Source organism: Streptomyces sp. NPDC007164, assembly GCF_040634135.1.
Classification (GTDB): Bacteria; Actinomycetota; Actinomycetes; order Streptomycetales; family Streptomycetaceae; genus Streptomyces; species Streptomyces sanglieri.
On sequence record NZ_JBEYFB010000054.1, the window covers coordinates 1 to 41,062 of the forward strand.

Here is a 41,062-nt window from a genome sequence, read left to right on the forward strand (position 1 = left end):
TGGAACGGCTCCAGCGTGAGGTGCGGGACGTTGCGCCGGGGGTCGCTGCTGTACGGATCCACGTTGATCCGGCCGGCCAGGATCGGCACCGGGAGAGCCCCATGAGTAGCGTCGAAGACCGACAGTGCGGGTCCGTCGAACGCTGAACCGTGCGACAGGTCGTCCAGGTGCCCGCGGGCGTCGTTCCGGTGGCTGTCCGTGCACCACTCCGGGCACGTCTCCACGATCTGGCCGCCGGTCTGGATGCGCCGCAGCCACGTGCGCGGGGAAGTGGGTGGGGCCTGCTCGGAGGTGGGGGCGGGGACTGCGGGGGCGTCATGCAGTACAGTCATGGATGAACCTGTCTGAGAGTTGGGTTCGACTGGTCAGCGGGTGGCGACCCGCTTTGATCTTCAGGCCGGATGGTGGCGACCGTCCGGCCTTCTTGTTGCTCGGGTTTACCCGAAGCAACACACGAACCGTATCGCGATTTGTGAATGGTTGCTAGCGGCTCTGATGAAGCAAACGAGAAGGCGCCCCAACCCGGCCTGGGTTGGGGCGCCTTGTGTGCAGGTCAGAAGTCGTATCGCAGTGCGTACAGATGGCCGGCCTTTGCCATTGTCGTAACCTCGATGATCCTGTCATCGGTGCTGTAGACGACGCGGAACGTCCGCAGAACCGCGATTTGGCGCGGCAGTTGCAGCGCCTCGTACTCCTCGGTGGTCGCCTCCTCGGCCGTCACTTGGTCGACGGTGTGAAGCGGCGGGTGCCCCAGCTCGGCAAGCAGCGTGGGCGTACCGCCCTTGATCTTCGCCTTGCCCGTCATTGCCGTACCTTGGACCAGCTCCAGGGGGTAGTACGAGTGCACCAGCTCGCACGGCTCGTCACCGAAGGAGAGGAGTTGCTTTCGGAGTACGGCCGCTCCTGTCTCGCCGAGATCGAGAGCTGCGCAGACGTCTGCAGGCGGTCGAACCTCAGCTACATCCAAGATCTGAATCTTCGGCTGCAGGCCGCTCGCCTCGGCCTCCGTGATCCATCGGTACGGCTGGCCGGGCTCGGCCGGCTTCGAGTATGCGGCCGGAGTCAACGGCTGGCGTCGAGCCTCAAGCACAGTGACGGCCGAGCCGGCTCGGCCCTCGACCAAGCCCTCCTCCTTCAGCATCGTCACGGCCTTCTGGATGCTGGCGCTTGACGCACCGAACCGCTCCTTGAGCTGCTCGGTGCTCGGCAGCTTGCCGCCCGACGGCAGGTCGCCGGCAAGGATCTGTCGGCGCAAGTCGGTAGCGATCCGCTCGTGGAGGGGCCGAGGGTCGACCGCGTTCTTGGGAGTTCGGTTCATCGCGGGCATCTCAGCTCACCTTCATTTCGTATCGGAGCCGCCTGAGCTTGGCGGGGGCGACCATCACGTCGGCCTGGATCGGGCGGTTGGAGCTGTCGAGCGTGAGTCGCTCGATGACGACGACTGGGTCGCGCTCGGACAGGCTGAGCTGTATCCGCTCGATCTCAGTCGCCGGGCGGGCTGTGACGTCCTCGATGACTCGCGCCGGGGTGTGGCCCAGCTGGGCAAGGTAGGTGACCGCACCCCCCTTGATTTTTCGGGGATCGGCGAGGGGTGTACCCCTTGCGATGTGTGGTGGGTAGTAGGTGTTGGCGAGCTCAACCGCGTCGTCGTCGGCGTAGATGATGCGCCTCCGCGCGATGACGTACTCGCCTTCTGTGAGCCCGAAGGCGCCCGCAATCGCTGACGGTGGCGCGGCCTCGCCGGCGTATGCGAGCTTCTGTCGTCCCTGTGTCGCCTGGCTGGCCGCCTCTTCTGTCCAGGCGTCCACCGCGCCGACAGGGCGTGGGGTGATGTAGTCCGCCGAGGTGCTGACCCACTCGTTGTCGCTGGCCACTAGCCGCTCCGTCTCCTTCTCCGTAGTACGAACCTAGCTGGTTATCACGATAAGCGGGCAGGTCAGGCATCCGAACGTCGCGAGAAGCTTGCTGCTTTTTAGAAATAGCAGTACAGTCGAGAACGTCAAGCCGACCCCAACTCGGATTGGAGGACGCCGCGATGGCGCTTCCCGTAAAGCTGCCGACGCTGTCCGTCAAGGAAGCGGCCACCGCCCTGGACGTGCACCCGTCGACGATCTATCGGTGGGTGGACGAAGGCGAGATCTCTGCCGTCCGCTACGGCAAGAGCCCCAGCGAGGGCAGCAAGAAGCGAGGCGGAGAGATCCGCATTCCCGAGCACGTCATCGCCGATCGGATGCGCCGCGGTCCGGTTGCTGAGCTTTCCGAGGCGGCGTGATGGGTGAGTGCGCCGACTGCGGCAAGGACAAGGGGCGCAAGCTCCGAAGGGGGCGATGCGGTCGGTGCTACAACCGCTTCCTCAGGAGCGCCAAAGCGGCGGGGACTTTCGAGCCGATCAAGTCCGGCACCCCTCTGGCGGAGCGGCTCTACAGCAAGGCTGTCACTGCCCCCAACGGTTGCCTGCTCTGGACCGGTTATGTCGGCGTCAACGGCTACGGCTACATCGGGGAGGGGAGCCGCAAGATGACCACTCACCGGGCCTCCTACGAGCTCCACTTCGGAAGCGTCCCGGAGGGGCTCGTGCTTGATCACACATGCCACAACCGGGATGAATCCTGCCCTGGTGGCGCGTGCGTCCATCACCGCTGCATAAACCCCCATCACCTCGAAGCGGTGACCCAGGCCGAGAACGTCCACAGGTCGCACAAGTCGCCCAGCGCCTTGCAGGCTCGACAGACGCACTGCAAGAACGGCCACCCCTTCGACGAGGTGAATACGTACTACTCGCCTGCCGGATCGCGCGTCTGCCGGGAGTGTCGACGCCGCCAGCGCCCTCCGCTGGAGATCGCTAACCCTTGCGGATACGTGAGCGAGTCAGGAAAGTCCTGCACCCGTGTCTCTGGCCACGACGGGCGTCACAATCACGATCCACGCCGCGCGAAGTTGAACCCCACAACAGCAGACGGGCCGGACACCGCGACTCCTACATCGCAGGCCGGCCCTGACCACCAGGATCTTTGAGAGGACCCCTGATGGATGCCGCAAAGCTTACCCGCGCCACCATGGCGCCGATCGCTCCCACCGTGCTGCAGTCCCCGGCCGATGTCGCCGCCCACGAGGCCGCGTCCTACGTGCGGACTATCCGCCGCGACGATTCCGACCGGGACGCGAGCGAGGCCCTGCGTCTCACCGCCGCGTCTGTCGAGGTGGCGGCATGACCACCAAGCACTCGCACAAGCCGAACTTCGGCAAGAAGGTCGACGGCTGTCCCCGCTGCGACGAGCTCAAGGCCGGCGCCGAACCGGTCAGCTGGAACGTCCGGCATGAGGTCCGTCTCGACGAGCAGCGGCGACGCTCCATTGACGCCCACTTCGCCGCCAACGGCCCCCACGTCCGCGGCGAATGCGGCCCCGTCTGCACCTTCGGGGACTGGTAGTCGTGGCTGACCAGCCGACCACTCCCCGCGAGAGCAGCATCCTTGCCGAGCCCGCGACTCCCACCGCTTGCCGCCGTGACTACGAGGCCGGTGCAGACGTCCGAGCCACCGTCGACCGGCAGCAGGCCCGCGCACAGCGCTAACCCCCTCTTACCGCCGCGACCGCGGCTCTCCACCACACCCCAAACCACGCAGAAGGGCACCACCATGTCTCTTTCCAACGCCGACCTGGCCACCGTCTCCGACCTCGCTGCCCGCCGCCGGGCCACCACCACCGTCGCCCAGGCCGAGGCGCTTGCGGCGCAGGTCGTCGACACCGACCGGCTCGCCGTGTCCCTGCTCGACGAGTTCCGGGCCGCATGGTCGGTCGGCGACCACGACCAGATGACGGCCGTGATCCTCGCCGCGATCGACCTCGACCAGACCACGCCCGGTGAGCCCCGCCTCATGGACGAGATCCGCGGCCTCAACACCCCCGCTGCGGCCTGAACTTCCGAAGCCTCCGCCGCCATCAGCAGCAACTGACCCGAAAGGAATCGAATGTTTGGCAAGCCCGGATCCGCGACCGCCGAGACCGAGACCTACGAGACCATCCGCCTCACCGCCGATGTGGTGGCCATGACGCCGGATGGCCGCGTGCTGCTGATCGAGCGGGGCTGGCCACCGCACGAAGGCGCGTGGGCGCTGCCCGGCGGCCACGTCGACCCCGGCGAGGACAGTCTCGCGGCTGCAGCCCGCGAACTGGCCGAGGAGACCGGCGTCCAGGTCGACGCGGAACAGCTGCGCCGGATCGGTGCTTGGGACACTCCCGGCCGCGACCCGCGCGGCCGGTACGTGACCGTCGCTTACGCCGTCGAGGTCCCCGAAGACACCATCGCCCAGGCCGGGGACGACGCAGCAGCCGTGCGCTGGTGGCCCCTGGACGCCCTGCCGCCGTTGGCGTTCGACCACGCAGACATCATCCGCACCGCCATCGACGGCATCTGACCCGAAGGAGCCCCACATGAAGCGCAGCGACGCGATCAAGTTCCACACCGAGGAGGCTGCCGCCCTCGACCGGCTCGCGGCCGCAGCCCCGGGAACGCCGGGCGGCCGCCAGTGCGCCTCCCTTGCCCGTGACCACCGCTCCATGGCCGACGCAGCCCGCGTCGGCGACTACGACACCGACCTGGAGGACTGACCATGACCACCGCCGCCCCGATCACCGCCGAAATGATCCTCGCCGACTACGCCACCGGCATCGCGTTCGTCGCCGAGGAGGAGCCCGCCACCACCGTCTCCGACTTCACCTACCAGCTGGAAGTGGCCTCCGAGAACTTCGAGGCCGCCGGGATCAACGGCGGTGACGAGCTTGAGGCCGGCGGTCAGTACCTCGCCGACGCCAACACGGCCACGGACGACACCACACGCGCCGTCCTCCTCGGCAAGGCCGCCGAGTACCTCGCCCGCGCCAACGACATGGCCGACGAGTACCGGCTCATGGTCTGACCGCCCATCACCGGGGTCCGGCCGCCGAGCCGACAGACGGCCGGACCCCACACCACCCCATCCGAAAGGACCACGTTCATGAGCACGCAGACCGAGACCACTGCCTGGCACAAGGGCACCCTCGCCCGCTACCTCACCGACGCGGGCAAGGCGTTGACCGACCCGACCATCACCGTCGACCTCGGCGGGGATCCCGGCACCGGCTACATCACCGGGGTCTGCCGGGGATGCGAGACCACCTTCGGGGACAGCACCTACATCTCCCGCGACTTGGGCACGGGACGCCGCTGGGCGCAGGAGCACGCCGAGAAGTGCCGCGCTATGCCGAAGCCGACCGCCTGACCCAGCCCGCCCTGTCGTCCCCAACCCCACGGCTGGTGGCGGCAGAGAGGCCCGGACCACCCGGACCCGCACCACTCGACCACTACCGAGAGGACCGCCATGGACCGCACGGACACCAATCTCGACAGCGCGCTTACCCACACCGTCTCGGAGATCAGCCGCACCGACACGAAGGCGGGACTTCTGCTCACGCTCGATGGACTGCTCGTCGCGGCGCTGAGCTTCCTGGGCACAGACATCGACGGCCTGGCCCTGGTGCTTGCCGTGGTTGGCTCGGTCGCCCTGGTCGGCGGAGTGGTCCTGGCCCTGCTGGTCATCCGCCCCCGCCTCGCGGCCCCCGGCCAGATCGTCAGCGACCGGGCCCACTTCGGCTTCTACGCCACGGCGGAGCTCGCTGAGATCGCCGATGCCCTGACCGGTGACCGCCGCCTGGCCCGACTCCAGGCCTTGAGCCGGATCGCTCTCCGCAAGATGGCCCAGCTCCGACGCTCCGGCGACGCCTCGCTGGTCGCGGTCATGGCCATCGGCGCCGCGATCCTCACCCGCTGAGTACCTGACCGCATCCAACACCGCATCGACTGGGAGCTCCGATGAGCCACCTGCCCCGCCCCGTCGCCGACCTGATCCGTCTCTGGCGCGACCTCGCCCTCCGCCCGCGCGAGGTGCTTCTCACCCGCAGCCACCACCAGTGGCGCGGTGCCGGCTTCATCGCCCTCGTCGCTGTCCTCGTCGTCACCGGAGCGCCCGGCTTTCCGGCCGGCGCCTTGCTCCCCGCGCTCCTGTTCGCCGGCCCCAGTTGGGTCCTTGACCTGGTCGGCACTTCCGCCCACGGGCTGTGGCAGTCCGGGCGGATCTGGCAGGGCGTCGAGTGCGAGTGCTGCGGCGGTGACCCCGATGACGGCGACGACGACACCGAACCGGACGACCCCGGCGACGACGGCGGTCTTGCCCGCGACATCGAGAACTGGCTCAAGAGCCAGCCCACCCCCACCGCCTGAACCGAAAGGACCAGCACCGTGACGACCAGCCCGCCCCAGGTGAACGGCCACGACCGTACCGCCGTACCCGTTATCCGGGACTGGCGGAGCGCGTTCAATGTCCCGTCGGTCGAACAGCCGGTCGTCGAGCTAGCCCCGGAACCCCAGCCCGAACTGACTGCCCCCGCCGTTGACCTCGTCGCCCAGGCCGAAGCCGACGCGATCCGCACACGGGTATACGCAGAGGCGGAGGAGCAGCGCATCAAGGCCGAGGCCGAAGCCGACGCCCTGAAGATCAAGGCGGGCGAGGAAGCCCGCAAGCTCAAGCTCGCCAACGACAAGGCCGCGGCACGTGCCGCTGAGGAGCAGGCCGCCCGCGACGCCCGGATCGCCGAGTCCAACCGGAAGCGCGAGGAAGCCAACCGGGCCACGGCGAAGGCCCGGCAGGCAGAAAGGGAGGACCAGGAGGCTGCGGCAGTCGTAGCCAAAGAGGTTGCGGTCGCCGACGACAAGTGGCGCTCCTACGCCCTGTGGTTCTACCGCGTCTGCGCCGTCGTTGCGATGCCTGTCCAGATCGCCGCGTTCTACAACCCGCGCGCCCTGTGGCTGATGGTCGCACCGGTGATGCTCGAAGGCGGCGCCTGGGTCGTACAGAAAGGCGCCGCCTCAGCGGTGGCCAACGGGCGGCCGTCCTGGCACTACCGGCTGATCGCCTGGCTGCTCGCCTTCATCGCCGCAGGAATCAACCTCTGGCACGGTCTTGCCGCGTTCGACCCCGCCACCGCAATGGGCACCGCGTTCGCGTCTCTCGCCGGCCCCGGCGTGTGGGACCTCCACGAGAACGGCCGCATCCGCAAGCGCGATGGGGTGCTGACCCGCCGGGAGCGGAAGGCGCTGAAGAAGGCCGCGAAGGCCGAGGCCGAAGAGCAGGCAGCTGCGGAGAAGCGTGACGCGGAGCGCCAGGCATACCGCGAGAAGGCTGCGCGGGAGTCGGCCGAGGGTCTCGACAAGCTCCGCGCCGAAGAGTTCCCGGAGGTCTACCGCCACGCCAAGCGGCTGGCCGCCGACCTCGGCGAGCAGACCATCACCGAGTCCATCTGGAAGCGCGCCAAGCTCGACGTCGACGGCGCCCTGCCAGGTGAATCTGCGGAGGTTCTCCGCATGCGGAACGCAGCCGAGATGAGGGTCGAAGCGGCCCGCCAAAAGAAGCCCGTCAACGCCCTCAACAAGACCGCAAACGCGCAGCGTGCATCGCAAATGCCCCCCTCGAAGGGCCGCCGCGTCTACAACCCTCCCGCGCGCCCCGGAAAGCGACGCCCTGGCGACACCGCGAAGTACGTGAATGCGGCCCGCAAGCAGGCCGCCATCACCGCCAAGCGCGCCGCCGACAACACCTGACCGCACGAGCTGACCGAGCGGGCCGAGATGGCCCGTGACGACGACGAGATCCTGGAGGACGACAAGTGAGCAGCAGCGTTTACAACTGGGCCGATGACGAGACCGGGCGGGGTGTCCCCCGCCAGCACGCGCAGGGCGGCGGCGAGCCGTCGTTCCCCGGGCCGCAGCCGGCGCGGTCGGAGGGCCGTCAGGCTCCGGCGCAGCCGTCGGGGCCGACGGGGCCGGGTCGCGGTGCGCGGGTCGCAGGTGCGGCGGGGGCCGCGGCCGGCGGTTTCGTCGGCGGGCTGGGCAGTTCACTCGTCCCGCCGGTCACCGTGAACATCGGAGGTGGCGGTGACCAGAACGGTAACGGTGGCGGCACCGTCGGGCCGGCCGGAGTCGGGAAGGCGGGCGGAGCAGTCCCCGGGTCGGACTTCATGTCGAACGAGGACATCCGCGCGTACTGCGAGCACTACCGGAAGAAGGCCCGGAACCTCGCCACCGAGATGGCCATGGACGCCGACCACCTGGAGGCCGTCCTCCGCACCATCCCCGACACGTCCGGGAGCCGTAGCGGATCCCGCGCCCGCGCCCGCCGGGTCACCCGGTGGCTGAAGAAGTCTGCTGCCGCACAGAAGGCGCAGCAGAAGTACTTCGCCAGCCTCTACGGGACGTTCGAGCGGGAATTCGAGTCCGAGCTCCGGACGATCGGCAAGGGCCGCCGAGCCCAGCCGAAGGCCCGCCAGCCCTTCGGCTGGCGCTGACGCCACCCACGCAACCACCACTGACAAGGAGAACCCCCATGAAGCAGACATGGACCGCCACCACCATCGCGGAGGCCATCAACCTCCTCGACGCGGCGTCGAAGCAGCTCGAAGCCCAGACGCTGGCCCTGGAGCCCGCCAGCTTCAGCGCCCGCAAGGACATTGAGCGCGCCACGCAGATCCACCTCGCGATCGAGTTCGACCTCACCGACCTCATTCAGCAGACAGCCGACAAGCACGCCGCCCGACAGAGCTGAACTCCCACACCCACCCAGAACAGGAGCACATCCCGTGGCTGACAGCCCGAAGGCCGACCTGTGGAAGGCCACCAAGCACCCCCGCATGAGGCCCTGGCTGGCTGTCGCCGCCGAGGTCCCCGCCACCTTCGCCGCCCACCACTACTGGGGCGACTCCGTACCCGCCGCGATCGGCCTCACCGTCGCAGCCGGCGTACTGACCGCCGCCACGTGGTGGGCGGGGGAGGGCACCAAGACCGGCCGCCGAATCCACGCCACCCTGTCCACCGCGCTCGGTACCACGTACCTCGTCATCGGCACGGTCACGGGACCGGTCGAGCCCGCCATGGCGTCCGTGCTCGTCATCGGCGGGGCCGTGGCCGCCGGGTCGTGGAACATTCGACAGGCGCTGCGCGTCAACGTCGACCCGCAGAAGGAAGGCGGCGCGGTCGAAACGGGCATCCTCGTGAAGTCCATCGGCAACGCTAAGGCTGCACTGCGCGGCCAGCCGAAGGTCGAGCCGAACAAGGTCACAGCGCCGCTCAAGCTGGACGGCATCACCAATGACGAACTCGGCAACCGGCTCAAGGAGATCGCCGTCGAGTTGGGCATCGCTCCCACGAGCGCACGTCTCCAGCCCGACCCTGAGCGAGCCGATCACACCAACCTCGTGATCGTCCCCCAAGACATGCTGAAGACCAGTGTGGTCTGGCCCGGCCCGTCCAACCCTGGCGGCAGCATCACGGATCCGATCGCCATCGGCATCTACGAGGACGGTCAGGAGGCTGTCCTGTGGTTCCCCTACGACGATCAGACCAAGCGCAATGGCACCCATTTCCTGGCCGCTGGGATGAACGGCTCCGCGAAGTCCACGGGCATCTCCGTCGCCATGACCGAGGTTCTGACGAAGCCTGATGTCATCGTGTGGGGCGTCGACCCGTCGAAGGGCATGCAAACGTTCGCGGCGTTCCTGCCCTACATGGACTGGGTGGAGATGACGGAGGCGGGCGGCAACAACATGATCGACGCCCTGTCGCAGGTCATCACCGCCCGCGCCAACACCCTTGGCCAGCACGGCTTCAAGAACTGGACTCCCGCCGCCTTCGAAAAGCTCGGCATGCCGTACATGATCGTGTGGATCGAGGAAGCCGCGAAGTTCTTCCGGAACGGCACCGAGATGGAAGGCCTCGTCATGGAGGCTCGATCCGCCGGAATCAGCGTCATCATCAGCCTTCAGCGACCTTCCTCTACCTCGATGCCGACGGACGTTCGCGAGCAGCTTGGCGGTGTGCTGTGCTTCGGCGTCAAGGGCTCCACCACCGCCGACATGGCACTGCCCGACGATGTGCGCGACGCCGGTGCTCGCCCCGAAGCATGGGAGAACCGCAAACCCGGATACGCCTACCTCGTGGCCCCCGGCGTGGAGGAGGAGCGCTACGCCGTCCCGCTGCGCACCTACATGATCGACGACGACCAGATCAGCGGGACGCTCGCAGTCACAACGCGCGCCGATGTCGACCCAATTACTGCCGCCGCTGCCGGTGAGGCATATGCCAACCGGACCCGGTACGACGCTGACGCCGCACCGGCCAGCAATGACACCACCGGACAGGAGACCATCGTCATGTCGAAGGACGAGACTGAAGCCGCCGAGAAGGCGTTGATCGAGAAGCAAGTCGACCGGGAGATCGAGGCCATGGTTGGCGACGACCCCGACGACGACGGGTTCGTACCCGACGTGGACGCAGAGCAGGAGATCCCGGCCGTGGGGGAGACGTGGTCATTCGGGCAGCAGCAGGCTGCGGTGCGTGAGCAGACGCCGGAGGCCGGCATGGACTCGCTGATGGCCATGCTCGGAGAGTTCCGCGCCGAGGAGCGCGAGTTCATCGGGCCGAAGGACTTTGGGCCGTTCGGCAAGGGGGAGCGCATCGGAAGGTCCCGTGCGTGGGTGTCAGAAGCCCTCGGGGACCTGTCAGATGCCGGGATTCACCTGTCAGAAACCGATCAGGCGGGCGTCTACCGGCTGCTGTACCCGGAAATGGCCGAGGTCTGACACCGGGGGTGTCAGCGCTGACACCCCCTCTGACCTGCGGTGACACCGGCTGACACCCCAAAATGCATGATCAAGAGTCAGTTTCGGGTGTCAGGCCCCCTCCGGAGGGCCGATCTCTATAGGTCATGCGCGTGCGCGCGCGTGACCGCCCTCCGGGTGACACCTCAATCTGACACTGGAGACAAACCGATGAAATCGCCCGAAACGGACGGCTCGCGAGCCAAGGTCTTAGCCGCAGCCTTCCGGACCTGGACCACCGTCGACAACGACCCCGAACCCGCCGTCGCACGCCTCGAAATCCGCTACCCGCCCGACTGGGCCTTCGCATCCACCAACAGCATCACCGCCCGGCAGCAGAAGCGGCTCCTGGACTTCCTGCGGGACGACCTCGCCGAGAACCGGCCCGGCTACTCGACTCCGGAACGCGCCGCCCGGGTCATCGCAGGGCTCCTCGCTGAACTCGTGGCCGCCGGACAGACCCACATCACGACCGCGGACCTCGCCCAGGCCGCCCCACGCATCGGACGCTCCCGCACCTGGATCGCCGAGCACATCACCGAACTGGTCGACGCCGGACAGCTCATTGAGACCCGCCGCGTCGGCACCTTCCGAATCGCCTAGCCAGCCGAGGAGATGAATGCGCCTGCTCAGCCTGATCCCGAAGCTTGCTCGTCACGCCGACCCTACTGATCACGCGGACGTGATCGAGCCCGACGCAACTGAAGAATCCACCGCATACCTGATCGTTAAAAGGCGGGCGCCCCTCGCGGTCGCGTCTACCCCCGCCGAAGCGCGACAAGCAATCCGTATCGACCACGATGGAACCGACGGACGCTGGGGATCCCACTTTTTCACGATCGTCTCTGATCACTGCGGGTGTGGACTGACTGAAGCCCAGCTAGCCCGCCTCAATGGTCATGGGACTTGGGCGGTTGGCACACCGAACGACCCCTACTGGCTCGTCGTGCCTGTTCCCGCCGCTGAGCTTCGCATCCTCGACACCTTCCGCAACGCCTAAAGGAGACCAATCGTCATGTCGCTGCCCGAGCCGTACCAGCAGCAGACCCAGGCCGGGCAGACCACCTCTGACAAGCCCGCCGAGTCCGCCAACGACCAAGCCCAGAAGCTCATCAGTGCCGTCAACGAGGCACTGGCGGCCCAACAGGCCACGTCCTACCGCGATGACACTCCGCTCCCTGCCGTCGGCACCGCGGCGCCGGTACCCCAGCCCGGCCGGCCCCCGATGAGCCAGCGGGCCACGGATGCCAGCGCGTTGATGCTGTCTGGGGGAGTCACGACCGCACTCGTCGGCGGTACCGCGTCGCTCGTGATGGTGGCATCCGGGAGCGCGGACCCCGTCGTGTGCGCCATCGTCGTCGGCGCTCCTACTGCGCTCGTCCTCGCGCTGGGCCGCCTCGTCGGGCGAGCCAAAGCCGCCGTCGAGTCCGCGCCGCCCACGCACCACCACCACTACAACGAGCCCGTCACCCAGGACCATCGCAGCACCCACACCCAGACCCGCGGCGTGTGGGCCAAGACCAACAACCAGCAGGCCCCCCGATAGGAGACCCCGATGGGGCGCTGCTGACGGACGGCTGACCGCTCACCGCACGGCTGGGCCCCGGACTTCACGGTCCGGGGTTCAGTAATGTCCCGCACCGTTGCCTGCTGACCGGGTGGCTGGGACTGTGGTCGCGTGGTCGATACTCACTCGCGCGGGTACGAGGCAGCCGCCCGCTGGATGTTCTGGTCAGGCATCGCCCTGTTCCTGCTCGGGTCGGCCACTCTTGGGGTTGCGAGGACAGATGGTGCTCGAACGTGGGAATGTGCCCCGGACTGCCGACTTGTGGAGAGCGCGGCATGGGAGACCGTCAGAACGGTGGGTGCGGGGGGCGCGGCGCTGGGAGCGCTGCTCTGGGCTGCGGCCATCCTGATGGTTCTCCGCCGACGGCGGACTCCACCCGCGATAGGACCCACCGACAGTTCAGCGTCATAGAACTTCACTGCGCGGCAGGGCCCCAGACCTCATCAGCCGGGGCTTTCGCTGTGGCCCTCGCCAGCCACCGCTCCGTCCCCGTGCTGCGCGTCGGCGGCAGGAGTGGCCGCAGGCTGAATGCGACACACATGCGGGCCAGTTCGGCGGCACATTCCTCCTGGGAATCCGCCTGCACCATGAAGACCGTCGACATGACGCCAGTCTGGCGGACGGAGCGTCAGGAATGCAGCCAAACCGCCTGTCCCGCTTGACACGCGACGCACACCGAAGTGATGATCTGTCCCAATAGAACTTCTGTCGCAAGGGCCACCCATTCTGGGCGGCCCTTCGCCGTTTTACGAGGAGGTCAGCGTGCCTCTGGTACTCGTCACCGCCACCGACGCCGCCTACTACACGGGCCGGCCGGTCGGCACGATCTGGCGCTGGGCATCCGAAGGCCGCATCGCCCGGTACGGAACCGGCAAGGCCGTCCGCTACAACCTTGCCCAACTGCCCCGTAAGACCGTCGACGACTGGACTGGTGAGGTCACCCTCGGCGACCCGCCAGCACTACCTGAAGGTGCCCGTGCTGCCTGACCCCAGACCGCCCCGCCAGCCGTGACAGAGGGACCGGCGGCGGGACAGCAACGTGATCCAGGAGGACGTCATGCCGACCAGCGACGCCGAGGGCAAGGGCTGGTCCCTCGCGCGGTTCGAGCGGTACCTGCCGAGTACCGTGTGCGACATCGGACCTGGAGACGGCACCTACGCACGGCTCTTCCGGCCAGCCCACAAGGGCGTCTGGTGGACCGCCATCGAGATCCACAAGCCCTACGTGGCCAAGTACAAGCTGAAGTCGACGAAGACGCGCAGCATGTACGACGAGATCCACGTCGAGGACGCGCGTGAGTCCGAGGCGCACTTCTTCCACCGGGACCTCGTCATCTGCGGCGACATCCTGGAGCACATGCCGCGCGAAGACGCCGTCGCTCTGCTGCGGCGGATCGAGCAGGCCGGCGCGTGGCACATCCTCGTGTCCGTGCCGATCGTCGAGTCCGTACAGGGTGAGGTCGACGGCAACTCGCACGAAGCCCACATCCACCAGTGGGATGCGGACGACATGTGGCAGGTCCTGACCGCCCTCGGCGGCCGAGTCGAGTACGAGTACGGCAACACGCTCGGCGTGTGGTGGTGGAGCCGGCGCCCCTGAACACCCCCGCCGCACAGCGAGAGCTAGGAGCCCGCGCCATGGCCCGCCTGCAGATCCTCGAACTTCCCACCGTCTACCGAGAGAACGGCGAAGAAGAGACGCCGTTCGTGCTCGTCATCGACCAGACCGCACCGCAACGCATCGCCCTCGGAGTCGACACACCGTGGCGTGACTACTGGCAGGACATCGCCAATAGAGTCGGCGCTCGCGCCGCGATCGTCACCCCCGAGATCATCGACATTCCTGGGAACGAGGTCACCCTGACCGAGGCGGCCGACGGCAACGTCGTCCGGATCCGCGTTGAACCTGACCTCGCCGGCTTCCGCGAGCAGGTCCTGGCCGAAGTGGCCCAGGCCCAAGCGGAGGCGCGGGCGTTTCTCAAGTGAGTGGGGGCTGGAAGAACTCCGGCCGGGTGAAAAGACTCCCGCCCGGGTGGCGAAAAATCCGGGCCCGCATTCTTGAACGCGATCCCATCTGCAAGATCTGCGACGTCCGACCATCCGCGTTCTGCGACCACATCGTCGCCATGCGCGATGACCACAGCGAAGCCGGGTTGCAGGGCGTTTGTGGACTGTGCCATGACCAGAAGAGTGCACGCGAAGGTGCAGCGGCGGCGAAGGCCAAGGGCTACCCCACGCGGAAACGGCCGGCCGAACAACACCCAGGGATCAAGGAGTAGGCCATGCCCCGCTACCTGATCACCTACCCCAAAGGTCAAGGCGAGGACATCCTCGTCGAAGACGCGCGCCTGGAACTCAGGCTCGCACAGGGGTGGGCCGTACTGGATGACCAGCACGGTGTGTGCCTTGCTGTGCCCTCACATGCAGGAGCGACCATCACCCGCATCAACGAGCCTGACGACGAGCGGGCAGAGGGCTGACCCACAAGGCCAGGAGGCAGGCCGCGGTCGGCCGGCACGGAGGAGGTCGATGGGTGAGCGCGACCAGCACACTGCATGTCCAGTGTCCCGAGTGCGACCTGCTCATCCCGATCGTCACGCGGATGCGCACCGCGACCAGTACATGCGATCACCTCATGATCCGGGTCGAGTCCGACTACACCGACGTCTGGGCCCATTCCTGGACCCACAGCGATCCCTGAGACTCGCGGCCGGCTGCTCGGCCGGCCCGGACCCGGGGGGATATCCCCCTCCCCGTGATCACAGCCATCGGGGCCGTATAGCACCCGGGAATCGCTACGGGTTTCCTAGGCCCCTTCCCCCCGCTCGCCGTCCGCCCTGGAGGCGGCTGGCGCGGCTTATGTCATCTGCCCCGTGCGCCCTGGTGGCGCACCTTGACCCTGGAGGTCGTCATGGGCACTCGTGGACCCATCCCCAAGCGGAGCGAGGAGCGGCGCCGCGCCAACAAGGTCGATGGCCCGGACCTGGCCAAGGCCCTGTCGGGAGCGCCAGCCGATCTGCCTGACCTGCCGGAGCCGGATGGCAACTGGCATGAGATTGCGACCGACTGGTACCTCTCGCTGCGCGAGTCTGGTCAGGCCGCGTTCTATCAGCCGTCGGACTGGGCGATGGCCCGGTATGCGGCGGAGCTGATGTCGCGGGGCCTGAAGTCGGATCGGCCGCCGAACGGGCAGTACGTTGCCGCGCTGAACAGCGTCATGGCGTCGCTGCTGACGACGGAGGGCGACCGCCGCCGCGCACGGATCGAGCTGGAGCGGAGGCAGCCGGCCACGAAGGTGCCCGCCTCCGTGACGGCGATCGCCGACTACCAGTCCCGCATCGGTGGCTGACGAGGGAGTCCCCGAGGTCGTCACTCCGTTCGTCCTGGGCCCGACGTGGCGCCGCGGGGCGGACAGCCGGTTCGTGCTCCCGGAGTACACGCTGGGCTGGCACGCGCTGGCGTGGACGTCCACGTACCTGCAGCACTACGTCGGGGCACCGTGGCGGTACACGCCAGAGCAGGCGCGGCTGACGCTGTGGTGGTACGCGATGGATCCGGTCACGAACCGGTTCCTGTGGCGTGATGGTGTGATTCAGCGCCTGAAGGGCTGGGGCAAGGACCCGCTCATCGCAACCTGGTCGACCTTCGAGTTCGTCGGCCCCTGCCGTTTCGACGAGGTGGCCGACGAGGGCAACGAGTGGGGCGTCCCGGCCGGGCAGCCATTGGGGCAGCAGCACCCGGCGGCGTGGGTGCAGATCGCGGCTGTGTCGCAGGACCAGACCCGGAACACGATGACCTTGTTTCCGTCGATCCTGACGAAGCGGGCGATCGAGGAGTACCGGATCGATCTCGGCAAGGAGATCATCTACGCCGACAAGGGGCGGGCCCGGATCGAGGCCGTCACGAGCTCGCCCCGCGCGCTGGAGGGCGGCCGCCCGACGGCGGTGAACTTGGGGGAGACGCACCACTGGCTGTCAGCGAATGGCGGGCACGAAATGGCCGCGGTCATCGAGCGCAACGCGACGAAGTCGGCGGACGGGCAGTCCCGCACGCTGGCGAACACGAACGCCTACGAGCCCGGCGAGGACTCGGTGGCGGAGCGGACCAGGGAGGCGTTCGAGTCGGCCGAGGCCGGCCGCAGCGCTGACACGGGCCTGTTCTACGACAGCCTGGAGGCTCCGGCCGAAGCCAAGCTCACAGAAGCGTGGATTGCGCCGACCTTGCGCGCCGTGCGCGGCGACTCGACGTGGTTGGACATCGATCGGTTGAAGGCGTCGATCCTCGACGTCCGGAACCCGCCGAGCCGGTCCCGTCGCTTCTGGTTCAACCAGATCACCGCGGCCGAAGACGCCTACCTGGCGCCTTACGAGTGGGACGCCTGTCCGCACGAGGGGATCGAACTCCAGCCGGGGGACCAGCTAGTGCTGTTCTTCGACGGTTCGAAGTCGGACGACGCGACGGGCCTGGTGGCCTGTCGGCTGTCGGACGGCCAAGTGCAGACGATCGGGGTCTGGCAGCGGCCAGCGAACTGGCCGGAGGGCGTGCCCTGGAGGGTGCCGCGCGAGGAGGTTGACGGGACGGTGGATCTGGCATTCGCCACGTACAAGCCGATCGCGTTCTTCGCCGACCCGGGCTCCGGGTTCGACGAGGCGGACGGGGAACGGTACTGGGACGGCTACATCGACGCCTGGGCCCAGCGGTACGGCCGCCGCCTGAAGCTGAAGGCCGTAGCGAGTGGCCACGGCCAGCACGCTGTCATGTGGGACATGCGCGACCGGCGCCGTCAGCAGACATTCACGGAGGCTGTCGACCGGTTCTACCGGGACGTTTTGGAGCGCCAGCTCACGCACGACGGCCACAAGGTGCTCCGGCAGCACATCGCGAACGCACGGCGCCGCACGAATGCGTGGGGCTACACGATCGGTAAGGAGCACCGCGAGTCGGCCCGGAAGGTCGACCTTGCCGTGTGCGCAATCGGGGCCCGGATGCTCCGGCGCATGGTCATGAACTCAACGGCGTGGTCGAAGCGGTCGGCGGCGCGCGGCAAGGGGCGGGTGGTGGTGCTGCGATGACGAATCCCACGCTGCCCCTGATCGGACTGTCGGACGATGAGCGGCAGATCCTGACGATGCTGCGGTCCGATCTGCTGTCGCAGCGATTCAAGCTGGAACTGTTCGACGCGTACTTCAACGGCGAGCAACTGGTGCGAGACCTGGGCATCTCGATCCCGCCACAGCTGAAGGGCTTGCACACGGTCATCGGCTGGCCGCGGATCGGCGTCGAGGCGCTGGAGCAGCGACTGGACCTGGAGGCCTTCCGCTGGGCCGACGGATCGGACTCCTCGGACCTGGACGAGATCGTGGAGGCGAACGACTGGCTCGACGAGGCATCGCTCGCGCATCTGGACGCGCTGACCTACGGCCGTGAGTACGTGGTCGCCGGGTCAAGCGATGGCGGGGACGCGCCGCCATTGGTGACGTTCGAGTCCCCTCTGGACATGACGCTGGACTGGGATGCACGGCGCCGTGAGCCGCGGTCCGCCCTGCGGGAATGCCAGGCTGACCGACTCGACTACGGCCTCGCGCCGGACGATCGCCTCGTCACCCTCTATCTGCCCGACCAGACCATCCAGGCAGTCGAGGTCGACGGCGGCTGGGAGGTCATCGACCGGGACGAGCACAAGCTCGGCAGGGTGTTGGCTCTGCGGATGGCGAACCGCCAGCGCACCGCAGACCGGGTCGGTAAGAGCGAGATCACGCCCGAGGTCATGTCCATCACGGATGCGGCCTGCCGCCGTCTGATGGGCATGGAGGTGGCTGCGGAGTTCTTCGGGGCGCCGCAGCGGTACATCCTCGGCGCGTCGGAGTCAGCTTTCCAGGACGCGGAGGGCAACGCCAAGTCGGCCTGGGAGACGTACATCGGCCGTGTGCTGGCGCTGGAGCGGGACGAGGACGGAGCGGTACCGACCGTCGGCCAGTTCACGGCCCATGACCCGTCTGGCCAGACCAAAATCATCGACCTGTACGCCCGGATCATGGCGACGCAGCTGGGGCTGCCGCCGCACATGCTGGGCTACACCAGCGACAACCCGGCGAGCGCGGACGCGATCCGCAGCTCGGAGGGGATGCTGGTGAAGAAGGCCGAGCGGCGAATACGGCGCTTCGGGGCGACGCATCGTGAGGCGATGCGGCTGGCTCTGTGGGTGCGTGACGGCACCCCGCCGGACAAGTCGCGCCGGATCGAGGCGGTGTGGCGGAATCCGGCGACACCGACGCTGGCCGCCCAGACGGATGCCGCGGTCAAGATGGTCCAAGCTGGGCTCCTTCCCGCTGACAGCGATGTGGCGCTAGAGATGGCCGGCCTCACCGAGGACCAGCGACAGCGAGTGTCGGCCGAGCGGCGGCGGGCTCAGGGGCGGCAGCTCTTGGCCTCTTTGACGGCGGCAGGCGGCGATGTGCAGCCTGCTGCGGACCCGGAGGCCGGCGGTGGCGACGAGGGTCTCTGACGGCGGCGCCGCAGCGGACGGGCATCGTCGGGCACAGCAGGGCCTGACCCGGATGCTGACGCGCGACATGCGCAGTCTTCGGCGGCTCATCATCCCGTCGAGGCTGCAGGCCTCGGTGCCTGACTGGATCCTTGCTGTAAGGGCGCTGGTCGACCAGTACGGGTCGGCGTCGGCGTCGCTGGCGGCGGACTACTACGAGGCTGAGCGTGTGGCGGCTGCGGTGACGGGCCGGTTCACGGTTCCGTTGCTGGATCCGCCACCGGACGAGCAGGTCGACACCAGCCTGCGGTGGGCGACCAAGGACATCTGGGAGCGGGATACGGACAATCCCGCGACCACAGACGCCCAGCGCGAGCCGCTATGGGCCCGCCTCGACCAGGCCGAGAAGAAGGCCGAGGCAGTCGTGCAGAAGCTGGTCACCGACCAAGGCAGGGGCACGGTCCGGGAGGCGGTGCGCCAGGATCGGCAGGCCACCGCGTGGGCTCGCGCGGCATCGCTCGGAGCGTGCGCGTTCTGCAAACTCCTTGCGACCCGCGGCGCGGTCTACAAGCAGGAAACGGCGAACTCCCGGTCGCACGACGGATGCCATTGCGGCGTCGTCCCGGTGTTCCGGGGGCAGCGGTTCGAGCTGTCCGATCACGCACGTGAGTGGGAGCGGCTGTACCGCGAGTTCGCGGCGCCTCACTCAGGCGACCAGCTGAGGCGGTTCCGCCAGGCTCTCGCCGATCACGGGCATCTGCCCGCTCTGTAATCCCACGGCCGCCCTGGAGGTGGCCTTTCTCAGCCCCAGGAGGGCGACCAAGTCATGCCCGAAGAGACCGAGACCGAGCAGGTAGAGCAGCAGCCGGAGGAGACCGAGACCGCTCCGAAGGCGGAGGTCACCAGGGCGGACCCGTGGTCCGATCCGGAGGCGGCGCGCAAGGAGATCGAGAAGCTCCGCAAGGAGTCCGCCTCGTACCGGACGAAGGCCAAGGAGCTTGAGCCCCTCGCCAAGAGGGCGCAGGAGCTAGAGGACGCACAGAAGTCGGAGGCCGAGCGTCTTGGTGAGCAGCTCACGGCCGCACAGGGGCGTGCCGTAAAGGCAGTCCGGACGGCGGTTGCCTCGAAGGTCGAGGCGCTGGCTGCGAAGGACTTTGCAGATCCGGAGGACGCTGCGGGTGCCCTCGATCTCGCCGCCTATGTGGACGACGACGGCGCCATCGACTCCGAAGCCATCAAACGCGACCTCGCCGACCTGCTGAAGCGGAAGCCGCACTGGGCGCGACCGGACGAGGGCCCGCGCTCGCCCCGGCCGGACCGCACGCAGGGTTCCTCGGGCAATGGCAATCGCACATCTTCCGATCCAGGCGACATCTTCGCCGGACTCATGCATAGGGCCCTGACGGGCCACTGAGAGAGGTAGTCCTCCATGGTTGCAACAGCCCCCATCAAGCTGAGTGATGTCGATGCGACGTTCCTCCCGCCCACGCTGACCGGACCGATCTTTGAGAAGTCGGTAGAGTCCAGCGCAGTCATGAGCCTCGCCCGCCGGGTGCCGCTCAGCATGTCGGCGAACACGGCGGTGCCTGTGCCGCTGGATGTTCCGACGGCCGACTGGGTTGACCAGGCCGGCCGGAAGCCGCTGGGTACCGGCGGGGTCGACATCAAGCAGATGTCCGGCAAGAAGATCGCCGTTCTTATCCCTGTGGCAATGGAGGTCGTGCAGTCGAATGCCGCTGGTCTCTGGACGCAGCTGCAGCAGGATCTCCCGACGGCGTTCTCCCGGGCATTTGACCGGGCCACGATCCATGGCAAGACGATGAAGGGTGCGACCGGCCCCTTTGCCGACTATCTGGCGATGACCTCGAAGTCGGTTGCTCTCGGCACAGCTTCGCAGGCCACCGGCGGCATCTGGAAGGACGTCGTCGACGGCATGGAGCAGATCGTCGACGATGACTGGGACTACACCGGTACCGTCGCCGACCACCGCCTGAAGCCGAAGCTTCTCGGCGCGACCGACACCACGGGCCGGCCGATCCTGGTAGATACCACGGTGCCGGGCACCGGCGCGGCTCTGGCGGGCACTCTGGTCGGCGAGCCGATCGCGTACTCGCGGTCGGTGTCGGGCAAGGTGCGCCGCCAGTCGACGTCGACGGACACGGGTTTGCGGGCGATCGGTGGCGACTGGTCGCAGACGGCGTTCGGCGTCGGCATGGATATCACGGTGAAGATCAGCCGTGAGGCGACGTACATCGACGAGGACGGCGGCGTCCACTCGGCGTTCCAGGAGAACCTGGTGTTGCTGCTCGCGGAGGCCTACTACGGCTTCGTGCTCGGCGACCCGGAGGCGTTCGTCAAGTTCGTCGGCGCCCCGGCGGGTTCCTGATGGCGGGCCGCCCGGTCTCCGCGCCGGGCAGGGCGGCCAAGCCCCTCCGGATCGTCGCCCGCGTCCACGCGATGCCCCCGCGGCACAACGCGGGGGCGGAGCACATGCTCGTGTCGATGTTGCGTCCCCTGGTGGATCGCGGTCACGACGTGTCCGTGTGGCTGTCGAGGTACACGGACGACCGCGAGGTGTATGACTACGAGGGCGTCCGCGTCGTGCCGATGGCGGCCCGGGTCGACTTCGGCGAGGCGGCACGCAAGGCCAACGTGCTCGTGTCGCATCTGGAGAACGTCCCGGCAACGTCCGCGCTCGCGCGGGGATTCAGCCGACCGTTCGTGGCGGTGGTGCACAACACGCACCGGCCATCGTTCCGGCACATGGCGGCGGGCGGCACTGCGCTTGCGGTCTACAACTCGGACTGGATGGAACGCGAAGCCGAGCTCTATTTCGCAGAGGTTCCTGAGGCGATCCGTCCGGCGTCGAGCCTGATCGTGCGGCCGCCTGTCTTCGCCGGTGACTACCTTGCCGCGCCCGGCGACTGCATCACCCTGATCAACTGCAACGAGGACAAGGGCGGCGATCTGTTCTGGCGGATTGCGGCCCGCATGCCGCACCAGAAGTTCCTCGGCGTGCGCGGCGCCTACGGGGTGCAGGTGGAACCGCCGGCGCCGCTGCCGAACTTGGAATACATCGGCCACGTGCCGGGCGATGAGATGGCGGAGCGGGTGTACTCACGGACGCGGGTGCTACTAATGCCGTCCCGGTATGAGTCGTGGGGCCGCACGGGGGTGGAAGCCATGGCGTCGGGCATCCCTGTGACGGCTCATCCGACGCCCGGCTTGTGCGAGTCGCTCGGCGAGGCCGGGATCTTCGCCGACCGGGATGACCTGGATGCCTGGCTGGTGACTCTGGAGCGGCTGCTGAAGCCGACCGAGTGGCGGGCGGCATCGAAGCGGGCCAAGGCCCGCTCGAAGGCACTCAATCCGACGGCCGAGCTGACTGCCTGGTGCGATGCGATTGAAGATCTGGGAGGCAGCCGTGGCGTTCGTGGCACCAACCGCCGAGCAGCTGGGGCTGTATCTCGGGCTGCCTGAGATCGATGGCGACCGCGCTGATCTGCTGATTCAGCAGGCGATCGCGCTGTGCGAGACGGTCGTCAAGCCCTTGCCGGATCAGGCGACTGCGGTCGTTCTGTCGGTGGCCGGGCGCGCCTACGTCAATCCGCAGCAGGTGTCCTACGAGACGATCGGCCCGATGTCGGTCCAGCGGCCGACTGGGTCGGGTGGCCTGTACCTGACGAAGGCCGACAAGGCGGCGCTCAAGTCGTTGGCTGGCCGCGGCGGCGCGTTCACTGTCGATCCGACGCCGGGCACCGCTGATCCGTCGCCGACATGGCCGATCGATGTGGAGGTCGGGCCCGGCCTGGAGTACGAGCCGGGTTGGGGGTGGGTGTGAGTGCCCGCCCCGTACCCGTATGGGGAGACAATCGTCCGCCTCCGCCGGGGCCCATCGCCGGGTCGTGACGGGCGCGGGCAACCGATCCCTGGGCCGCTCGTCGAGACGTCCATTCCCGGCTGCGTGGTGGCCCCGCGCGCGGAGACACCACAGGTCGGCGGGAGCGAGCAACAGGCGAGGGACACGGTCATCGTCGGGTTCACCGTGTACGCGCCGCCGGACACAGACGTCCTCACGACGGACCAGTTCCGGATCCGCGGCCAGGTGTGCGAGGTGACCGGGGAGCCGGGGGACTGGCATCGGTCTCCGTTCACGGGCACCCGCGGCCCGGTCCAGTTCGCTGCGGACCGCGTTACGGGGTAGGCCTGGCGTGCTCGACCGCGGCCACGAGTTTCGCGGCGGCGTCGTTGGCGCTGTGCCGGATCGACAGGCTGTGCGGGTCGGACTGGTGCGGCCGGCCGCCGGTAAGCAGGCTCTTCGACTCGTCGGCAGGCGCGCTCCCGGGGAGCACGAACTGCACGTAGCCGTGGAACAGCCTGGTTGCCGGCTTGAGCCTGGTTCCGGTGACGTCCGCGGCTCGGATCCTGGACTGCCTCTGTTCCTGGCCGACTTCCTTCTTCGTGATGGTGATCCATTCGCCGTCGAAGCTGATGGATCCCTGCACGCCCTTGACGTCCATGCCGCCCCCAAAACGAGTGAGGTGGTCATGATGCCCGCGAAGTTCAAGATGTCCAAGAAAGGTGTCGGCCAGCTCCTCAGATCACCCATGGTCCGGGCCGAGATGGTGCGCCGCGCGGACGTCATCAAGTCGGTGGCGGTCTCCATCGCCCCGGTGGGCGGCGGGGCGTGGGATCCGCACCCGGGCCACTACAAGGCATCCTTCGAGGTGTCGTCCACGGACCGGGGCGGTCGGCGCCGCGACCGCGCGACCGCCACGGTCCGGAACGCCGCGTACTACGCCCGGTGGGTGGAGTGCGGGACAGAGCGAGTCCGGGCGCACCACGTACTGCTGCGGGCCGCTCAGGCCGGAGGCCGGGGCTGATGGCCGCGGTCGGCTCGGTCGATGTTGAGCTGGAGCTCATCGGCTGGCTGCAGTCCCGCCTCGGCACCGATGTCGTGGTCCGCGACGAGCTCGACAACCACCTCCTCGACGAGCTGCCGACCGTGCAGGTCGAGGTGGTGGGCGGCGACGACGACGGATTCCGGCTCGACCGGGCGCTCGTCGACATCAGCACCTACGCGGCCACCAGGGCGACGGCCATTGCTCTCGCCACCACGGTGCACGGGCTGCTCCTGGAGCACCTGCGCGGATCGTCCACGGCCGCCGCGGTCTTCGGGGCGGTGCGAGCTCTGACCCGCCCTGCTGTCCGGCCCTACGAGAACACCGCGCTCCGCCGGGTCGGGGCCACCTATCAAGTCCATAGTCACCCGGTCGCCTGACGGGCCTGGGCCCGCGCCGACCCCTGTACCCGCCCGTGCGCGGGCTCTTCCATGTCTGGAGAAACTCATGGTCAACATCACCCGCGCTGCGGATCTCACGATGGTCGGAGCGAACGGCGGGGCTTGGGTGGCCCCGGTTGGGACGCCTGCTCTGACGTCGCCGCTGGACCAGCCGGCCGATCCGTGGGCCGCTCTCGGCGCGATCAGTGACGACGGTCTCGTGAATGGCTGGGACGAGGACTCGCAGGAGTTCACCCCCTGGGGGCTTACCAGCCCGTTCCGTACCCAGATCACCAAGTCGGTGCGCACGTTCTCGGCGACGATGTGGGAGACCTCCCGCACGTCGGTGATGAGTCTGCACTACCGGCTCGACGCCGCGGCCCTGATGCCGGACGGCGAGGGCATCACGAAGTTCGCCGAGACCGCGTCGCCGGTTCCGGACCGGCGTGCGTTCTGGTTCATCGTCCTCGATGGCGAGTCCGCCCGCGGTTTCTACGTGCCGCAGGGCGAGATCTCCGACCGCAGCGACGTCACGTACAAGCAGGACGAGATGTCCGGCTTCGAGTGGACGATCACCACGTACCCGGACGCCGAAGGCAACACGGTCTACCACTGCGACAAGTTGCCGCTGACGCCGGTCGACCCGGCGTCCTGAGCTGGGTGGGCGGGTCATCACTGCTGGCGCGGGCCCGGCCCGCCCACCCTTTCACCCCTTGCCCGCGCCGTGATTCTGGAGGCCCGCGCCCATGACCGAGAAGACCACCGAAGTGAGCCCTGCCGAGGCGCAGGAGATCGAAGCCGCCGGTCACTACGTGACCGCCGAACTGTGCGGCGAGAAGCTGCAGATTGTGCCTTCGGGTGCGTGGCGGCAGTCGTCGATGCGGAAGCTCAAGGCCAACGAGATGGACGACTTCCTGGAGGACGTTCTCAGCCCTGACTCCTACGAGGCGTACCTCGACCTCGACCCGACGAACGACGACCTCGGTGAGTTCATCAACTCCGCTGGCGAAGGATCGGGCGAGTCGGTGGGAAAGTCCAGTGGACCGCGGGCATCGTCGAGGAGCACGCGGAAGCGGTAGAGGCCGACCTCTGGCGGTTCTACCAGCGGGACCTCCTCGACGTGCACCGGGGGACGATGACATGGCGGCAGTTGCGGGTACTGATCCAGCATCTGCCGCCCGAGTCCGCAACGATGACCGCCCTGCGGAACGCCATGACTCCCGAGGAGTACGAGGCTCAGGCACGGAAGGGCCGGCCGGATGAGGGCCAGTGGTCGATGACCGAGCAGCTCCTCGCCGGGATCACGGACTCGCTGCATCAGCTGGAGTACATCCTCGTCGTCACGAACGGCGACGGTAAGGGACGTAAACCGAAGCGGCCGGAGCCTATGCGGCGGCCGGGCGTGGCCCCGAAGAAGGCCGATGGTCGCCTCACGGACCGCGGCGCGGAAACCCTGTTCAGACTGATCAACGGCGGCGGCGCGGCCTGACGCGCACGGGAGGAGGCTCCCGTGGCGATCCAGGTCGGCTCGGTCGAGGTCGATGTCATCCCCAACACGCAGGGGATCTATCAGCGCCTGCGTGACGGGCTCGTCCCGGCGGCGACCCGCGCCGGCCAGGACGCCGGTAACGCTGCTGGCCGCGCCTTTGGTCCGGCGATGCAGTCGGAGATCGGAGGCATCGGTCTCCGGATCGGGCAGCAGATCGGCCAGCAGATTGCGGCCCGCATCGTCGCGGAGATCCGCGGCGCTCTCCGCGACGGAGTCACTCAGGGCGGTGCGGCGGCGCGTGCATCCGCCCTTCGCCAGGGTGACCAGACCGGTGGCGCATTCTCCCGGGCACTGAAGACTCGGCTCGAAGCCGCGTTTCGCGCCCTGCCGAAAATCACCATCGACGCGGACACCACTGAAGCTGACGCCGACCTTCAGGCGCTGCGGGTCCGCATGGAGACCCTGGCCGGCAAACGGATCGGCATCGATATCGACGCCGAAGCGGCCAAGGCCGAGATAAAGCTGATCGAAGCCGAGCTGACCCGGCTCGGCGCCCGCCACCCCAACGTCCAGGTCCGCGCCGACACGGCGACAGCCCTCGGTGAACTCGCCGCGGTGCGGGCAGCGATCGACGGAGTCGACGGGAAGCGAGCCCGCATCGACGTCGACACGTCCGGGGCTCTGTCGGCGGTCCTCCAACTGGGCGTGGCCATCGGCGGGTTGGCCGCGATTCCTGCCATCCCAGTTCTCGCGGCCGGTTTCGGCTCCATCGGCTCGGCGGCTGTCGCGGCCGCTGTCGGCGTCGGTGCCCTGGCCGCGGTCGCGGCTCCCGCCATAGTCGGAATTGCTGGCGCCCTCCAGGCGCAGAAGGCGGCCCAGGACGCTGCCACAGCCTCGTCCTTGAAGGGCGCCCAGGCGTCCGGCCAGGGTGCGTCGAAGGCGCTGCAGATGGCCGGCGCGCAGCAGGCCTTGGCGACTGCGGAGCGAAACGGTGCCCGGCAGATCGCCCAGGCACAGAAGTCTGTACGGGACGCCCGGCAGGCTGCGGCGGACGCTGCTGACCAGGCTGCCCAGCGCACCGCAGCTGCGGCCCGCGCGGTCCAGGATGCTGAGCGGTCCCTCGCGCAGTCGCAGCGGGATGCCAAGCAGGCCCAGGAGGACCTGACCGATGCCCGGCGCCAGGCCGCGCTGGAGCTTGAGGACCTGAACAGCAGGCTGGCCGACGCGCAGCTGTCGCAGCGTGACGCGACGCTCGGCGTGCAGGAGGCCCAGGCCGAGCTGAACCGCACGATGGCGGACGCCAAGTCGACGCAGCTCGACAAGGACCGCGCACAGCTGTCCTACGACCAGGCGGTGCAGCGGCTCACGGAGCAGACCACCGAGACGAAGCGCCTCAAGGACGAGACGGCCGCCGCGAACAAGGCGGGCGTCGAGGGCTCGGACACTGTTACGCAGGCTCAGGACCGTCTGGCGAAGGCTCAGCAGCAGGTGGCGGACCGCGCACGTGGGGTGCGGGACGCGCAGGCCGAGGCCGCCCGGACACAGGTGGAGACGGCCCGGCAGGTCGCCCAGGCGCAGGAGCGGGTGTCCGAGGCGACCGCGAACGTGGCTGTGGCCCAGCAGTCCGCCGCGGACGCGGTGGCATCGGCCCAGCGTCAGATTGCCTCCGCTTCGCAGTCGGCGGCCGGGGGCGTGGACCAGGCTGCCCTGGCGCAGGCCAAGTACCAGGCCGAGTTGGCGAAGCTGACCCCGGCAGCGCGCGGGACGTTTAACGCGTTCGTGTCGCTGAGGTCGGCGTTCTCGGACTGGTCGGAGTCTCTGCAGCCCCAAGTCATGCCGCTGTTCACACGCGCCCTGATCGGGCTGAAGAACAGCCTGCCAGGCCTGACGCCTTTCGTGCTGGCTGCGGCCCGCGCGATCGGGACGCTGCAGGACCGGGTGTCGACCGGATTCAAGTCGCCCTGGTGGCAGGCCTTTAAGCAGGATCTCGCGGGCTCGGTCGAGCCCGCGGTCGTCGGGCTGGGTGTTTCCTTCGGCCGGACCTTCAAGGGCATGGCCGGCATCGTGCAGGCTTTCCTGCCGCACATGGATTCGATCTCGTCGACGATGCAGCGGATCACGGGCCGGTTCGCAACGTGGGGCACCAGCCTGAAGGGTAGCCCGGAGTTCGAGCGGTTCCTCTCCTACGCCTCGGAGCAGGGGCCCGTCCTCGCGGAGGCGATCGGTGACATCAGCAGCGCGTTCTACCAGATGGCGAGGGCGACAGCCCCGTTGTCCGGGCCGGTCCTGACAGCTCTGGGTGCGGTGGCACGCGCAATCGCGGACATTGCCCGGGATCTGCCTTGGCTGATCCGGTTGTTCTACGCAGTGTGGGTCGCGACGAAGCTGTGGACCCTCGCCATGATCGTGTTCAACGTGGTGATGAACGCCAACCCGATCACGCTGATCATCATCGGGATCGTGGTGCTGGTCGCGGTCGTTGTCTACGCCTACAAGAACTTCACATGGTTCCGGAACGTCGTTAACGCCGTATGGGAAGCCCTCAAGACGGGCGCACTGTTCGTCTGGAACAGCATCCTCAAGCCGGTCTTCGGCGCACTCGTGTTCGGGCTGAAGGCGATCGGTACGGCCGCGTCGTGGCTGTGGAACACCATCCTGTCGCCCGTTTTCGGCTTCATTGGCGCGGCGGCGCGGATCCTTGCGATGGTTGTTCTGACCGTACTGATCACGCCCCTGGTCATCGCTTTCAAGGTGCTGGCGGCTGTCGGCATGTGGCTGTGGACCAACGTGTTCGGCCCGGTCTTCGGCTGGATAGCAGACAAGGCAGTCTGGCTGTGGCAGGAGAAGATCAAGCCGGTCTGGGAGCTGTTCAAGATCGGGATCGGTCTCCTCGGCGCGAAGCTCAAGGAGCTCTGGGACAAGTACGCCAAGCCTGTTCTCGGCTGGATCGCAGACAAGGCCATAGCGCTATGGAAAGACAAGATCAAACCGGTCTGGGAACTGTTCAAGATCGGCATCGGCCTGCTCGGCGCCAAAATCAAGGAGTTGTGGGACAAGTACGCCAAGCCCGCGTTCGGCTGGATCGCCGACAAGGGGAAGTGGCTGTGGGACAAGGCGCTGAAGCCTGCGTTCGACAACATGAAGAAGGGCATCAAAGCAGTCGGTGACTCCTTCAATGACGCGAAGGATTTCATCGGAAAGGCTTGGTCGAAGGTCCAGGACATCGCGAAGACGCCCGTGAAGTTTGTGATTGACAAGGTCTACAACGCGGGCATCGTCCCGACGTGGAACACGATCGCGAAGGCGTTTGGCGCGCCAAAGCTGGACACGATCCAGACGAAGGGCTGGGCCCGGGGCGGTGTCCTGCCGGGCGCGTCGTCGTACCGGCAGGGCGATGACCAGCTGGTGCCGATGCGCCGCGGCGAGGGCGTCTACGTCTCCGAAGCGATGCGGAACCCGTATGAGCGGGCCCGGCTCCACGCCGTGAACCGTGCCGCCATGAAGGGCAAGCCGCTCGGCCAGTTCCAGGCCGAGGGCTTCTCCAAGGGCGGCATCTTCGACTGGGTGCAGTCGACGGCGTCCAAGGGTGTCGACCTGGCGAAGACCGGGGTGTCGTGGCTGAAGGACGGTATGAAGGCGTCCGCGACGGCGGGCCTGAGCACTGTAGTGAAGCCGCTGATCAGCAAGATCTCCGGGTCGGCGTCGCTGTACCGGGACATGATCACCGGCATTCCGAAGCGCATGATCAAGGACATCGTCGGGTACTCCGGGAAGGCGGACAGCAAGCTCGATGCCGCAGGCATCGGCACGGGAGGCTTCAAGAAGGGACTCACCTGGGCCCGCACCCAGGCCGGCAAGGCATACCAGTGGGGCGGCAACGGAAATCCCAGTTGGGACTGCTCCGGGCTCGTTTCCGCGATCGAGTCCGTCATCCGGGGCGAGCGACCGCACCGCCGGTGGGCGACGGGCGCGTTCTCCGGGAAGACGGCCCCTCCCGGCTGGGTCCTGAACGGCAGGTCGCCGTACATGATCGGCATCACCAACGCGGGCGTCGGCCACACTGCAGGCACCCTGAACGGCGTGAACGTAGAGTCCCGCGGCGGCGACGGCGTCGTGGTCGGGAAGAGTGCGCGCGCCTGGAACAACAACCTGTTCACCCACCACTACGCCTACAAGGGTAAGTACGACTCGGGCGGCTACCTCCAGCCCGGCCTCAACCTCGCCTACAACGGCACCGGGAGGCCGGAGCCGGTCTTCACAACGCAGCAGGCCAACGCCCTGACGTCGGTGGCGGCAAGAGGCGGCGGGGCTCTGTCTCTCGACGGCCAGCAGCTGCATCTCGTCCTCGACGACGGCCAGAAATTCACCGCCCACATCGAGACCCTGGCCGACGGCCGCGTCCGCGCCGCCAACAACAACCTGGTCCAAGTGCTGAATGCTGGGGGTGGTCTGTGATGGCGATTCCCGGGAACATGCTCAGCGTAGCTTCGGAGTCGATGGATCCGACGTTCACTGGATGGCGCCCGCGCTTGAACTGCTCGCTCCTGTCAGCTACTGGCGGCCGCAACGGTGCCAAGACTCTGGCAGTGAAGAGCAATGCGGCGGGCGAGGCGCAGGCAGAGACCGTGACCGGCTATCCAGTCGTTGCCGGACAGGTGTACCAGGTCTTTGCCGATGCGTCGTCGGCGACGGAGCCGGAACGTATCGGAATCGAATGGCTTGACAGCACGTATACCCCTGTCGGCCCGGTGCTGTGGTCGCTGGCACCGTCTGCCGCTTCGGCTTCGTGGCACCGCGTAGGGGTCGCTGGTACGGCACCTGCGGGTGCAGTACGGGCGCGCATTGTCCTGTCGTCTACAGCAGGCGGGGCAGCCGTCCCTCACTACTGGGAGAATGTCTACCTGGGGCAGCCAATTCGCACGACCGGCAACCTCTACTCATTCGGCACGGAGTCGTCGGAGATCGATGCCTCCGGCTGGATGCCGGAGGTCAACGCGACGATCTCCCGGCAGGCCCCCCCGGTTTCGTGGGCGGTCGACTGGTACTGGGCGGGCGGCCAAGTCCTGGCCGCCACCGTGATCACAGCTGGGAATGCCGCGATCGCGTCTGTGGAGAAGCCGGTCGTCACCCCGGGGGTGGAATATCTGGGGTACGCATACCTAGCGCCTCCCACGACCGCGTCGGCGGCATGGATCGAACTCCGCTTCTACGACGCTGCAGGCACCCAGATCGCTGCGACTCGTAGCGCCCTGGCAGCAGCCACGACGGGCTACCAGCGGCAACGCGTGTCTGCAGTCGCTCCGGCTGCGGCGGCGTCCGCCCGGCTGGCCGTCGGAATCGACGGAGCAACGGCAGGCCAGGTGCTACGCCTGGAGCAGGCCGTCATCTCCGTCGCCCCGGTGCTACAAGCCGGCTCCGTTGTGCCGTATGCCGACGCGACGTTCGAGCAGGGCATTGCCGGATGGACGACAACGGCCGGCGTGGCCACCCCGGCCCGGTCCGCGCCGTGGGGCGCCTACGCGTATGACGGCTCCTACGCGCTGACGATCACGTCTACGACAGCGACTGCGAGCACGATCCGCAGCGCCAAGTTCCGGCTGCCTGCGGGGTCTGGGGGTTTGGGCTTCCGGCTGCGTTACACGGCGACGGTGACGGCAGGCGGATGGTCGTCGAGCCGCGGCATCCGCTGGTACGACGCAGCCGGCACGGACTTGGGTCTGACCAAGTTCACCGACTCCGGGCTGCCGACGCCGGGCTGGTGGCTACTGGGCACAGATCAGACCGCCCCTGCGGGTGCGACGCAGGCGGCGGTGGAGTGGACGTTCACCGCCACCGCTGCCAACTCCGTACTGAGGATTGACCGGGTGGCGCTGTGGCAGGCCCTGCCGGTCATGACTGTCGAGGTGCGCGAGCCGACCGCGTCGATTTCGCTCACCGCGCGGGAGCTGACCATTGGCTCTCTCCTGCGTGTGACCCGAGTGACGCCTTCGGGCGCCCGCGCTCTGGTGCGTGGCCCGGCAGGGCTGTACGACGGCACAGTCGTCATCACGTCCGACTTGGTCGTGGTTGAGGACTACGAAGCGCCGCTCGGGGTGCCGGTGTACTACATCGTCGAGATCATTGACGCCACCACTGGCGCAGTCGAGAGCCGCACGTCAACGTCGGCCACGGTCCCGCACCAGGACCGTAACTGGGTCTGGCTCAAGGACCCTGGGAACCCCCAGCGGAACATGCTGGTAATGGTGCAGCGCGCCCCTGACTGGCAGCGGCCCATCGAGCAGTCCGCGTATGTGGTCCGCGGCAGGCGCAACAAGGTCGTGCTGTCGGGGCGCCGGCAGGGGCTGGAGGGCGACCTGGCGATCTGGACCCTGTCCGATGACCAGCGAGCAGCCCTGCACTGGCTCCTCGACTCCGGGAACGTCCTGCTGTGGCAGGCAGCCCCCGGCATGGGTGTCTCCGACACATACGTCAACGTCGGCCAGATCGGCGAGGAGCGCACAGACGGCACGGCAATGGAACAGATGCGGGCCTGGACCCTGCCTCTCACCGAGGCGGACATCCCCGTCACTACAGGCGTGAACGGGTCCGCGGGCCGCACTTGGATCGACGTGCTTGCCGAGTTCTCCACATGCAGCGGCCTGATCGCGACCTACGCCACCTGCGAAGACCTCCTTCTCGACCACCGGGCAAGGTGATTCATGTATCCGGTCTCCGGCCGTTTCCTGCCGCGGCTCGCCGAGTCCCACAACCCGGCAACGTTGGTGCAGATGTTCACCACGGACGGCCGGGTCATCACCGTGGATCACACCGGTGGGAGCGTCTCCGTGGACCGCGGACAGGCCATCCGGCGGACGTGCACCGTGACATCTGCCGACGTCTCGCTCATGCCGCTCACCCCCGTCGACCAGCTCGCCACCTACGGCGCCCGCCTTCGGATCGCCCGCGGCGTCGAGTACGGCGACGGCACCAGCGAACTCGTACCGCTCGGAGTGTTCCGTCTCGACAGCGTGGAAGGTGATCCCGTCGAGGGCCCGGTCACGCTTACCGGCAAGAGCCTCGAATGCATCGTCGCCGACGACAAGTTCACAGCCCCATACCAGGCGACCGGCACCGTCGTCGGGGCGATCACCGCCCTGGTCACCCGGAGCATCCCGGACGCCCAGGTCATCAGCCAGATCACAGACAGCGTCATCGGCCCGCGCACCTGGGACACCGACGGTGACCCCTGGGCGGCATGCCAGGAAGTGGCTGCTGCGGCCGGCGCGGAGTGCTACGCCAACGCCGACGGCGTATTCGTGATCAGTGCCCTTCCCGATGTGCTGGCAGTGAACCCGGTGTGGGCTGTCGAGGCCAGCGAAGGGGGCGTGTACGTCAAAGGCACCAGGAGCATGAGCTCCGACGGCGTCTTCAACGGCGTCCTTGCCCGCGGGGAAGGAACGGGGGCGGGCGCGCCAGTGCAGTACCTGGCCACGGACGACGACCCTGGCAGCCCCACGTACTGGGGTGGTCCGTTCGGGCACCGACCGACCACGTACAGCAGTTCCACGCTGACGACGCTCATCGCCTGCTCAGCCGCCGCGAACCTGAGGCTGAGGTCGGCGAAAGCCCCAAATTCCAGGGGCGACCTGTCCAGCCTGCCGAACCCCGCCCTGGAGCCGGGCGACGTCATCCGGGTCACGCACCCGGACGGTCTCCGCGAACTCCACCAGATCGCGTCCTTCACCGTCCCGCTCGACGCAGGCGGCGACTTCCCAGTTGCCACAATCTCCGCGAAGGAGGACTCGTGACGAAGTCCTCGCTCGTCTCCACCCGAGACCTGGCCGGCGCGCTGCGACGTCAGGCCGTGCAGGCCGGGGCCACCACCCCGACCGTCCGCGGCTCCGACTGGCGCCGCGCCATCGTCAACACTGTAAGCACGGACGGAACCATCACCACGACAGACGGAATCGTGGCCCTGCGCGCCGAGGCTTACCGGGCCCCAGCCGTCGGCGACATCGTCCGTATCTCCGTCTCGTCTTCCGGAGCCGCGGTAGCAGAGGGGCGGTACGCGGCGGCTGGCGACGACTGGACTGCACTCACACCCGCCGCCGGCTTCACTGCCGCCTCCGGGTATCAGGTGCCGCAATACCGGCGGACGGGCGACGAGGTCCGGCTCCGCGGCTCATTCACGAAGGGCTCGACGCTCGTCTACGGCGACGTATTCACCACCCTGCCGGCCGGAGCCAGGACCCCGGCCGACACAGACGTCCTCCTCATCTGCTCGCAGGGCGCAAACGGCGCAACTTACGGGGCCTGCCGCGGCATCGTCCGCGCCGCCACAGGAGCAATCGAGTACCGGGGCCCGGCCGTCTCCACGCTCGTCGGCCTGCCCCCCACGACCATCTGGACAACCTGAGAGGTCTCATGCCTACCACTGACGCCTACGGGCAGGGCATTTCGATCACCGCCCCCACGGACGCCCCAGACATGCCCGCGACAGCCCAGGCCCTGGCCGGCGGACTGGTACCCCGGTCGGTGATGCGGTTCGCTTCGGCGAGCACCCGCAACGCGACGCTCACGTCGCCGGTCGCGGGGATGGTCGCGTTCCTGCAGGACACAAAGCTCTTCACCGGCTACGACGGAACATCCTGGGTGGTCCTCGCCGCGGGCACGCAGGCATGGACCACGATCCCCCTCGTGTCCGGGTACTCCCACAACGGCAACGCGAACGGGAATGCCCAATATCGGATCGTGAACCTGTTTGGCGAGCCCACCGTCATGCTTCGTGGGGGAGTCGGACTGACGTACCCGAGCGGCGCGTTGCCCAACGGATCGGTAATGACGTCGTCCACCCTGCCCTCAGCAGCCAGACCGACCGCGCTGCGGACCGTGGCAGCCGCCTGCTCGGCGGCCTCGTCGACCGTCACCTCCCTGAAGATCGACGCCCAGCCCGGCGGGCACCTCCTCGTCGTCGGCACGGGGACGAACGACAAGCCCCCGTGGGTCAGCCTGAACGGCTGCTTCTACAGCCTCTGACCCCACCCTCACCGAGTCCCGAGCCACCGGCCGGGGCTTCTTCTATGTCTGGAGGCCTGATGGCCAATCCCCTGACCGCCGCCGCGGTCCTTGCTGCTCTCCGCGCGGAGGGCGTGCGCGTCGTCGAGGTCGGCAACTGGCGCACCCATAACCGCGCAGGTCACGGTGCATGGGGCCCGCTGAATGGCGGCATCGTGCATCACACCGTCACGAAGGGCACCGCGTCCACGGTCTCGATGGTCCGTGACGGCTACGCGTCCCTGCCCGGCCCGCTGTGCCACGGGATGATCGCGAAGGACGGTCGGGTGCACATGGTCGGCTGGGGCCGCACGAACCACGCTGGCGGCGGAGACCCCAAGGTGCTCGACCAGGTCATCGCCGAGTCCTACGACACCCGACCGACCCCACCCACCCGCGGCAACAGCGACGGGGTCGACGGCAACGCGCGCTATTACGGCTGGGAGTGCGAGAACCTCGGCGACGGCAAGGACCCCTGGCCCAAGGCCCAGTACGACGCGATCGTGCGTGTGCAGGCCGCCCTGTGTCGGGCGCACAAGTGGTCGGCGAAGTCCGTGATCGGCCACCTGGAATGGTCCAGCGACAAGGTCGACCCGCGCGGCTTCTCCATGACGCAGCTGCGCGCCGACGTGGCAGAGCGGCTGAAGCACCCCGCCGGCTGGAACCCCGGCGGCACCAACCCGAGCAAGGAGACCAACGTGGCTCTGACCGACGCCGACGTGAAGAAGGTGGCCGAAGCGGTTGTCGAGCAGCTGCTGACCGCGGACCGGTTCACCGCCCCGTCCGACGCCGCGGACTACAGCCCCGACCCGAAGAGCAACAAGCACTACTGGACCGGGCGCAGCGTCTTCGCCGACCTGGTAACCCGGGTCCGCCGCATCGACAAGACCCTGGCCGCCCTCAGTAAGGAGAAGTGACCATGGCCGCACCCGTCGAAGCAAAGGTGAAGGCGGCAAGCGCTGCGACGTTCCTCGCCGGTCTCGCCGTCGCCGTGCTGAACGCAATCGTCGCCGACAACTCGCTACTCGGCCCGCTGCCCGGCTGGGTCCAGGCGCCGCTCCTCGCGCTCGTCCCGGCCGCCCTCGCATGGCTCGCCGGGTACCAGGCGAGGCACACCGTCCGTGACCACGTCGACCCGACCAGCGCCTGAGCAACGGAGTAGCACGTGCCTGATGAGCCAACTCTCGGCGAGGTGATGCGCCGACTCGAAGATGTCCGCACCGACCTCAAGGACGACTTCCGGGAGCTGGGGCTCAGGCTCGACAGCAAAGTCTCCCTGGAGCGGTACCAGCTCGAACAGCAAGCCCGCGATGACGCACTCAAGCTCCTCGTGGAGCGTGTGCGCGGCATCGAGGAGGCGCGCGAGCAGGCCGCCCAGAATCGCAGGGAAGAGGAACAGCGCGCGGCAGACCGACGGGCCGCGGACCGGCGCCTCATCTTCACCGCGCTGATCGCGCCGGTCCTGCTGCTGATCCTGACCGTGTATCTGAATGCGCAGGGGGCGGGGGCATGAGGCGACACAAGAGCGCGGGCGCCGAACGGCGCCGAACTGACCTCGTGTTCACCCTTGCCGCCGCAGTGGCTCTGGCCGGCTTCGCATTCCTCGTCGTCACGATGCAGGGGCTCTCTCACGACCTCCGCACCGCGAACGAAGCGCGCGACGCCTTGGCTCAGCAAATCGAGCGGCTGGGGGAGTCCCCGGTGGCCGGCCCGCCCGGCAGCCGCGGCCAGCCCGGCGCATCCGTCGTCGGCCCACCAGGGCCGCAAGGCGACCAAGGCGAGCCCGGTCCGATCGGGCCGACCGGGCCTGTGGGTCCGAGCGGCAGCCCCGGTGCGGACGGCGACGATGGCACCGACGCCGTCGGCTCACCCGGCCCCACAGGCGCGCCCGGTGCAGACGGACAGTCGGTCGTTGGCCCCGCAGGCCCGAAGGGCGACACCGGCCCGGCCGGCCCGCCTGGTGCTGACGGGAGGGACGGTACGAACGGTCGTGACGGCGCAAACGGCCAGACGTGCCCGGACGGGTACAGCCTCCAGCCCCCGCCCGGCGACCCGGACGCACTGGTGTGCCGCCGGGACGGTGCACAGACGCCGACGAAGGGCGCCCGCAAGGGACTTCTCGGGCTCGGTGCCCTCACAGCAACTGCGATGTACAGGAGGCTCGATGGCTGACATCCCGGCCCGGCAGGTGCAGCCGCGCGTGGACGACAGCGCCGGCGACATGGGGACACTCGTCGACCTTGGGCTGGTCGAGGAGCAACCGACTCCGCAGTACGAGGGGCTGTTCGTCGAGCCCGACCTCCCGCCCGTCGACGAAGACGAGTGAGTCCGACCTCGAAGCATGGCCCCCTGCTCCGGCTTCGGCCAGAGCAGGGGGCGTTTCGCTGTCCCTCGATCGCCAAGGCTGGCGGGTCGCAAGATTCACGCACCGCGCTCGGCGGCGTCGATGGTCTCGCATGCACTGAGCGCCGCGAGTAACTGCCCTCGCCCGGACTCAACGTCGATCTGCTCGGCTTCGATGGCTTCGGCCAGGCGCGCGGCATGGTCCAGCACGGCCACCATGGCGGTCTCGATCTCTCGCGGGCGGCGCACCCAATCGTCGGCCGCGTGAGCTTTGAAAGCATGGGCGGCGCGCAGGGTGCGGGCGACGTCACCGCCGTGCATCTGGAGGTACTGGGTTGTTGAAGGGCCGATCCAGAGATCCGCATGGGATTGCACGATGCGTTCGTAGCTGCGGTAGTCGATGACAGTGCCGCAGCGCCCCTCACCCGGGCTTCGAGTCCGCAGCCCGCGCCAATCACGGGCGAGCCATCGGTGCCTGCGACAGGTGCCGAGACGGTACTGCAGGGCCTGTCCGGCTTTCTGGCTGCGCCGTTCGATGACGGTGGTGGCCGGGTCGGTGCAGGTGGTGATCTGGCGCAGCAGCATGGGGCTCCCGTTCGTAGGTGGCTCCATGATGGGCGGGCGCCCGGCCCGGATCCGCTCTCGCGGCGCACAGTAGACGTGACGCACAACACGCCCCTGCCCGGCTTCGGCCGGTGCGGGGGCGTTCGTTGCGTGATGGCCATGGCGATCGGGCTGTTCATCAATCGGTCGGAACGTGAATCTGAACGAGAGGCCGGCCCAACTCTCCAAGCCCGTATGCAGATTGTTCATCAACCCGTTCATCTATCCGGTACTGTTCAGATAGGTAGTCGCCACGTTTGATGAACAAGGAGGGGTCGGATGGCCTTAGTTGGTCTCGTCCGCGTCAGCACGGACAAGCAGAACACTGAGCGGCAGCACGACGCGCTCGACTCGATCTGCCTGAAGGTCTTCGAAGAGAAGATGAGCGGCAAGCTCCGAGCCGAGGAGCGACCCGCACTCACCGCCGCGATCGAGTTCATGCGCGAGGGCGACATGCTCTGCGTCCAGGAAGTCGACCGACTCGGCCGCAACCTGCTCGAAGGCCTGATCGTCCTCAATGACCTCTTCGAGCGCGGCATCGCAGTCAAGGTGCTTGAAGGCATCGCGACCGGCGAGCACACAGAGCGTTCACTCATCCTCGACCTGGCCCTGGCCCTGGCCGAGGATCGCCGCCGAGACATTGTGAGGAAGACGAAGAACGGTTTGGAGGCCGCCCGTAAGCGCGGTCGTGTTGGAGGGCGCAGGCCTGTCATGACGGAGACGCTGACTGTTCAGGCTGCGGCTCTTCGTGATCGAGGATTCACTATCAGGCAGATCCAGCCGCACCTTCGGATCGCCGAAGGTGCGAGCAAGGGGAAGAATCCTAGCGTCGGCGCAATCTCCCAAGCCCTCCAAGCCTTCGATGCTGAGCGCAGCACGGCCACTGAGCGCGCAGTGGATGCATAGGGCGACGATAGACACGGCCCCCTCCCGCCGAAGAGGAGGGGGGAATCCGTCAGACTGCGGCGGCCTCGCTGGCCGCAGCTTCCAGGGTCCGCGCGGCCGACCCGAGCGAGGCAAACGCTTCTCCGAGCTGGAAGCTGACGCCGGGCGTCAGCCCGTCCAGCCCAACGAGGGCATCGCGTAGACGCTGCTGGAGTGCCTCAGCGTCGGCAGCGAGGGTGCGCAGGTGACTGGCGGAAGCCTCGGGCATGGCTGGCTCTCCCCGGAGTACAGCGGATGTGGGAGACCAGACTACGACCCTGGCACCGCCCAGAATTCCGAAACAGGCACTCACGCCCCTTCGTAGCGGTGCGCCCGCCCGCCGCGCCATTCGATTCAGTGCGGGGCGTCGATGTATGACGACCGCGTTCATTCAACGCAGAGCCGGGGTCATCCTCGGCGGAAGGAGTCCAGTAGTGGACAAGGAGAAGGTAGCGGCAGTAGCGGTCGGGATCGCCCAACGGGCTGGTACCGAACCGCCATGTGCGGACGGAGCTCACGTCCACCGACGGGGCGAGCGGGTGTGCGCGGCCGTCGTGGACGGGGCCGGCCACCGCGACGAGACCGTTGAGTTCGCTGGGCACGCGCCGGTCGTGATCACTCTGATGGGGATGGTCATGGGCGGACTCGTCGGCCTGGTCACCGCCGGACGGATGGCCGAGGCCTACGGATGGCCGCCGCGCGTGTCCGCCGTCTACGCCTCCATGGAGCCCGGCCGCCCCACCGGTATCCACTGGATCGGCGACTGCCGGGCATACGGGTGGGACGGTGTGTTGACCCAATGGTCCACCGACCAAACCATGGGGCAGTGGCTGCGCTGGAACGGCGGCAAGACCATCGAGCTGGTGCCCGCCGAGGTCGCCGAGACGCAGGACAACTGGCCGAGGCTCGGTCTCACCGAAGCCACCGAGATGACCTGCCGCCAGGTCGAGATCCCGGAGGACGTGCCCCTGGTGCTGCTGGTCTCGGACGGCATCTCCGAACAGGTGCCGGAAGAGGCGTGGGTGGACCTGATCCGCCAGCACGAGACCGACCCGCAGGCCCTCGCCGACGCGCTCGTCGCCGCAGCCCAGGACGAGATCGACGACGAGACCGGAGAGACGTACCGCGACGACGCGACCGTGATCGTTCTGCGCAGGCCCTCGGCCTGACCCCGTCGCGGCGGGCCGCCCTGGTTGTCATACCGGCCCGCTACCGTGGGCTCATCCCATTCGCGCCTATGGCTGGGCGCAGCTACGAGACCGCCCCTCACCCGGAACAGCGCCCGGGGGAGGGGCGGACGTGCGTCATCCGGGACGAGTGGTCGCTACCCAGGGCCGGCCGGACCGCGGTCTCATGCCTGGGGGCGGGTGACGAATGTGCCCTTGTTGGGGAGGGTGACGACCAGCCCGCGCTCACGCAGCTCTTGCACTGCGCGCCTGGCGGTTCCGGGTGCGACGCCGTATTGGGCACTCATGTCGCGCTCGTTCGGCAACCGGGCGCCGTGCGGTAGACGCCCGTCTCGAATCTCCCGCTCGACCCGGTCGGCGACCTGCACATACACGTACTGAATCGGGTCATTGCTCATGCTCGGAACGTATGGCGGGCCAGTGCACCCCGCATCCGCAGGTGGCTGCATGGGGCACCATGGGGCGGTATATAGCGGTACCGTCTGAGCAGTAAGAACCCCCGCGACCGTGCTACCGGTCCGGGGGTGTGGACACCAGCAGTGGGAGCTGATGACGTGCCTGAGAATACCGGGCCAGTGGCGGCCCAGCACAGGGTCATGGACGCCGCCATCCAGACCGCATACGCCGCGTTCATTCACCACACCCAGGCGTGCGTCGAGTGCCGCACCGGGGGTATGGACTGCGCGGTCGCCGGCGACCTCCGGCAGGCCTACCGGGCGGCAAAGAAAGGCCCGGCGCAGTCCCGGTAGACGCGGCCGCGGTGCGTCGCGCGGCTCGGCGGCGACCTGGCATATGCCACAGATCTGCGCCTAGTGTGTTAATCGAACACTTGTTCACTCGAAGGAGTGAACAACCGCGTGGCGACAACATCCGTTGGACAGGTGACAAGAGGACGAGCCCGTCTATACAGCCACTTGGGAAGGCCGCCATGACTCCTGACGCGCTTCTCTCGCTCTATCAGTGGAAGGCCGGCACATGCTTCCGCTGCGCTCAGGGGGAGGTCTACGTCACTCCCATCGGTCACATCAACACTCCCTCGGGCGAGAGTTACGGGCTGGCCGCTTGCGGCGCATGCGTCCTGGATCTGGAGTTGGAGCGCCAGCGGTACGCCGACCGCAAGGGCTTCGACTACCTGCCCGGAACCCTCGGCTTGTAGACACCCCGCCAAAGCCGCTCCCCGGTAGTAGAGGGAGCGGCTTTTCGCTGTAGACGGGCTGGTGGGAGGAGCTTTCCCGGGGGAGTGGCTGGGGAGAATCTGGTGGTGGGGAGGGACTGGGGAGCCGTGAGATTCCCTACGTCGGCTGCGCATCGACATCGGATCGGAACGGATCGGAACCGAAAGGAACGCAGGTCAGAGGCATGAGCCGACCAACTGTCGAAGAAACCGCTGGATGAACAACCTCAGGGGCCAGTTCTTCACGGACTACAACCTGCTCGCCGCGGGCTCGGTGATCGTCGCCCTGCCC

At 68.0% G+C, this 41,062-nt stretch carries 56 protein-coding genes; 49 read left to right on the forward strand and 7 right to left on the reverse strand.

Annotation, left to right across the window (positions count from 1 at the left end):
* The 3 genes from ABZ622_RS36040 to ABZ622_RS36050 all read right to left on the reverse strand — a co-directional run.
* On the reverse strand, positions 1–332 hold a 332-nt coding region (locus ABZ622_RS36040; protein ID WP_360550640.1), incomplete at its 3' end, for a hypothetical protein.
* Positions 333–553: 221 nt separating this feature from the next.
* On the reverse strand, positions 554–1,327 hold the full coding sequence (locus tag ABZ622_RS36045) for a GntR family transcriptional regulator (RefSeq protein WP_360550642.1): 774 nt from the start codon (positions 1,325–1,327) through the stop codon (positions 554–556).
* 1 nt (position 1,328) lies between these two features.
* A complete protein-coding gene (locus ABZ622_RS36050) occupies positions 1,329–1,874 on the reverse strand; it encodes a UTRA domain-containing protein (RefSeq protein WP_360550644.1) in 546 nt (181 codons plus the stop codon).
* A gap of 161 nt (positions 1,875–2,035) precedes the next feature.
* Between ABZ622_RS36050 and ABZ622_RS36055 the strand changes: the two genes are divergently transcribed.
* From ABZ622_RS36055 to ABZ622_RS36205, 31 genes are all read left to right on the forward strand, one after another.
* Positions 2,036–2,272 (forward strand): helix-turn-helix domain-containing protein, encoded by a 237-nt coding sequence (locus tag ABZ622_RS36055; RefSeq protein ID WP_360550646.1) that lies wholly within the window; start codon positions 2,036–2,038, stop codon positions 2,270–2,272.
* Positions 2,273–2,517: 245 nt separating this feature from the next.
* The gene (locus ABZ622_RS36060; RefSeq protein WP_360550748.1) at positions 2,518–3,015 is read left to right on the forward strand and encodes an HNH endonuclease; all 498 of its coding nucleotides are present in this window, start codon (positions 2,518–2,520) and stop codon (positions 3,013–3,015) included.
* Between the two features lie 11 nt (positions 3,016–3,026).
* A complete protein-coding gene (locus ABZ622_RS36065) occupies positions 3,027–3,212 on the forward strand; it encodes a hypothetical protein (RefSeq protein ID WP_360550648.1) in 186 nt (61 codons plus the stop codon).
* Positions 3,209–3,430 (forward strand): hypothetical protein, encoded by a 222-nt coding sequence (locus ABZ622_RS36070; protein ID WP_360550650.1) that lies wholly within the window; start codon positions 3,209–3,211, stop codon positions 3,428–3,430. Before ABZ622_RS36065 ends, ABZ622_RS36070 begins: the two co-directional genes overlap by 4 nt.
* 207 nt (positions 3,431–3,637) lie before the next feature.
* Positions 3,638–3,919: a hypothetical protein gene (locus ABZ622_RS36075; RefSeq protein WP_360550652.1), complete on the forward strand. Its 282-nt coding sequence runs from the start codon at positions 3,638–3,640 to the stop codon at positions 3,917–3,919.
* A gap of 51 nt (positions 3,920–3,970) precedes the next feature.
* Complete coding sequence (locus ABZ622_RS36080) at positions 3,971–4,417, forward strand: NUDIX hydrolase (protein ID WP_360550654.1); 447 nt, start codon at positions 3,971–3,973, stop codon at positions 4,415–4,417.
* A 16-nt stretch (positions 4,418–4,433) separates the two neighbouring features.
* Positions 4,434–4,610 (forward strand): hypothetical protein, encoded by a 177-nt coding sequence (locus ABZ622_RS36085; RefSeq protein WP_360550656.1) that lies wholly within the window; start codon positions 4,434–4,436, stop codon positions 4,608–4,610.
* A gap of 2 nt (positions 4,611–4,612) precedes the next feature.
* Complete coding sequence (locus ABZ622_RS36090) at positions 4,613–4,918, forward strand: hypothetical protein (protein WP_360550658.1); 306 nt, start codon at positions 4,613–4,615, stop codon at positions 4,916–4,918.
* A 78-nt stretch (positions 4,919–4,996) separates the two neighbouring features.
* On the forward strand, positions 4,997–5,260 hold the full coding sequence (locus ABZ622_RS36095; protein ID WP_360550660.1) for a hypothetical protein: 264 nt from the start codon (positions 4,997–4,999) through the stop codon (positions 5,258–5,260).
* 99 nt (positions 5,261–5,359) lie between these two features.
* A complete protein-coding gene (locus ABZ622_RS36100; RefSeq protein ID WP_360550662.1) occupies positions 5,360–5,809 on the forward strand; it encodes a Pycsar system effector family protein in 450 nt (149 codons plus the stop codon).
* Positions 5,810–5,850: 41 nt separating this feature from the next.
* Positions 5,851–6,258, forward strand: coding sequence for a hypothetical protein (locus ABZ622_RS36105; protein ID WP_360550664.1), 408 nt, complete (start codon positions 5,851–5,853; stop codon positions 6,256–6,258).
* Between the two features lie 39 nt (positions 6,259–6,297).
* The gene (locus tag ABZ622_RS36110) at positions 6,298–7,635 is read left to right on the forward strand and encodes a hypothetical protein (protein WP_360550666.1); all 1,338 of its coding nucleotides are present in this window, start codon (positions 6,298–6,300) and stop codon (positions 7,633–7,635) included.
* A gap of 65 nt (positions 7,636–7,700) precedes the next feature.
* Complete coding sequence (traA, locus tag ABZ622_RS36115; RefSeq protein WP_360550668.1) at positions 7,701–8,378, forward strand: plasmid transfer protein TraA; 678 nt, start codon at positions 7,701–7,703, stop codon at positions 8,376–8,378.
* Between the two features lie 38 nt (positions 8,379–8,416).
* Positions 8,417–8,635, forward strand: a complete 219-nt coding sequence (locus ABZ622_RS36120) for a hypothetical protein (RefSeq protein WP_360550670.1) — start codon at positions 8,417–8,419, stop codon at positions 8,633–8,635.
* Between the two features lie 34 nt (positions 8,636–8,669).
* Positions 8,670–10,667 (forward strand): plasmid transfer protein TraB, encoded by a 1,998-nt coding sequence (traB, locus tag ABZ622_RS36125; RefSeq protein ID WP_360550672.1) that lies wholly within the window; start codon positions 8,670–8,672, stop codon positions 10,665–10,667.
* 189 nt (positions 10,668–10,856) lie between these two features.
* Positions 10,857–11,288 (forward strand): hypothetical protein, encoded by a 432-nt coding sequence (locus ABZ622_RS36130; RefSeq protein WP_360550674.1) that lies wholly within the window; start codon positions 10,857–10,859, stop codon positions 11,286–11,288.
* A 16-nt stretch (positions 11,289–11,304) separates the two neighbouring features.
* The gene (locus ABZ622_RS36135; RefSeq protein ID WP_360550676.1) at positions 11,305–11,685 is read left to right on the forward strand and encodes a hypothetical protein; all 381 of its coding nucleotides are present in this window, start codon (positions 11,305–11,307) and stop codon (positions 11,683–11,685) included.
* Positions 11,686–11,700: 15 nt separating this feature from the next.
* The gene (locus ABZ622_RS36140) at positions 11,701–12,231 is read left to right on the forward strand and encodes a hypothetical protein (protein WP_360550678.1); all 531 of its coding nucleotides are present in this window, start codon (positions 11,701–11,703) and stop codon (positions 12,229–12,231) included.
* 783 nt (positions 12,232–13,014) lie between these two features.
* A complete protein-coding gene (locus ABZ622_RS36145; RefSeq protein ID WP_360550680.1) occupies positions 13,015–13,239 on the forward strand; it encodes a helix-turn-helix domain-containing protein in 225 nt (74 codons plus the stop codon).
* Positions 13,240–13,309: 70 nt separating this feature from the next.
* The gene (locus ABZ622_RS36150; protein ID WP_360550682.1) at positions 13,310–13,852 is read left to right on the forward strand and encodes a class I SAM-dependent methyltransferase; all 543 of its coding nucleotides are present in this window, start codon (positions 13,310–13,312) and stop codon (positions 13,850–13,852) included.
* 38 nt (positions 13,853–13,890) lie between these two features.
* Positions 13,891–14,238, forward strand: a complete 348-nt coding sequence (locus ABZ622_RS36155) for a hypothetical protein (protein WP_360550684.1) — start codon at positions 13,891–13,893, stop codon at positions 14,236–14,238.
* Between the two features lie 296 nt (positions 14,239–14,534).
* Positions 14,535–14,732 carry a hypothetical protein gene (locus tag ABZ622_RS36160; RefSeq protein ID WP_360550686.1) on the forward strand — a complete coding sequence of 66 codons (198 nt, stop codon included), beginning with the start codon at positions 14,535–14,537 and terminating at the stop codon, positions 14,730–14,732.
* 53 nt (positions 14,733–14,785) lie between these two features.
* The gene (locus ABZ622_RS36165; RefSeq protein ID WP_360550688.1) at positions 14,786–14,953 is read left to right on the forward strand and encodes a hypothetical protein; all 168 of its coding nucleotides are present in this window, start codon (positions 14,786–14,788) and stop codon (positions 14,951–14,953) included.
* 192 nt (positions 14,954–15,145) lie between these two features.
* A complete protein-coding gene (locus tag ABZ622_RS36170; RefSeq protein WP_360550690.1) occupies positions 15,146–15,601 on the forward strand; it encodes a hypothetical protein in 456 nt (151 codons plus the stop codon).
* Positions 15,602–15,674: 73 nt separating this feature from the next.
* On the forward strand, positions 15,675–17,324 hold the full coding sequence (locus tag ABZ622_RS36175; protein WP_360550692.1) for a terminase: 1,650 nt from the start codon (positions 15,675–15,677) through the stop codon (positions 17,322–17,324).
* Positions 17,270–18,757, forward strand: coding sequence for a phage portal protein (locus tag ABZ622_RS36180; RefSeq protein WP_360550694.1), 1,488 nt, complete (start codon positions 17,270–17,272; stop codon positions 18,755–18,757). The genes ABZ622_RS36175 and ABZ622_RS36180 overlap by 55 nt, the downstream gene beginning before the upstream one ends.
* Entirely contained in the window at positions 18,738–19,508 is a 771-nt protein-coding gene (locus ABZ622_RS36185; protein WP_360550696.1) for a hypothetical protein, read from the forward strand. Before ABZ622_RS36180 ends, ABZ622_RS36185 begins: the two co-directional genes overlap by 20 nt.
* A gap of 54 nt (positions 19,509–19,562) precedes the next feature.
* Complete coding sequence (locus tag ABZ622_RS36190) at positions 19,563–20,150, forward strand: hypothetical protein (RefSeq protein ID WP_360550698.1); 588 nt, start codon at positions 19,563–19,565, stop codon at positions 20,148–20,150.
* A gap of 15 nt (positions 20,151–20,165) precedes the next feature.
* Positions 20,166–21,122, forward strand: a complete 957-nt coding sequence (locus ABZ622_RS36195; protein WP_326768860.1) for a phage major capsid protein — start codon at positions 20,166–20,168, stop codon at positions 21,120–21,122.
* 116 nt (positions 21,123–21,238) lie between these two features.
* Entirely contained in the window at positions 21,239–22,216 is a 978-nt protein-coding gene (locus ABZ622_RS36200) for a glycosyltransferase family 4 protein (RefSeq protein WP_360550700.1), read from the forward strand.
* Positions 22,161–22,577 (forward strand): hypothetical protein, encoded by a 417-nt coding sequence (locus tag ABZ622_RS36205; RefSeq protein ID WP_360550702.1) that lies wholly within the window; start codon positions 22,161–22,163, stop codon positions 22,575–22,577. Before ABZ622_RS36200 ends, ABZ622_RS36205 begins: the two co-directional genes overlap by 56 nt.
* Positions 22,578–22,929: 352 nt before the next feature.
* Here the strand turns inward: ABZ622_RS36205 and ABZ622_RS36210 are convergent, their stop codons facing one another.
* Entirely contained in the window at positions 22,930–23,256 is a 327-nt protein-coding gene (locus ABZ622_RS36210; protein WP_360550704.1) for a DUF4429 domain-containing protein, read from the reverse strand.
* Between the two features lie 27 nt (positions 23,257–23,283).
* On the opposite strand from ABZ622_RS36210, the gene ABZ622_RS36215 reads away from it, so the two are divergent.
* From ABZ622_RS36215 to ABZ622_RS36280, 14 genes are all read left to right on the forward strand, one after another.
* Positions 23,284–23,619 (forward strand): HK97 gp10 family phage protein, encoded by a 336-nt coding sequence (locus ABZ622_RS36215; protein WP_360550706.1) that lies wholly within the window; start codon positions 23,284–23,286, stop codon positions 23,617–23,619.
* Complete coding sequence (locus ABZ622_RS36220) at positions 23,619–24,017, forward strand: hypothetical protein (RefSeq protein WP_360550708.1); 399 nt, start codon at positions 23,619–23,621, stop codon at positions 24,015–24,017. Before ABZ622_RS36215 ends, ABZ622_RS36220 begins: the two co-directional genes overlap by 1 nt.
* 67 nt (positions 24,018–24,084) lie before the next feature.
* Positions 24,085–24,672: a phage tail protein gene (locus ABZ622_RS36225; protein ID WP_360550710.1), complete on the forward strand. Its 588-nt coding sequence runs from the start codon at positions 24,085–24,087 to the stop codon at positions 24,670–24,672.
* 91 nt (positions 24,673–24,763) lie between these two features.
* Positions 24,764–25,096, forward strand: coding sequence for a hypothetical protein (locus ABZ622_RS36230; RefSeq protein ID WP_360550712.1), 333 nt, complete (start codon positions 24,764–24,766; stop codon positions 25,094–25,096).
* Positions 25,097–25,230: 134 nt separating this feature from the next.
* Positions 25,231–25,506, forward strand: coding sequence for a hypothetical protein (locus ABZ622_RS36235; RefSeq protein ID WP_360550714.1), 276 nt, complete (start codon positions 25,231–25,233; stop codon positions 25,504–25,506).
* A gap of 21 nt (positions 25,507–25,527) precedes the next feature.
* A complete protein-coding gene (locus ABZ622_RS36240; RefSeq protein ID WP_360550716.1) occupies positions 25,528–29,961 on the forward strand; it encodes a hypothetical protein in 4,434 nt (1,477 codons plus the stop codon).
* A gap of 131 nt (positions 29,962–30,092) precedes the next feature.
* Positions 30,093–32,201 carry a hypothetical protein gene (locus tag ABZ622_RS36245; protein ID WP_360550718.1) on the forward strand — a complete coding sequence of 703 codons (2,109 nt, stop codon included), beginning with the start codon at positions 30,093–30,095 and terminating at the stop codon, positions 32,199–32,201.
* 3 nt (positions 32,202–32,204) lie between these two features.
* The gene (locus ABZ622_RS36250; RefSeq protein ID WP_360550720.1) at positions 32,205–33,293 is read left to right on the forward strand and encodes a DUF5047 domain-containing protein; all 1,089 of its coding nucleotides are present in this window, start codon (positions 32,205–32,207) and stop codon (positions 33,291–33,293) included.
* Complete coding sequence (locus ABZ622_RS36255) at positions 33,290–33,901, forward strand: hypothetical protein (protein WP_360550722.1); 612 nt, start codon at positions 33,290–33,292, stop codon at positions 33,899–33,901. The genes ABZ622_RS36250 and ABZ622_RS36255 overlap by 4 nt, the downstream gene beginning before the upstream one ends.
* Before the next feature lie 8 nt (positions 33,902–33,909).
* Positions 33,910–34,521 (forward strand): hypothetical protein, encoded by a 612-nt coding sequence (locus ABZ622_RS36260; protein WP_360550724.1) that lies wholly within the window; start codon positions 33,910–33,912, stop codon positions 34,519–34,521.
* A gap of 59 nt (positions 34,522–34,580) precedes the next feature.
* Entirely contained in the window at positions 34,581–35,456 is an 876-nt protein-coding gene (locus ABZ622_RS36265) for an N-acetylmuramoyl-L-alanine amidase (protein ID WP_360550726.1), read from the forward strand.
* 2 nt (positions 35,457–35,458) lie between these two features.
* The gene (locus ABZ622_RS36270) at positions 35,459–35,689 is read left to right on the forward strand and encodes a holin (RefSeq protein WP_360550728.1); all 231 of its coding nucleotides are present in this window, start codon (positions 35,459–35,461) and stop codon (positions 35,687–35,689) included.
* Positions 35,690–35,704: 15 nt separating this feature from the next.
* The gene (locus ABZ622_RS36275) at positions 35,705–36,052 is read left to right on the forward strand and encodes a hypothetical protein (protein WP_360550730.1); all 348 of its coding nucleotides are present in this window, start codon (positions 35,705–35,707) and stop codon (positions 36,050–36,052) included.
* 651 nt (positions 36,053–36,703) lie between these two features.
* The gene (locus ABZ622_RS36280; RefSeq protein WP_360550732.1) at positions 36,704–36,865 is read left to right on the forward strand and encodes a hypothetical protein; all 162 of its coding nucleotides are present in this window, start codon (positions 36,704–36,706) and stop codon (positions 36,863–36,865) included.
* A gap of 95 nt (positions 36,866–36,960) precedes the next feature.
* Here the strand turns inward: ABZ622_RS36280 and ABZ622_RS36285 are convergent, their stop codons facing one another.
* Entirely contained in the window at positions 36,961–37,467 is a 507-nt protein-coding gene (locus ABZ622_RS36285) for a hypothetical protein (protein WP_360550734.1), read from the reverse strand.
* 297 nt (positions 37,468–37,764) lie between these two features.
* On the opposite strand from ABZ622_RS36285, the gene ABZ622_RS36290 reads away from it, so the two are divergent.
* Positions 37,765–38,391: a recombinase family protein gene (locus ABZ622_RS36290; protein WP_360550736.1), complete on the forward strand. Its 627-nt coding sequence runs from the start codon at positions 37,765–37,767 to the stop codon at positions 38,389–38,391.
* Positions 38,392–38,440: 49 nt separating this feature from the next.
* Here ABZ622_RS36290 and ABZ622_RS36295 read toward each other — a convergent pair whose 3' ends face one another.
* The gene (locus ABZ622_RS36295; protein WP_360550738.1) at positions 38,441–38,638 is read right to left on the reverse strand and encodes a hypothetical protein; all 198 of its coding nucleotides are present in this window, start codon (positions 38,636–38,638) and stop codon (positions 38,441–38,443) included.
* A gap of 382 nt (positions 38,639–39,020) precedes the next feature.
* Here ABZ622_RS36295 and ABZ622_RS36300 point away from each other — a divergent pair, with 382 nt between their 5' ends.
* Positions 39,021–39,578 carry a SpoIIE family protein phosphatase gene (locus ABZ622_RS36300; protein WP_360550740.1) on the forward strand — a complete coding sequence of 186 codons (558 nt, stop codon included), beginning with the start codon at positions 39,021–39,023 and terminating at the stop codon, positions 39,576–39,578.
* 182 nt (positions 39,579–39,760) lie between these two features.
* Here the strand turns inward: ABZ622_RS36300 and ABZ622_RS36305 are convergent, their stop codons facing one another.
* The gene (locus tag ABZ622_RS36305) at positions 39,761–39,994 is read right to left on the reverse strand and encodes a winged helix-turn-helix domain-containing protein (protein WP_360550742.1); all 234 of its coding nucleotides are present in this window, start codon (positions 39,992–39,994) and stop codon (positions 39,761–39,763) included.
* Between the two features lie 156 nt (positions 39,995–40,150).
* Between ABZ622_RS36305 and ABZ622_RS36310 the strand changes: the two genes are divergently transcribed.
* Positions 40,151–40,345, forward strand: a complete 195-nt coding sequence (locus ABZ622_RS36310; protein WP_360550744.1) for a hypothetical protein — start codon at positions 40,151–40,153, stop codon at positions 40,343–40,345.
* A gap of 179 nt (positions 40,346–40,524) precedes the next feature.
* Positions 40,525–40,752, forward strand: coding sequence for a hypothetical protein (locus ABZ622_RS36315; protein WP_360550746.1), 228 nt, complete (start codon positions 40,525–40,527; stop codon positions 40,750–40,752).
* The last annotated feature ends 310 nt before the right edge of the window (positions 40,753–41,062 follow it).

Excerpts from the sequence above, each read along its gene's own strand:
- ABZ622_RS36045 (WP_360550642.1), bottom strand. The coding sequence starts at position 1,327 with ATGCCCGCGATGAACCGAACTCCCAAGAACGCGGTCGACCCTCGGCCC.
- ABZ622_RS36055 (WP_360550646.1), top strand. The coding sequence starts at position 2,036 with ATGGCGCTTCCCGTAAAGCTGCCGACGCTGTCCGTCAAGGAAGCGGCC.
- ABZ622_RS36060 (WP_360550748.1), top strand. The coding sequence starts at position 2,518 with ATGACCACTCACCGGGCCTCCTACGAGCTCCACTTCGGAAGCGTCCCG.
- ABZ622_RS36065 (WP_360550648.1), top strand. The coding sequence starts at position 3,027 with ATGGATGCCGCAAAGCTTACCCGCGCCACCATGGCGCCGATCGCTCCC.
- ABZ622_RS36070 (WP_360550650.1), top strand. The coding sequence starts at position 3,209 with ATGACCACCAAGCACTCGCACAAGCCGAACTTCGGCAAGAAGGTCGAC.
- ABZ622_RS36075 (WP_360550652.1), top strand. The coding sequence starts at position 3,638 with ATGTCTCTTTCCAACGCCGACCTGGCCACCGTCTCCGACCTCGCTGCC.
- ABZ622_RS36080 (WP_360550654.1), top strand. The coding sequence starts at position 3,971 with ATGTTTGGCAAGCCCGGATCCGCGACCGCCGAGACCGAGACCTACGAG.
- ABZ622_RS36085 (WP_360550656.1), top strand. The coding sequence starts at position 4,434 with ATGAAGCGCAGCGACGCGATCAAGTTCCACACCGAGGAGGCTGCCGCC.
- ABZ622_RS36090 (WP_360550658.1), top strand. The coding sequence starts at position 4,613 with ATGACCACCGCCGCCCCGATCACCGCCGAAATGATCCTCGCCGACTAC.
- ABZ622_RS36095 (WP_360550660.1), top strand. The coding sequence starts at position 4,997 with ATGAGCACGCAGACCGAGACCACTGCCTGGCACAAGGGCACCCTCGCC.
- ABZ622_RS36100 (WP_360550662.1), top strand. The coding sequence starts at position 5,360 with ATGGACCGCACGGACACCAATCTCGACAGCGCGCTTACCCACACCGTC.
- ABZ622_RS36105 (WP_360550664.1), top strand. The coding sequence starts at position 5,851 with ATGAGCCACCTGCCCCGCCCCGTCGCCGACCTGATCCGTCTCTGGCGC.
- ABZ622_RS36120 (WP_360550670.1), top strand. The coding sequence starts at position 8,417 with ATGAAGCAGACATGGACCGCCACCACCATCGCGGAGGCCATCAACCTC.
- ABZ622_RS36130 (WP_360550674.1), top strand. The coding sequence starts at position 10,857 with ATGAAATCGCCCGAAACGGACGGCTCGCGAGCCAAGGTCTTAGCCGCA.
- ABZ622_RS36135 (WP_360550676.1), top strand. The coding sequence starts at position 11,305 with ATGCGCCTGCTCAGCCTGATCCCGAAGCTTGCTCGTCACGCCGACCCT.
- ABZ622_RS36140 (WP_360550678.1), top strand. The coding sequence starts at position 11,701 with ATGTCGCTGCCCGAGCCGTACCAGCAGCAGACCCAGGCCGGGCAGACC.
- ABZ622_RS36150 (WP_360550682.1), top strand. The coding sequence starts at position 13,310 with ATGCCGACCAGCGACGCCGAGGGCAAGGGCTGGTCCCTCGCGCGGTTC.
- ABZ622_RS36155 (WP_360550684.1), top strand. The coding sequence starts at position 13,891 with ATGGCCCGCCTGCAGATCCTCGAACTTCCCACCGTCTACCGAGAGAAC.
- ABZ622_RS36160 (WP_360550686.1), top strand. The coding sequence starts at position 14,535 with ATGCCCCGCTACCTGATCACCTACCCCAAAGGTCAAGGCGAGGACATC.
- ABZ622_RS36190 (WP_360550698.1), top strand. The coding sequence starts at position 19,563 with ATGCCCGAAGAGACCGAGACCGAGCAGGTAGAGCAGCAGCCGGAGGAG.
- ABZ622_RS36195 (WP_326768860.1), top strand. The coding sequence starts at position 20,166 with ATGGTTGCAACAGCCCCCATCAAGCTGAGTGATGTCGATGCGACGTTC.
- ABZ622_RS36200 (WP_360550700.1), top strand. The coding sequence starts at position 21,239 with ATGTTGCGTCCCCTGGTGGATCGCGGTCACGACGTGTCCGTGTGGCTG.
- ABZ622_RS36210 (WP_360550704.1), bottom strand. The coding sequence starts at position 23,256 with ATGGACGTCAAGGGCGTGCAGGGATCCATCAGCTTCGACGGCGAATGG.
- ABZ622_RS36215 (WP_360550706.1), top strand. The coding sequence starts at position 23,284 with ATGATGCCCGCGAAGTTCAAGATGTCCAAGAAAGGTGTCGGCCAGCTC.
- ABZ622_RS36220 (WP_360550708.1), top strand. The coding sequence starts at position 23,619 with ATGGCCGCGGTCGGCTCGGTCGATGTTGAGCTGGAGCTCATCGGCTGG.
- ABZ622_RS36225 (WP_360550710.1), top strand. The coding sequence starts at position 24,085 with ATGGTCAACATCACCCGCGCTGCGGATCTCACGATGGTCGGAGCGAAC.
- ABZ622_RS36230 (WP_360550712.1), top strand. The coding sequence starts at position 24,764 with ATGACCGAGAAGACCACCGAAGTGAGCCCTGCCGAGGCGCAGGAGATC.
- ABZ622_RS36235 (WP_360550714.1), top strand. The coding sequence starts at position 25,231 with ATGACTCCCGAGGAGTACGAGGCTCAGGCACGGAAGGGCCGGCCGGAT.
- ABZ622_RS36250 (WP_360550720.1), top strand. The coding sequence starts at position 32,205 with ATGTATCCGGTCTCCGGCCGTTTCCTGCCGCGGCTCGCCGAGTCCCAC.
- ABZ622_RS36260 (WP_360550724.1), top strand. The coding sequence starts at position 33,910 with ATGCCTACCACTGACGCCTACGGGCAGGGCATTTCGATCACCGCCCCC.
- ABZ622_RS36265 (WP_360550726.1), top strand. The coding sequence starts at position 34,581 with ATGGCCAATCCCCTGACCGCCGCCGCGGTCCTTGCTGCTCTCCGCGCG.
- ABZ622_RS36270 (WP_360550728.1), top strand. The coding sequence starts at position 35,459 with ATGGCCGCACCCGTCGAAGCAAAGGTGAAGGCGGCAAGCGCTGCGACG.
- ABZ622_RS36280 (WP_360550732.1), top strand. The coding sequence starts at position 36,704 with ATGGCTGACATCCCGGCCCGGCAGGTGCAGCCGCGCGTGGACGACAGC.
- ABZ622_RS36285 (WP_360550734.1), bottom strand. The coding sequence starts at position 37,467 with ATGCTGCTGCGCCAGATCACCACCTGCACCGACCCGGCCACCACCGTC.
- ABZ622_RS36290 (WP_360550736.1), top strand. The coding sequence starts at position 37,765 with ATGGCCTTAGTTGGTCTCGTCCGCGTCAGCACGGACAAGCAGAACACT.
- ABZ622_RS36295 (WP_360550738.1), bottom strand. The coding sequence starts at position 38,638 with ATGCCCGAGGCTTCCGCCAGTCACCTGCGCACCCTCGCTGCCGACGCT.
- ABZ622_RS36305 (WP_360550742.1), bottom strand. The coding sequence starts at position 39,994 with ATGAGCAATGACCCGATTCAGTACGTGTATGTGCAGGTCGCCGACCGG.
- ABZ622_RS36315 (WP_360550746.1), top strand. The coding sequence starts at position 40,525 with ATGACTCCTGACGCGCTTCTCTCGCTCTATCAGTGGAAGGCCGGCACA.